The organism is Amycolatopsis sp. M39 (genome assembly GCF_001651785.1).
Lineage (GTDB): Bacteria > Actinomycetota > Actinomycetes > Mycobacteriales > Pseudonocardiaceae > Amycolatopsis > Amycolatopsis rubida.
The window spans coordinates 115,343-172,087 of the sequence record NZ_LWSF01000003.1 but is presented as its reverse complement, the minus strand read 5'-3'; the positions used below and the strand labels follow the sequence as shown (position 1 = coordinate 172,087).

General features: G+C 68.3%; 57 protein-coding genes, 2 tRNA genes and 2 pseudogenes (2 of these 61 only partly in view). 34 read left to right on the top strand and 27 right to left on the bottom strand.

Features of this window, described 5'->3' with window-relative positions; genetic code table 11:
- A protein-coding gene (locus tag A4R44_RS09595; protein ID WP_067578411.1) for a penicillin acylase family protein crosses the window boundary here: on the bottom strand, positions 1-3,094 show its 5' portion. 122 nt of this gene lie to the left of the window's left edge; only the first 3,094 of its 3,216 coding nucleotides appear in the window; it begins with the start codon at positions 3,092-3,094; its stop codon lies off the left edge, out of view.
- 163 nt (positions 3,095-3,257) lie between these two features.
- On the opposite strand from A4R44_RS09595, the gene A4R44_RS09590 reads away from it, so the two are divergent.
- The 5 genes from A4R44_RS09590 to A4R44_RS09570 all read left to right on the top strand — a co-directional run bounded on the left by A4R44_RS09590 (position 3,258) and on the right by A4R44_RS09570 (position 7,411).
- On the top strand, positions 3,258-3,632 hold the full coding sequence (locus tag A4R44_RS09590; RefSeq protein WP_067578409.1) for an FKBP-type peptidyl-prolyl cis-trans isomerase: 375 nt from the start codon (positions 3,258-3,260) through the stop codon (positions 3,630-3,632).
- Between the two features lie 121 nt (positions 3,633-3,753).
- Positions 3,754-4,512 (top strand): trypsin-like serine protease, encoded by a 759-nt coding sequence (locus tag A4R44_RS09585; RefSeq protein WP_067578407.1) that lies wholly within the window; start codon positions 3,754-3,756, stop codon positions 4,510-4,512.
- Between the two features lie 124 nt (positions 4,513-4,636).
- A complete protein-coding gene (locus tag A4R44_RS09580) occupies positions 4,637-5,371 on the top strand; it encodes a trypsin-like serine protease (RefSeq protein ID WP_067578405.1) in 735 nt (244 codons plus the stop codon).
- A 36-nt stretch (positions 5,372-5,407) separates the two neighbouring features.
- Positions 5,408-5,743, top strand: a complete 336-nt coding sequence (locus A4R44_RS09575; protein ID WP_067578403.1) for a hypothetical protein — start codon at positions 5,408-5,410, stop codon at positions 5,741-5,743.
- 48 nt (positions 5,744-5,791) lie between these two features.
- Entirely contained in the window at positions 5,792-7,411 is a 1,620-nt protein-coding gene (locus A4R44_RS09570; protein WP_067578402.1) for a hypothetical protein, read from the top strand.
- Here the strand turns inward: A4R44_RS09570 and A4R44_RS09565 are convergent, their stop codons facing one another.
- Together A4R44_RS09565 and A4R44_RS47800 are read right to left on the bottom strand one after the other, a co-directional pair.
- Entirely contained in the window at positions 7,412-9,475 is a 2,064-nt protein-coding gene (locus A4R44_RS09565; RefSeq protein WP_157904842.1) for a hypothetical protein, read from the bottom strand.
- Between the two features lie 17 nt (positions 9,476-9,492).
- Positions 9,493-9,786, bottom strand: coding sequence for a hypothetical protein (locus tag A4R44_RS47800; RefSeq protein ID WP_157904841.1), 294 nt, complete (start codon positions 9,784-9,786; stop codon positions 9,493-9,495).
- Positions 9,787-10,364: 578 nt separating this feature from the next.
- Between A4R44_RS47800 and A4R44_RS50120 the strand changes: the two genes are divergently transcribed.
- From A4R44_RS50120 to A4R44_RS09540, 5 genes are all read left to right on the top strand, one after another.
- The gene (locus A4R44_RS50120; protein WP_067578741.1) at positions 10,365-10,607 is read left to right on the top strand and encodes a helix-turn-helix domain-containing protein; all 243 of its coding nucleotides are present in this window, start codon (positions 10,365-10,367) and stop codon (positions 10,605-10,607) included.
- Between the two features lie 165 nt (positions 10,608-10,772).
- Positions 10,773-11,210 carry a hypothetical protein gene (locus A4R44_RS09555; RefSeq protein ID WP_143132379.1) on the top strand — a complete coding sequence of 146 codons (438 nt, stop codon included), beginning with the start codon at positions 10,773-10,775 and terminating at the stop codon, positions 11,208-11,210.
- Between the two features lie 35 nt (positions 11,211-11,245).
- Positions 11,246-11,839, top strand: a complete 594-nt coding sequence (locus A4R44_RS09550; protein ID WP_157904840.1) for a DUF3558 domain-containing protein — start codon at positions 11,246-11,248, stop codon at positions 11,837-11,839.
- A 2-nt stretch (positions 11,840-11,841) separates the two neighbouring features.
- Entirely contained in the window at positions 11,842-13,131 is a 1,290-nt protein-coding gene (locus A4R44_RS09545) for a hypothetical protein (RefSeq protein ID WP_067578394.1), read from the top strand.
- 33 nt (positions 13,132-13,164) lie between these two features.
- Positions 13,165-13,944, top strand: coding sequence for an ESX secretion-associated protein EspG (locus A4R44_RS09540; protein WP_067578392.1), 780 nt, complete (start codon positions 13,165-13,167; stop codon positions 13,942-13,944).
- A 1,237-nt stretch (positions 13,945-15,181) separates the two neighbouring features.
- Here the strand turns inward: A4R44_RS09540 and A4R44_RS09535 are convergent.
- Positions 15,182-15,595: a hypothetical protein gene (locus tag A4R44_RS09535; protein WP_067578390.1), complete on the bottom strand. Its 414-nt coding sequence runs from the start codon at positions 15,593-15,595 to the stop codon at positions 15,182-15,184.
- A 146-nt stretch (positions 15,596-15,741) separates the two neighbouring features.
- On the opposite strand from A4R44_RS09535, the gene A4R44_RS09530 reads away from it, so the two are divergent.
- Positions 15,742-16,263, top strand: a complete 522-nt coding sequence (locus A4R44_RS09530; protein ID WP_067578388.1) for a transposase — start codon at positions 15,742-15,744, stop codon at positions 16,261-16,263.
- A 260-nt stretch (positions 16,264-16,523) separates the two neighbouring features.
- Here the strand turns inward: A4R44_RS09530 and A4R44_RS09525 are convergent.
- Positions 16,524-16,606, bottom strand: a tRNA-Leu gene (locus tag A4R44_RS09525).
- Positions 16,607-16,736: 130 nt separating this feature from the next.
- Here A4R44_RS09525 and A4R44_RS09520 point away from each other — a divergent pair.
- The 7 genes from A4R44_RS09520 (at position 16,737) to pknB (ending at position 26,074) form a co-directional block, all read left to right on the top strand.
- Positions 16,737-17,963: a DUF3662 and FHA domain-containing protein gene (locus tag A4R44_RS09520; RefSeq protein ID WP_067578740.1), complete on the top strand. Its 1,227-nt coding sequence runs from the start codon at positions 16,737-16,739 to the stop codon at positions 17,961-17,963.
- 102 nt (positions 17,964-18,065) lie between these two features.
- Positions 18,066-18,527 (top strand): FHA domain-containing protein, encoded by a 462-nt coding sequence (locus tag A4R44_RS09515; protein ID WP_037718919.1) that lies wholly within the window; start codon positions 18,066-18,068, stop codon positions 18,525-18,527.
- Complete coding sequence (locus tag A4R44_RS09510) at positions 18,524-19,900, top strand: PP2C family serine/threonine-protein phosphatase (RefSeq protein ID WP_067578386.1); 1,377 nt, start codon at positions 18,524-18,526, stop codon at positions 19,898-19,900. The genes A4R44_RS09515 and A4R44_RS09510 overlap by 4 nt, the downstream gene beginning before the upstream one ends.
- Positions 19,900-21,387: an FtsW/RodA/SpoVE family cell cycle protein gene (locus tag A4R44_RS09505; protein WP_067578384.1), complete on the top strand. Its 1,488-nt coding sequence runs from the start codon at positions 19,900-19,902 to the stop codon at positions 21,385-21,387. The genes A4R44_RS09510 and A4R44_RS09505 overlap by 1 nt, the downstream gene beginning before the upstream one ends.
- Positions 21,384-22,847 carry a penicillin-binding protein 2 gene (locus A4R44_RS09500; RefSeq protein WP_067578383.1) on the top strand — a complete coding sequence of 488 codons (1,464 nt, stop codon included), beginning with the start codon at positions 21,384-21,386 and terminating at the stop codon, positions 22,845-22,847. Before A4R44_RS09505 ends, A4R44_RS09500 begins: the two co-directional genes overlap by 4 nt.
- A gap of 3 nt (positions 22,848-22,850) precedes the next feature.
- A complete protein-coding gene (locus A4R44_RS09495) occupies positions 22,851-24,086 on the top strand; it encodes a serine/threonine-protein kinase (RefSeq protein ID WP_067578381.1) in 1,236 nt (411 codons plus the stop codon).
- Complete coding sequence (pknB, locus tag A4R44_RS09490; RefSeq protein WP_067578739.1) at positions 24,083-26,074, top strand: Stk1 family PASTA domain-containing Ser/Thr kinase; 1,992 nt, start codon at positions 24,083-24,085, stop codon at positions 26,072-26,074. The genes A4R44_RS09495 and pknB overlap by 4 nt, the downstream gene beginning before the upstream one ends.
- A 68-nt stretch (positions 26,075-26,142) precedes the next feature.
- Here the strand turns inward: pknB and A4R44_RS09485 are convergent, their stop codons facing one another.
- The 4 genes from A4R44_RS09485 to A4R44_RS09470 all read right to left on the bottom strand — a co-directional run bounded on the left by A4R44_RS09485 (position 26,143) and on the right by A4R44_RS09470 (position 28,672).
- On the bottom strand, positions 26,143-26,472 hold the full coding sequence (locus A4R44_RS09485; protein WP_067578379.1) for a hypothetical protein: 330 nt from the start codon (positions 26,470-26,472) through the stop codon (positions 26,143-26,145).
- 105 nt (positions 26,473-26,577) lie between these two features.
- Complete coding sequence (locus tag A4R44_RS09480) at positions 26,578-27,222, bottom strand: hypothetical protein (RefSeq protein WP_067578377.1); 645 nt, start codon at positions 27,220-27,222, stop codon at positions 26,578-26,580.
- Positions 27,210-28,013: an ATP-binding cassette domain-containing protein gene (locus A4R44_RS09475; protein WP_067578737.1), complete on the bottom strand. Its 804-nt coding sequence runs from the start codon at positions 28,011-28,013 to the stop codon at positions 27,210-27,212. Before A4R44_RS09475 ends, A4R44_RS09480 begins: the two co-directional genes overlap by 13 nt.
- Positions 28,014-28,027: 14 nt before the next feature.
- Positions 28,028-28,672, bottom strand: a complete 645-nt coding sequence (locus tag A4R44_RS09470; protein ID WP_067578375.1) for an aminodeoxychorismate/anthranilate synthase component II — start codon at positions 28,670-28,672, stop codon at positions 28,028-28,030.
- 110 nt (positions 28,673-28,782) lie between these two features.
- Here A4R44_RS09470 and A4R44_RS09465 point away from each other — a divergent pair, with 110 nt between their 5' ends.
- Positions 28,783-30,072, top strand: a complete 1,290-nt coding sequence (locus A4R44_RS09465; protein WP_067578373.1) for an FAD-dependent oxidoreductase — start codon at positions 28,783-28,785, stop codon at positions 30,070-30,072.
- 2 nt (positions 30,073-30,074) lie between these two features.
- On the opposite strand, the pseudogene A4R44_RS52255 reads toward A4R44_RS09465, so the two are convergent.
- Positions 30,075-30,750: pseudogene (locus tag A4R44_RS52255) on the bottom strand (zinc-binding dehydrogenase); the annotation flags it as partial.
- Here A4R44_RS52255 and A4R44_RS09455 point away from each other — a divergent pair.
- A complete protein-coding gene (locus A4R44_RS09455) occupies positions 30,747-31,061 on the top strand; it encodes a TetR family transcriptional regulator (protein ID WP_107648835.1) in 315 nt (104 codons plus the stop codon). The pseudogene A4R44_RS52255 and the gene A4R44_RS09455 overlap by 4 nt on opposite strands.
- Here the strand turns inward: A4R44_RS09455 and A4R44_RS09450 are convergent.
- Entirely contained in the window at positions 31,054-31,710 is a 657-nt protein-coding gene (locus A4R44_RS09450) for a response regulator transcription factor (protein ID WP_067578369.1), read from the bottom strand. The two genes, A4R44_RS09455 and A4R44_RS09450, sit on opposite strands and share 8 nt — an antisense overlap.
- Complete coding sequence (locus A4R44_RS09445; protein ID WP_067578367.1) at positions 31,650-33,452, bottom strand: sensor histidine kinase; 1,803 nt, start codon at positions 33,450-33,452, stop codon at positions 31,650-31,652. The genes A4R44_RS09450 and A4R44_RS09445 overlap by 61 nt, the downstream gene beginning before the upstream one ends.
- A 167-nt stretch (positions 33,453-33,619) precedes the next feature.
- Here A4R44_RS09445 and A4R44_RS09440 point away from each other — a divergent pair, with 167 nt between their 5' ends.
- From A4R44_RS09440 to A4R44_RS09430, 3 genes are all read left to right on the top strand, one after another.
- Positions 33,620-34,327 (top strand): ABC transporter ATP-binding protein, encoded by a 708-nt coding sequence (locus tag A4R44_RS09440; protein WP_067578365.1) that lies wholly within the window; start codon positions 33,620-33,622, stop codon positions 34,325-34,327.
- A gap of 13 nt (positions 34,328-34,340) precedes the next feature.
- Complete coding sequence (locus tag A4R44_RS09435; protein ID WP_067578363.1) at positions 34,341-35,066, top strand: ABC transporter permease; 726 nt, start codon at positions 34,341-34,343, stop codon at positions 35,064-35,066.
- Between the two features lie 92 nt (positions 35,067-35,158).
- Positions 35,159-35,545, top strand: coding sequence for an SCO5389 family protein (locus A4R44_RS09430; protein ID WP_067578735.1), 387 nt, complete (start codon positions 35,159-35,161; stop codon positions 35,543-35,545).
- A gap of 389 nt (positions 35,546-35,934) precedes the next feature.
- Here A4R44_RS09430 and A4R44_RS09425 read toward each other — a convergent pair whose 3' ends face one another.
- From A4R44_RS09425 to A4R44_RS09420, 3 genes are read right to left on the bottom strand one after another with little or no spacing between them, the layout of a single operon-like run.
- Positions 35,935-36,948 carry an LLM class flavin-dependent oxidoreductase gene (locus A4R44_RS09425; protein ID WP_232791548.1) on the bottom strand — a complete coding sequence of 338 codons (1,014 nt, stop codon included), beginning with the start codon at positions 36,946-36,948 and terminating at the stop codon, positions 35,935-35,937.
- Complete coding sequence (locus A4R44_RS48895; protein WP_093572273.1) at positions 36,918-37,076, bottom strand: hypothetical protein; 159 nt, start codon at positions 37,074-37,076, stop codon at positions 36,918-36,920. The genes A4R44_RS09425 and A4R44_RS48895 overlap by 31 nt, the downstream gene beginning before the upstream one ends.
- Positions 37,076-38,029, bottom strand: a complete 954-nt coding sequence (locus A4R44_RS09420; protein ID WP_167545202.1) for a class E sortase — start codon at positions 38,027-38,029, stop codon at positions 37,076-37,078. The genes A4R44_RS48895 and A4R44_RS09420 overlap by 1 nt, the downstream gene beginning before the upstream one ends.
- Positions 38,030-38,669: 640 nt before the next feature.
- Between A4R44_RS09420 and crgA the strand changes: the two genes are divergently transcribed.
- Complete coding sequence (crgA, locus tag A4R44_RS09415) at positions 38,670-38,936, top strand: cell division protein CrgA (RefSeq protein WP_037809181.1); 267 nt, start codon at positions 38,670-38,672, stop codon at positions 38,934-38,936.
- Between the two features lie 133 nt (positions 38,937-39,069).
- On the top strand, positions 39,070-39,450 hold the full coding sequence (locus A4R44_RS09410; RefSeq protein ID WP_232791547.1) for a PH domain-containing protein: 381 nt from the start codon (positions 39,070-39,072) through the stop codon (positions 39,448-39,450).
- Here A4R44_RS09410 and A4R44_RS09405 read toward each other — a convergent pair.
- Positions 39,436-40,395: a rhomboid family intramembrane serine protease gene (locus A4R44_RS09405; RefSeq protein ID WP_067578359.1), complete on the bottom strand. Its 960-nt coding sequence runs from the start codon at positions 40,393-40,395 to the stop codon at positions 39,436-39,438. The two genes, A4R44_RS09410 and A4R44_RS09405, sit on opposite strands and share 15 nt — an antisense overlap.
- A gap of 43 nt (positions 40,396-40,438) precedes the next feature.
- Positions 40,439-40,963: a peptidylprolyl isomerase gene (locus A4R44_RS09400; RefSeq protein ID WP_037809177.1), complete on the bottom strand. Its 525-nt coding sequence runs from the start codon at positions 40,961-40,963 to the stop codon at positions 40,439-40,441.
- 206 nt (positions 40,964-41,169) lie between these two features.
- On the opposite strand from A4R44_RS09400, the gene A4R44_RS09395 reads away from it, so the two are divergent.
- Positions 41,170-41,811, top strand: a complete 642-nt coding sequence (locus A4R44_RS09395; protein ID WP_198545231.1) for a hypothetical protein — start codon at positions 41,170-41,172, stop codon at positions 41,809-41,811.
- Positions 41,812-41,874: 63 nt separating this feature from the next.
- On the opposite strand, the gene A4R44_RS09390 is transcribed toward A4R44_RS09395, so the two are convergent.
- Both A4R44_RS09390 and A4R44_RS09385 read right to left on the bottom strand, forming a co-directional pair.
- Positions 41,875-42,327, bottom strand: coding sequence for a hypothetical protein (locus A4R44_RS09390; RefSeq protein ID WP_067578357.1), 453 nt, complete (start codon positions 42,325-42,327; stop codon positions 41,875-41,877).
- Between the two features lie 139 nt (positions 42,328-42,466).
- The gene (locus A4R44_RS09385; RefSeq protein ID WP_198545230.1) at positions 42,467-42,994 is read right to left on the bottom strand and encodes a DUF2020 domain-containing protein; all 528 of its coding nucleotides are present in this window, start codon (positions 42,992-42,994) and stop codon (positions 42,467-42,469) included.
- A 95-nt stretch (positions 42,995-43,089) separates the two neighbouring features.
- On the opposite strand from A4R44_RS09385, the gene A4R44_RS09380 reads away from it, so the two are divergent.
- Entirely contained in the window at positions 43,090-43,761 is a 672-nt protein-coding gene (locus tag A4R44_RS09380) for a hypothetical protein (protein WP_067578725.1), read from the top strand.
- A gap of 1 nt (position 43,762) precedes the next feature.
- Positions 43,763-44,411: pseudogene (locus A4R44_RS09375) on the top strand (pyridoxal 5'-phosphate synthase).
- Here A4R44_RS09375 and A4R44_RS09370 read toward each other — a convergent pair.
- Positions 44,408-45,292, bottom strand: a complete 885-nt coding sequence (locus A4R44_RS09370; protein ID WP_067578719.1) for a hypothetical protein — start codon at positions 45,290-45,292, stop codon at positions 44,408-44,410. The pseudogene A4R44_RS09375 and the gene A4R44_RS09370 sit on opposite strands and share 4 nt — an antisense overlap.
- Before the next feature lie 107 nt (positions 45,293-45,399).
- Here A4R44_RS09370 and A4R44_RS09365 point away from each other — a divergent pair, with 107 nt between their 5' ends.
- The 3 genes from A4R44_RS09365 to A4R44_RS09355 are packed head-to-tail and all read left to right on the top strand — an operon-like array spanning position 45,400 to position 48,689.
- On the top strand, positions 45,400-45,843 hold the full coding sequence (locus tag A4R44_RS09365) for a helix-turn-helix transcriptional regulator (RefSeq protein ID WP_067578355.1): 444 nt from the start codon (positions 45,400-45,402) through the stop codon (positions 45,841-45,843).
- Positions 45,844-45,853: 10 nt separating this feature from the next.
- Positions 45,854-46,264 (top strand): VOC family protein, encoded by a 411-nt coding sequence (locus A4R44_RS09360; protein WP_067578717.1) that lies wholly within the window; start codon positions 45,854-45,856, stop codon positions 46,262-46,264.
- Positions 46,265-46,304: 40 nt separating this feature from the next.
- Positions 46,305-48,689, top strand: a complete 2,385-nt coding sequence (locus tag A4R44_RS09355) for an excinuclease ABC subunit UvrA (RefSeq protein ID WP_067578352.1) — start codon at positions 46,305-46,307, stop codon at positions 48,687-48,689.
- Here the strand turns inward: A4R44_RS09355 and A4R44_RS09350 are convergent.
- Positions 48,686-50,095 carry an amidase gene (locus A4R44_RS09350; RefSeq protein WP_067578350.1) on the bottom strand — a complete coding sequence of 470 codons (1,410 nt, stop codon included), beginning with the start codon at positions 50,093-50,095 and terminating at the stop codon, positions 48,686-48,688. The two genes, A4R44_RS09355 and A4R44_RS09350, sit on opposite strands and share 4 nt — an antisense overlap.
- Before the next feature lie 97 nt (positions 50,096-50,192).
- On the opposite strand from A4R44_RS09350, the gene A4R44_RS09345 reads away from it, so the two are divergent.
- Both A4R44_RS09345 and A4R44_RS09340 read left to right on the top strand, forming a co-directional pair.
- Positions 50,193-51,002, top strand: coding sequence for an AraC family transcriptional regulator (locus A4R44_RS09345; protein WP_067578348.1), 810 nt, complete (start codon positions 50,193-50,195; stop codon positions 51,000-51,002).
- Positions 51,003-51,023: 21 nt separating this feature from the next.
- Positions 51,024-52,223, top strand: a complete 1,200-nt coding sequence (locus A4R44_RS09340; RefSeq protein WP_067578346.1) for a glycosyltransferase 87 family protein — start codon at positions 51,024-51,026, stop codon at positions 52,221-52,223.
- Here A4R44_RS09340 and A4R44_RS09335 read toward each other — a convergent pair.
- On the bottom strand, positions 52,205-53,143 hold the full coding sequence (locus A4R44_RS09335) for an ATP-binding domain-containing protein (protein WP_067578344.1): 939 nt from the start codon (positions 53,141-53,143) through the stop codon (positions 52,205-52,207). The two genes, A4R44_RS09340 and A4R44_RS09335, sit on opposite strands and share 19 nt — an antisense overlap.
- A gap of 193 nt (positions 53,144-53,336) precedes the next feature.
- Here A4R44_RS09335 and A4R44_RS09330 point away from each other — a divergent pair, with 193 nt between their 5' ends.
- Positions 53,337-53,597: a hypothetical protein gene (locus A4R44_RS09330; protein ID WP_198545229.1), complete on the top strand. Its 261-nt coding sequence runs from the start codon at positions 53,337-53,339 to the stop codon at positions 53,595-53,597.
- Between the two features lie 76 nt (positions 53,598-53,673).
- Here A4R44_RS09330 and A4R44_RS09325 read toward each other — a convergent pair whose 3' ends face one another.
- The 5 genes from A4R44_RS09325 to A4R44_RS09310 all read right to left on the bottom strand — a co-directional run.
- Positions 53,674-54,309, bottom strand: a complete 636-nt coding sequence (locus A4R44_RS09325) for a hypothetical protein (RefSeq protein WP_157904838.1) — start codon at positions 54,307-54,309, stop codon at positions 53,674-53,676.
- Positions 54,310-55,015: 706 nt separating this feature from the next.
- Positions 55,016-55,663: an antibiotic biosynthesis monooxygenase gene (locus tag A4R44_RS09320; RefSeq protein WP_067578340.1), complete on the bottom strand. Its 648-nt coding sequence runs from the start codon at positions 55,661-55,663 to the stop codon at positions 55,016-55,018.
- A 540-nt stretch (positions 55,664-56,203) separates the two neighbouring features.
- A tRNA-Ala gene (locus A4R44_RS09315) sits at positions 56,204-56,276 on the bottom strand.
- 30 nt (positions 56,277-56,306) lie between these two features.
- Positions 56,307-56,477, bottom strand: coding sequence for a DLW-39 family protein (locus A4R44_RS45440; protein WP_093572280.1), 171 nt, complete (start codon positions 56,475-56,477; stop codon positions 56,307-56,309).
- Between the two features lie 159 nt (positions 56,478-56,636).
- On the bottom strand, positions 56,637-56,745 hold the end of the coding sequence (locus A4R44_RS09310; RefSeq protein WP_067578338.1) for a phosphotransferase. Its footprint extends 662 nt past the window's final position; the window shows 109 of its 771 coding nt (coding positions 663-771); its start codon lies off the right edge, out of view; its stop codon occupies positions 56,637-56,639.

Below are 56,745 nucleotides of genomic sequence, written 5' to 3'. Positions count from 1 at the left end.
CCCCGTCCGTCACCACAGCCGCGTCGTGCCAGTCGGTGCCGTCCGTGGACAGCTGGATCTTGTATCCCTTCCCGTACGCCTTCTCCCACGACAGCACCGCTCGCGAAACCTGCTGCACCGAGCCGAGATCCACGGTGATCGACTGGTTGTCGCTCCAGTCGCTCGCCCAGCGGGTGCCCGGGTTGCCGTCGACCGCGTTCGAAGCCGGGGAGTTGTAGAAGCCGGTTTCCGCGCTGGAAGCGTTCACCGGTTTGCCCGCCGCGAGGTTCGAGACGTTGTCGCCGCGGTGGGCGGGGTACTCCACGACCTGCTGGAACGTCGGCCGGTTCTGGGTGCTGATCTTGCCGTGCGCGATCCCGCCCAGCGGACGCTGGATCACCGTGTCGGCGCACCACTGGTCACCCGCCGAGCAGTCGCCGTCGCCGGGATACACGGTGTTCGCGGGCTGCCCGGCGGCCGTGGTCAGCGAGTCGACCAGGGTCTGCCGGCACGCGGTTAGGTCGCCGCCGCCGCAGAACTTCGCGCCAAGCGGGCCTGCGACCGGCTGTCCGAGAGCAGTGCGGATGTCCTTGCTGACGTAACCCCACCAGCCGTGCTGATAGGCCGAACCCTGGTGCGGCTGCCCGACGTGCTTGCCCGGCGTCTCGTTCTGGAAGCCGGACGGGCTTTCGTTGATCTGCAGCACGTTCGTCATCGCGCCGAACGCGTCGTCGCCCATCGCCGGTTTGAACTCGCCGGTGACCAGCAGCGGCCACCACGCGTCCATGATCCGGATCGCGTCGGCGTCGTTGTAGGTCTTGCTTCCCTGGCCGGACTCGACGCGCTGGTGTCCGTGCTCCATCCACGTCTTCAGCTTCGCTTCGGCGTCCGCCGCGGCACCGGTGAGCGGGGCCTTGTCCAGCACCTGCAACAGCAGCGGCAGCACCTTCTCCGCGCGCAGGTCAGCCAGCGCCGCGTCCTCCATCGCCTGGGTCAGGTTCACCCGGGTCACCTTGGTGCCGCTGGAAAGCAGCGCCTTGACCCGTGCATCGAGCAGATCGCCGCGGTGCACGGCGGACTTGTCCGCGCCGCCGGACGCGTAGCCGTCTGCCTGCGCGTTGTTCCAGCTGATGTAGTAGTCCTGGTTCACCGATTGCGGATGCTGCGACGCGGGCGTGTAGTCGGCCTTGTTGCCCGCCGGGTTCCAGCCCTTCCAGTCGAACCCGCGATCGCCCCACGCGGGCATCATCGGGTCCACAGTGGAATTGCGCACCGGATTCGCACCCGAGCTGAAGTACGCGATGTCCTTCGAATCCGCGTAGAACCAGTTGAAGGTGAAGTTGACGTCGTTCGCGGCGCGCTGGAAGTCCGCGGCCGATTTGACGAAGCCCGGGTCGTTGAACTCCTGGAACCCGATCAGCGAATCCACCTCGTGGAAGTACGAGGACCGCAGCGACGAGTACGCCACCGGCTTCCCGTCCACCGTCGCCCGCGAGGTCACCGGGCCGTACTTCGTGCGGTAGCTGCGCAGCGTGTAGGACCCGGCGGCGGTGCCGTCCGCGACCGTCGGCGACCAGGCGTTCTTGCGCTCCACGGTGTCCATCGGGAGGCATTTGCCCTGGTAGAGGTAGTAGTTCGAGTCCTTGGTGGCCGGTTTGCCGCTCGGGTCGCACAGCGGCAGCGCGTAGGTGTCGATCATGTCCTGCGCCGCGGTCGTCGCGCTCCACGAGTAGTCCTGGCCGCGCCCGAGCAGCACGTACATGCTGAGCCCGGCGAACGACGCGCCGCGCGCGCTGATGCCCGGACCCTGGATTTCCTGCAACAGCAACAGCTGCGGAGCGAAATACCCGGTCTGCGGGCCGAACACGGCGACCGGATGCCCGCTGGCGGTCTTCGCGCCGGACACCAGCAGCGCGTTGGACATGCCGTGCTTTTCCTTGAGCAGGTTGCCCGGCAGCACGCCGTTGTCGAACATGCCGCGCGCGGACTCCTGGTCCTTCGGAGCCGGAACCTTGACCTTCGCTTGCGCGGCGGCGGCCGAGCCGGTCTGGTCGAACACGAGCTGCTGGTTGGTCACCGAGCCCTTGTCCGGCAACGCCGCGCCCTGCGGGTTCGCCGGAGTGGTGCCGTACGGGAAATTCTGCCCGTCGTGCAGGGTCTTCACGGCCTCGGGATCGTCCGCGGCACGCAGGCTCTGCCACACCTTTTCGCCCTGCTCGACGCCGTACTTCTCTTGCAACGCCAGCTTCGCGACCGCGTTCTGCACCTCGCCGCCACCGCCGGCGCCGAACTGCGCGCCCACCACTGAGGCGAGCACGACGAGGTCCGTGAGCTTGAACGGTTCGATGGTGCCCGCATTGGTGATCGCGTCGACATGCCCGGTCAGCACGTACTCGCCGGGGAAGTACCGGCCGTTGTGCGAATCGGTGATGTATTTGTTGATGCCTTCGATGTAGTCCTGCGCGTCTTCGAGGCCCTGCTTGCCGCGCGGGCCGCTCGCCGCCACCGCGTCGATCTGCTGCCGCAGTTCGTCCTCGGTATAAGGCGCGGAGGCGAAGAAAGACTGTTCCAGCTCGCGGTTCGCTTCCGCCCCGCCGGCGTACGACGTCAGCTGGCCGCGGCCGACCCGGCGCATGATGTCCATGAGCCACAAGCGATCCTGCGCCGCGGCGTATCCCGCGCCGTATTCGGTGCCGGACCGCGTCGTGCCCTGGATGTGCGGGACGCCGGTCGCCTTGTCACGCGTGATCGTCACGTCGTCGCGCGGTTTCAGCGTGCTCGCGACCTGGTCGGCGGGCACGCCGAAGGACGAGTCGTTGAAGAATTTGCCGATGGCGCCGGTCGTCAGCGTCTTGTAGCCGCCCGCGAGATCGGCGTATTTGCCGAGCTGGTCGTCGGCGTGCCCGGGCTGGGTGCCGAACGCCTTGTTGGCGAGGATTTCGGCGAGCGTCGCGCTGCCGTTCTCGCCTGGCGGGAGGATGTCGTTGCACTGGCCAGCGCAGTAGTCGTTGCCGGGCAACGCGGCGGAAGCCGGTGCCGCGGTCCCGATCTGCACTAGCCCGGCCGTGAGCACGGCTACCGCGCCCGCGGCCAGGATGGGAATGCGTCGTCGCATGCCACAGCTCCGTCCACGAAGGATGCCCCAGGGTGACCCAGCGCACGCTACCGACGGGTAGTGCACATGTGAAGAGTTTTCGCGTTTATCCCCTCGTTGGGAGTAGTCCGACTGGCGGTACTCCATCCGGCGCAGCATGTGCCCGATAGGTACGGTGAGCCCCATGAGCGTGGAAAAGCCCCAAGTCGAGCGCCCGGACGGACCGCCGCCCGCCGAGCTGCAGATCGACGACATCACTGTCGGCGACGGCCCCGAAGCCAAGTCGGGCAATGCGGTCAGCGTGCACTACGTCGGGGTCTCGCACTCCACCGGCGCGCAATTCGACGCCTCCTACGACCGCGGCGCACCGCTCGATTTCCAGCTCGGCGCCGGCCAGGTCATCCCGGGCTGGGACCAGGGAGTGACCGGCATGAAGGTCGGCGGCCGCCGCCAGCTGGTCATCCCGCCGCACCTGGCTTACGGCGAGCGCGGCGCGGGCGACGTGATCGCCCCGAACGAAACGCTGATTTTCGTGGTCGATCTCGTCGGCGTGAGCTGACCGGAAAGAAACGGGGGCAGCCGGGAAAGCCCGAACGGGCAGCCCCGGCTGATCCCCCTTTCGGGGGAACCGGAAGGCGCCTAACGTTCGCATTGAGTAGTCGTCTTCCGGAGGATATTCTATGCGTTTGCGTGCTGCCCTTTCCGCTGCCTTCCTCGCCGCCGGCGCCGCGCTAGCCGTCGCGGCTCCCGCGTCCGCGGTCGCGAACGGCAACGATGTGGCGCCCGGCGAGTATCCATTCGCGGCCAAGCTGTCCATGCCCGTCATCCCGAAGGCGGACGGCACCACCTATTCGAGCGCATGCTCGGGTTCCCTGATCGCGCCGCAGTGGATCATCACCGCCGGGCACTGTTTCCACGACGTCAATCGCAAGCCGGTTTCCGGCCCGGTGCCCTACGAGACTTCGGTGCTGCTCGGCGCGACCACCGACGAGCCGGGCAAGGGCGAGCGTCGGCAGGTCACCGAGGTACAGCAGGCGGGCATCAACGACGTCGCGCTCGCCAAGCTCGACCAGCCGGTCACCGACATCAAACCGCTGACTGTTTCGCCCGCCGCGCCGGCCAACGGCCAGAAGGTGCTGCTCGCCGGCTGGGGCAGCCTGACCGAGGTTTCGCCGAAGCCGTCGGACAAGCTGCAGCAGGGCGAGATGCAGGTGGTCAGCTCCGACGCCACCACCGCGAGCATCATCGGCGTCTCGCCGAAGAAGGACACCAGTGCCTGCAGCTACGACTCGGGCGCGCCGTACTTCGTCGACGACGGCGACAACACCGGCCGCCTCATCTCGGTCGAGTCGACCGGCCCGGACTGCCCCCACTCCACGCCGGAGACGACCGCGCGCGTCGACATCCTCAAGGAGTGGATCGCCTCGCACACCCAGTGAGGGCAAGTCGCGAGATCGGTCGGTTTTCGTCGCCCATCAAGGGAATTCCGCATCGCGGACGGTGTCGTTAGCGTGGAAGGCCGAGTTCATCGGCGTCCGCTGGTGACCCGGACGAAGGGACAGAATGCGCGTCCGCGCCGCGATCTCCGCAGCAGTTCTCCTGCCCATCCTCACCGCGAGCCCGGCCTTGGCCGTCGCCAACGGTTCTGACGTCCCAGCAGGCCAATTCGGCTTCGCCGCGAAGCTGAGCATGACCGGAATCCCGCTGCCGAACGGAAGCACGTACTCAAGCTTCTGTTCGGCAGCGCTCGTCGCACCGCAGTGGATCGTCACCACCGGCCACTGCTTCCACGACGCGAACAAGAACCGGGTGTCCGGCCCGGTGCCATACCCGACGACGGTGTCTCTCGGCCTCGTCGACGAGACCAAGGAAAAAGGCGTCCAGCGCAAGGTCACCCAGGTGCTGCAAGCCGGCCCGAACGACGTCGCGCTGGCCCAGCTCGACAGTCCGGTCTCCGAGGTCAAGCCGCTCACGGTGAACCACCTGGTGCCAGGCGTCGGACAGCAGGTGACGCTGGCAGGCTGGGGCAGCCGGACGGCGCAGAATCCGGTGCCGTCCAAACAGTTGCAGCAGGGCACGATGAAGATCTCGTCAGTCGGCGGCACGACGGTCGGCATTCACGGCGTCGCCCCGCAAGCGTCCACCAGCGCGTGCACCTACGACACGGGCGCGCCGTACTTCACCGACGGCAAACTGATCTCGATCGAGAACAACGGCCCGGACTGCCCGCACACCGGCGCGGAAACGACGTCCCGCATCGATGTGCTCGCCGAGTGGATCGACGAGCACGCGAAGTGAGTACGGTGGAGGGGCCGTCGACCTGAGGAGAGTCGCATGCCCGAGCCGATCCTGACCGCTGTCGCCACCGCGCTGGCCACGAAGGCCGCGACCGGGCTGTATGACCTGGTCAAGCGCAAGTTCTCCGGCAACAACAAGGCAACCGCGGAACTGGAGGCGGCCACCCCCGACAACCCGGCCACCGTCACCGCACTGGCCGAACGCCTCGACGAGGCCAGCCGCCAGGACCCGGAATTCGGCGCGGCGCTGCGCACCGAGTTCGAGGTGCACCAGGAAGCACGCAGCGGCGGGGTGACGAACCACGTGGGCACCGTGGCCGAAGGGGCCAAGGTCGTTCAGCTGCGTGACGTACAAGGCAATATCAGCCTCTGAGCCTTTTCCGGCGACCGGCACGGAGCGCGATCGGTAGGATCGCTCTCCGTGCCGTCGTCGTCCTACCCCGTGCCGCGCCGATGGCGCACTGTGCCCACGGAACGGACGCTGCTGGCGGTAGTGCACAACGTCACCGCGGCGACCCGGCTCTTGGACGTGCTGCCGTTGTTCGCCGGGGACCCCCGGGTGCAGGTGGTGTTCACCTGCCCGGATTCGAGCGCGTTCACCCGGGGGACCGAGGAGTACCTCGCCGCGCGCGGGATCCCGCTGGAACCGTGGGACGACGTCGTGACGGAGGACTTCGACTGGGCACTGGCGGCCAGTTACGGCGGGGATCTGCATAAATTGCGCGCTCCGTTGACGGTTTTGCCGCACGGAATGGGGTACAATAAGTTCTTGGAAACCGGAAACCGGAAACCGGAAACCGGAAACCGGAAACCGGAAACCGGAAACCGGAAACCGGTTTTCGGGTTGTCCGAACAATGGCTGATGCGCGACGGCGAGGTGATCGCCGAACATCACGTTCTGTCCCACCCCGAACAGCTCACCCGGCTGCGCCAGTACTGTCCGGAAGCCGCTGACCACGCCGTCATCGCCGGAGACTCCTGTCTGGACCGCCTGCGCGACGCGCGTGAACTACGCGAGTCCTACCGCCAAGCTCTCGGCGTAACCGGCGAGCAGACCCTGGTGCTGATCTCGTCCACGTGGGGCCAGCTCTCGTCGTACGGATCCGGCCCAGACCTCCCCGAACGGATCGCCCGGCACTTGCCGCTGGACGAATTCGCCATCGTCCTGGCCCTGCACCCGAACATCGGCCAGGGCCATTACCCGTGGCAGCTGACAATGTGGCTGCGAAAATGCGAACGCGCGGGCGTAATCATCCTCCCGGAAGAAGATCTGTGGCAATCGGCCGCAGTAGCCGCTGACGTCACCATCGGCGACCACGGCTCCGTCACCTACTACTCCGCCTGCCTGGGCACTCCAGTTCTGCTGGCTGCCGCACCACACGACGCCGTCGATCCGGACTCCCCAGTAGCCGCCCTGCTGCGCACCGCCCCCACGCTCACCGGCGAAAACCTGGCCGACCAGCTGCGCACCGCGACCCAGCCAGCAGCCCTGATCGCCGCGACCGAACTGGCCACCAGCGTCCCCGGCCAATCCGCGGCGTTGCTGACCGACCTCGGCTACCGCACGCTCCGACTGCCGCCACCGGCCGAACCAGCCGGATTCACCGCGTTCCCGCTGCCGCGCGTCCAGCGCCCAGAACCCGGCGCACAGTGGGTCCAGGTCCAAGGCGACGAAGTCACCAGATTCGCCGCCGCCTCCCCCGACGCACACCTAGTCGTCCACGTCGACGGCCCCGACCCACGCCTGCTGCGCCGAGCCGACATCGTGCTCGGCGACCGTTTCCCCGACCCAGCCCGCTGGATCGCCATCACGCTCGCCGAATTCCCCGGCTGCGAATGGGCCGCCTGCCCAGCCGGACCAGGCTGGCTGGCTGGCAGCCGAGACGGCCTGGTCGTCTCCTTCACCGCCACCGGCCTGCCGCAAGCCGTGCCGTCGCTGTTCTGCACGCGCGCTCGGCTAGGCCTCGATTTCCCCGAACAGCTGCCCTTCACCGCAGGCGGCCGCAAATACGAGGCCGAGCTCACTGTCCACTATGGATAGTCAGAACTGTTCGAGCCAGATCAGCAGATCGGTCGCCTCGGCGGTGAACCCGCGCAGCTGCGCAATGCTCAGCGCGTCCTCCGCGTGTGCTTTCGCTTGCTCGCGGAAACCACGGGCAAGCGCTGCCTCCGCCCTGGAACGTAGCGCCGCGATCCGCTCTCGGTGCATACCGAGCTGTTCGGCCGCCGAGTCGAGTTCCGCCAGCTCGGCCGCACCGTCCTCGAACGAACCGGCTTCGATCAGCTTCCGGCCCCGCCACAGGCGGATCTTGACCAGGTTGTCGGGCTCCTTCCCCAACTCCCGCTCCGCGCGAGCCAGCAGCACAGCTGCTTCCTCCGGAGCCGCGACCTTGGCCAGGTGCATCCGCGCGAGCGCGAGCCGACGCTCGTCTTGAATTTCCTCCGCGAGTTCAAGGCTGCGCCGAAGGTGCACCTCCGCCTGCTCCAACAACCGCGCGGCTTCCTCGAATCGCCCCTGCTGCCGGGCGAGCAGACCGGGCTCGAAGCAAGCCAGGCCGAGCGATTCCACCGCTGAAGCGTGTTCTCCAGGAGTCGCCGCCAACTCCGCCACCTTGGCGAACTCCTCTTGCGCCGCGGACCATTCCCGGCGCTGCATCCGAGCGAACCCCAGTTGAGTTCGCGCAAGCCCTTCCGCAAGCGGCATCGAAGCCGCCTGCGCGGCTTGTGCGGCGGCCTGGCTCACCGCGGCCAATTCGATCGGGTAACTGCCGTCCTTATAGACCGGCCACAACGCCATCGCCAGCCGGATGACGTCCTCGTGCGCGCCCTCCAGCAGCGCCGCCTCGGTCGCGGCCGCGAGGTTCGCTTGCTCGTCGAGCAACCAGGCACGAGCGTCGGCCCGGTCGAAGGAACCCGCGGTAAAGCCAGGCCACACCTTTGCCGCCCAGTTACGCGGCAACGCATTCTCCGCGACAGCCAGGCTGTGTCTGGCGTAGTACCCGATCACTGCGGCGGACAGTTCGCCAGCCAGCGTCGCAGCGTGCAATCGGGCCAGTGCGGAGATCCGGTAGCGACCGCCGACGTCTTCGATCAGCTTGACCTCGACCAGGTCTTGCAACACTTCCTCGGCGTCGAACTCGTCCAGGCTGAGCACCGCGGCAACGGTCTCCGGCCGCACGTCGCCGTCGCCCGGGTGCGCACCGAAGAACCGGTACACCGCACGCGCGTCCTGGGACAACGACTCGTAGGCAGCGTCGAACACCGGGCTGGCCAGCGCACCCTTTTGCCGAATCCGTGCGATCAGCCGCCCCAGCGGCCAGTTCGGGAACCTCCGCAACAGCGAGCCCGCGACGTTCAATTCGGCGGCGGACCCGGCGCAGATCCGGATCAGTTCGTCCCTGCTCTCCGGCTCCGCGGTGAATCGTTCCTCTCCGACCAACGCGCTCAGCACGCCGAGCGCCGCCTCGCGGCTCAACGGTTCGAGATCAACTTCCCGCGCGGAGTACCGGCTCTGCAACGCCGCGAGCCCCGAGCCGACCACGAGCACGTAGGACCCGGCGCGCGTCGGCAGCAGCGGCTTCACCTCGGCCGCGCTCAACGCGTCGTCGACCAGCAGCCCGACCCGGAACTTCGCGGTCTGGGCACGCCACATCGCCGATCGTGCTTCGAGGCTCGCCGGCATCTCGTCCGGCTGATACCCCACCATGGACAGCAGTTCGGCCAGCACATCGGTGCCCGCCCGATGCCCCAGCCGCACCGAGAAGAACCGGTCGAAGCCGTCCAGGTGCTGGTGAAACCAGGTTTCGCACAGGGTGGTGCGCCCACTGCCCGGCGCGCCCCGCACGATCGCGATCGTGACTCGATCGAGCGCCTCGTCATGGATCCGGGTGAGCGCGGCCAGTTGGCTCTCGTTGTTCCGGTAGTGCTCCGGAGGTGCCGCCGCCTGCAACGACGGCACTGCGGGTTCCCGCGGTTCGCTGAAATACACGTTGCCGTAGATGTTCCGCGCCTGGAGGACCGTGTCCGCCTGGCCGTCGAAGTAGTTCCCGTCGCGCACCGTTTCCCCCGCCCAGCTGGTCCAGTCCAAGGCTACCGGAAATGTCACAGTCCGTGTCCAGAACTTCACCCCGGCCTGCCTCGGCGACTCAGCCCGCCGAGAACAGCACCATCGCTCCGTCTTTCCCAGTACAGACAAGCCGGCGACGGACTCCATTGCGGGCAGTTCTTCCCCTGCCCAAGCCACACCTCCACCGCGATCTCGCCGCTGTACCGCGTCAACCGCTCCGCCACCGAAAACGCCTGCCCGCCGCGCGGCCCGCCAGCCATCGCAATCACCTTGCCCCGCCGGTTGCGAACGCCGACGAAATCCCACGCTGCCACCACCGGCAAAACAAGCTGGGCCAGCACCTCAAGCACGACCTCCGCGACGCACCCAGCGACCGGTCCGCCCCGCGAGCCCGATGCCCCCTGGCCAGCCGAACCTTGCCCCGTCCCACCCGGCTGCCCCGCACCGGCTCGCCCCAGCCGGCTTCGAAGTACGACCTGACCCGATTCTCCATCAGCCCCTGGCCGTGTACTTGCTCAACGTGCGGTGATGGGAAGAAGAGCCGAAATACAATAATCAGGTTAATTGGATTGAGGAGCATCGCAACGACCGGAAGCCCGGAGCTGCCAGGTGTTTGGCGGCGGTCAAGGCGAGGCGGTCGGGCCAGCACCGGACGCGCACGTCGTCCGGGTCCCACCACTCCGAGCCCTTGTTCCCGGGCATGCCTCCGTTCGTTGACTCCGTACAGGACCGTCAGCTGGCCAACAAGGGCATCGCCGCGGAGAACGCGGAGGTCGTTCGCCTGAAACGGTGCGCCATCCCGCGTCGCTCTCCCCGCTTGCCAACGTGTTCGGGCGTAATCCATCGCCGGGCCGACATCCCTCCCGACAGCCCGTTGCCTCTCTTTATGCAGCAGATCCGGACAAAAAGCAAAGACCTCCAGGATGACTTGACTATCGGTTGCGATCTGAGTCGTTCGGGTGATCTTGCCGCCCGAACCCGGCTTCGCCACGACCGCCGCAGGTCGTTCACCGCACTGGCCGAACGGACGGGGCTGTCCCGGCAGACCGTGATGGACATCGAGCACGGCAAACCCGTCTGGACCCTGGCGACCGGGCTCTCCTACGACCAGCTGTTCTCCCCGATGTGCAACGGCCACACGCCGCCGCGCACGGAACCAGACGCCCGCTGACTGCAAAACAGCCCTGTGCCGCCAGCCGAAGCCGCCCGAATCGCAGGCACCACTCCGGTCGTGCCCCGATCTCCGCAGTTCACGGGACACAGGGTGGCGGTTTGGCTACCATCGGTTCGGCTCAGTGAAGCTATGGGCGGGGCTAGCCGCAAGGGGAGGATGCAGATGGCTGGACAGGCGACACCACCAGGCGATACCGGTGCGATCGGAATGCTCACCGGAGCGAGCTTTTTCGTCGCCGACGGCCCGTCCGGAGGCGGCGGCGGCGCGTCCGGCGGAGGCGGTGCACCCGGCTTCTATCTGAGCAAGGACGCCATGACCGCCGAACTCACGAACCTCCAGAACCTGCAGACGCGCATCGATTCTCAAATCGAAAAGGCCGTCCCAATGTGGAGCATCGTGCCGCCCGGGAAAGACCCGGCTTCGCTGCGGAACACCGACGCCAGCAACAACTCGGGGAACTACTACCGCGGCCACCTGATGCGGCAAAGCGCCTACCTCGGCTCCGTCATTCAGAAGATGAAAGACGCCCTTGGCATCCACGACGCGCACGACCAGCAAGCAGGCAAGGACATCACCAAACAGGGCGAAGGACACTTCTGATGCGTTCGACCGGTTTCCGGATTTCGTTGCTGGCGTTGGCGCTGACCGCCGGGCTGGTGGCGTGCAGCGGAAGCGGCGGGAAAGCCGACCCTCCGGGGCAGCCGCTGCCCAGTTCCGGATCATCAAGCGGCGATGCTCAGCAGCCTTCCTCAGCAGCCCCGAAGATCGCGAACCCGCTGCCCGCATCGGTCGTCCAGGGCGATCCCTGCAAGGTGCTGACGGATGCGCAAGTGAAAGCCCTGTTCTCTGGTGCGTCGCCTGCGGTGCAACCGTCCGAGGACACGGGCGTCGCCAAGCAATGCCGCTGGTCCAATCCGAGCCGGGGTTCGGGCATCGGCGTGCAGCTCGTGTACGCGTGGAAAGACGGCCTCGGCCACGTCTACGCGAAGAAAAACGAGGGATTCTTCAAAGAGCTGGCTCCCGTCCAGGGCTACCCGGTTGTCGCCTACGGGCCGAGTGACGACCGCTCGACCGGGCGGTGCAGCGTCGCCATCGGCATCGCAGACGACGCCGCATTCGAGATCGACGTCAAGCTGGCCAACGACCAGGTCGGATCGTCGGCCGATCCCTGCCAAGACGCCCAGCACGTCGCCGACCTCGCCGTCACCACGCTGAAGGGCGGTGCGTGACAATGAGCTTCATCGCAGACAGGTTCAACGAGTTCCTGAAGCAGATGCAGGCCGAGGGGAACATCGTCCTTCCGGGCGAGCTGGTGCGTCGAGTGAAAGCCGGGCCTGGGCCAGACAGTCTCGGGCAGGCTCAGCACGCCGCGTTGCAGCAATCGACTGAGCAGCAGGGCATCGAGTCCGACACCCTGACGGCGGTCGGCCGGCTGGAGGCCGCCTGGTCAGGGCAGAGCGGCGACGCGGCACGGGGATCGTTGAAGCCGTTGGCGGACGTGGCGACCTCTGCGTCGCTGGCATTGCACGACAGTCAGAACACCCTCGCCGACCAAGGGCATGCGTTCACCTCGACCCGGGATTCGATGCAGGACGTGTCCGACGATCCGCCGTCCCGGTCCGGGTGGGACGTGGCGACTCCGTGGGACACCGACAACGAAGACAAGATCAACCAGCGGAATGCCGCCGTCCAGCAGAACAACTCCCGGTACCAGGAGTACACCAGCACCAGCGACGGCCACGCGCAAAAGATGCCGGTCGACTACGGGCAAGTCCCCGATTCCTCCGACGGCACCTACGGCCTCGCTCCGCAGCAGGGACCGGTCGAGCACCCGGTGGACCCGCAGAAGGAAAGCTCCACCCCGTACCCGTCCAGCCATTCCTACGGCCAGACCGACCAGCGCGGCTCGGGGACCGCGCCGCAGCCAGGGTCGTATGCGCCGCAGCCTGGGCACGGCGGGGTGCCCGGCGGTCAACAGCAGCCTCAGCCCTACGTGCCTGCGGCCGCGTACGACGACGGCACCCGCACGTCCGGCTACGTCCCTCCCAGCTCGACCGGCGTCGGCAATACGCCCCTTCAGTTCGGCCCTGGCGGCACCGCCTATGTGCCCAGCACCGCGCCGGGCGGTTCCAGCAGCTACAACAGCCCCGGTTACCTCGGCGGCGTGCCCGCGTCCTTCGGGCCCGTCGGTGGAACCGGAGCACCCGGTTCGGGCGGCAGCGGACCAGGTGGCCCTGGCTCATTCGTTCGCGGCGGCTCGGGAGGAGCGCCCGGTCAGGGCGGGTCAAGCGGCGCGGGCCGGTTCGGCGAACCGGAGCCCGGTGCGCGCGGCGGAGCAGCGGGCACCGGTGTTCCCGGAGCCAAGGGCGCCAACGGCATGCCGATGGCCGGAGGCGCGGGCAAGGGCGGCAAAGGCGAAGAGGACAAGGAAAAGAAGGCCGCGTCCTACTTGCAGGAAGCCGACCCGAATTCCTTGTTCGGCTACGACGGCAAGGCCACGCCGCCGGTCATCGGCAAGTAAGCAGCATCAGCTGTATCGAGGGGAAACAACGTGATGCTGCTCGACGGACCAGTGACCCTGCCGCGCCTGGCGGTCGCGAAAGCCTGGGAATGGGAACGAATCGGCCCGGCTCATCCGGTGCTGGGCATTGTCGACGTCTGGGTCGAGGACGGCGCCGCCGCGCGCCTGGACGACCTCACCCGGCAGGTGCTGGCCGAACCCGGGTTCTACAACCTGCGCACCAAGCGGGTCAGCGGAGAGTTCCGCGACCTGATGCTGGCGATCGCGAACGCCGACGCCGAATGCTACGCCTGGTCGGCCGACCGGCACGGCCGCGACCGCGCCCTGCTCGCGGTCCTGACCGGCCGCAGCGCCGTGCTGGCCACCGTCGAGGACGAGCAGCTCACCCTGACAGCGATCGGCGCGAACCAGCTCGTCCGCGCCGTCGTCGACCAACTGCCCGACTTCCCGGCCGCGAACATTCGCGAGTTCACCGTACCTAAAGCCGAGTACGACGGGAACGCTGGCCACAGCAACGAATCGTACGACCTCGACACCAGCAGCGACTACACCGTCACCACCCCGGCAGACCAGCTCCGCGCCGTCATGGGGTCCCGGCGAGAAGCCAGCCACCAGCTCTACGTCGCCGCCCGCACCGGAGACCGCCGGGTATCCAGCATGCCGCTGACCGCCGTGGACAGCTTCGACCACGGCCGCGTACTCACATACCTCCGCGACAGCCCCCACGGCGACGTCGACATCGTCTGCGGCCCCGGAAACCCCGGCTACATCGCCGGAACCCTCGACAACACCCTCCGCTTGATCCGGACCTGATCAAGCGTTGCTTTCCGACGAAGAGGAGGCCTCGCGATGGCTCGCGAGTACGGCTCACATCTGCGCGAAACCGTGACCTACCCCTGCGAAACCTGCGGTACGGGTGCCGCCGACTTTTTACCGGGCAAGCTGGTCACGGCTGACGACGGCACAGAGTTGGAACGCCGCCGATGCGCAGACTGCAATACGGAAATCGGCCGCCCGCCACGAATCTGGGTGTCAGCAGGCAACGGAGACGGCGATACGTACCCTGGCTGACTGCCGGGCTGCCTGCAAACGGCACCGAGCCACGCTGCGGCCGCAGCTCCTCAAGACCCGACGTGGCACCAATCGGCCGAGTCAGCACGCCAAGATTGTTGATGTTTGAGGCCCGTGTTTCGCGCCCAGCGCTTTTTTGGCGCATGAATGTCAGCGCAGTTCTTCGTCGATTGCGTTGATGAGGTCGTTGAGCGTGTCGCACGCGGTCCAGATTCGTTCCAGGCTGTTGCGCATGCCGATGCGGTAATATAAGCCACTCTCCCGGATCTGCCTGCCGCCCGGCCTACCGAACATCACCTCTGCCCGGCTGCGTACCACCTGGGCCGCAACAGTTCTCGGCGCAGGAGCCCCCTCCGAGAATTCACGGCGCTCTACGGATCCGTCAGCACCCAAACGCTCGGCGACCTACTGCCGTTCCTGCGCAACGCTGACCACCACGCGGTAACGCGTCTCGTCGTGGAGGCGGCCGACTAGCCATGGCCGCCGGACCGCTCCCGCTGAACCGTGCCCCTGGCGCCGGCTGTCGCCGAGTCAGAAGTGGCATCGTGCAGTGCGGGCGGTCGAGCAGTCCGGCCTCCTGCCGATCGTCTCGGCCAACGTCGAGTTCAGCAACGGCAGGCCGCGACCATTCTCCGTGCGCACTGCTCATCGGCCTGGCCCTGCACGGCATCGAATGCGCGTTGAGCGGCCGGGACATGGTTTTGACCCAGGCGGTGGACACCCTCGCCGACATTCACCCCGCCAAACAGCGCGACCTGGGATCATCGACGAGACCGGCTACCGCAGGTTCTGGCACCGGTTCACGCTCCTCGCCACGACCATCGAAACCACCGGATTGGCGTTGCCCGGCGAAGACCGGCGCATGGACATCCACGAAGTTGTGTCCATGGTGATCGACCTATACCGCCCGTTCGTCGCTATCGACGGCACCGATTTCGAGACGTGGGCACGACGACGGTCCTGGGGCAAGACACCCGAGCTAGACCCCGACCGAGAACTGCCCGACGACATCGAAACCGTCCCGAACGGTGCCGTCTCCGAGTCCGACGGCAAACCCCTGCACACCAAAGACCCCGACGCTCGCGAAGGCCACCGCAGCGGGAAAAACGGCAGCCCCGGCAACATCTACACCGGCTCCGAAACCCACCTCGCCACCCAAATCCCCGCCGTGGGCGAGGACGCCGACGTCGTACCCCACATCGTCCTCGGCATGCACCTCGTCCCGGCCAGCAGCCACCGAGGAACAGCAGCCGTCAAGCCCGTCGACTCCGTCGTCGCCCGTGGCCGCGAAATCCGGGAGATCGCCGCGGACCGCGGCTACACCCCCTGTAAACCGGAAAGCTTCGTCTGGCCGCTGTGGCAACGCGACCTCGACGCCATCGGCGACCTGCACCCCACCCAACGCGGAACCACCCCTGGACCGCGAAACCCGGCACGCTCTGGCTCGACGACGGCACCTACTCCGAAGCCCTCCCTGCCGGACTCCGCGACCTCCCCGGCTTCAAACGCAAGCAAGACTCCGCGTCAGATACGACAAACGTGTCCTACGTCTTTACGTCGCACAGCGCCCGCGACAAGGACGGCTACCAGCGGCTCAAAGGCCCCGCCGTCGCAGGCAAAGTCCGCTGCCCGAACGTTCCACGGTCCATGCGACTGTCACACGCCCGACCGACCACCGCATGCACACCGGGCAAACCCTGCGGCCTGACCGTCACAGTCGCACCCACCGACCACCCCCGCGAACGCCAACGCACCGTCTGGGCACAGGACTACCACCGCCGCAACGCCATCGAATCCACCAACGCCGAACTCAAAACCCACCGCATGCACCTCGAACTCGGCTTCACCCGAGTCTTCGGCACCGTCAAGAACAATCGCCTGCTGGTCTTCGCGATGCTCGGCTACAACCTCGTCAAGCTCCGCCACTGGCACGCCTTGCGCTACCTGCCCGACCCCTGGGCCCAATTCCTCCACGAACCAGACACCACCCCCGCGCCTCCGAAACCGACACGAGTCCGAGCCCGACGCCGTGCAAACGTCCTCGGCGATCCACTCGGCTGACCTTCTATCCCACTCCCGCGAACCCGAATCACACCGGCCGATCAGGCGGTAACCCCTGCCCGGAATCCGGCCACATCAGCCGCTGGCCCCGGTTCGACGCCTCCCGCAGGACACCCCGCCCAGGAAAATGTGTCCTGGACCACTCCCGTCGACCGGGTGAGCCGCAGCCAGACAGCCCCGCAACGCAAAACTCCCGCCCGGCCAGAGCCGAGCGGGAGTTCTGTAAACCGACCTGCGGACCTTCTGTGAAGATCCCACGGTGGGCGAGGAGGGAGTTGAACCCTCACGTCCTTTCGGACACACGGACCTGAACCGTGCGCGTCTGCCATTCCGCCACTCGCCCGAGTTGCTTCCTTGCGGCAGCCAGCAAAGCTTAGCAGGGCCTTCTGACAGGTTTCACCGGGGGCATGCCCAACCCTTCCTCCCCCGGATAGGATCGATGCGGAAGCACACGTGTGAGGAGGTTGTCCCCGGTGGGTCGCGTTGAGCGCTTTGACAGGCGACTCGAGAACCTGGTGGGGAATACTTTCGCGCGCATGTTCGGCGGCAACGTCGTCACGCAGGAAGTGGCGGTTGCGCTCGAGAGGGAAGGCGAGGAGAACGTTCGTGAGCTGGCAGGCGGTCGGCAGCTCGCCCCGAATCACTACATCGTGTCGTTGGGGGCGGCTGACCACGATCGCATGGCCGGCGATGAGCAGCGGGTCACCGGGGTTCTCGCGAGGGCGGTGGCGGAACACCTCGCCGCGCAGGGCTGGGACACCTATGGTGACGTCGTCGTATCACTCGAGCGCAACGAGGCGCTGCATACTGGACAGTTCAAGACCCGTTCGTCCGTCGATCCCGACGCCCGCGACACTGCGGGGGAAGGGCCGTCGCGGTCGGCACGACCCAGCAACGCAGGAGACCCACCAATGAGCCAGCCCCCCGGCTACGGCCAATACGACCAGGGTGACCCGTACGGCCAGCAGGGCCAGTACGGCTACGGACAGCAGGGTGGCCAGCAGCCCGGGTACGACCAGGGTTATGGCGGTCAGCCGCAGCAGGGCTACGACCAGGGCTACGGCGGCCAGCCCCCCGCGCAGGGCTACGACCAGTACGGCGGCCAGGGTCAGCCCGGGTACGACCAGGGCTACGGCGGGCAGCCGCAGCAGGGTTACGACCAGGGTTACGGGCAGCCGCCCGCGCAGGGCTACGACCAGGGTTACGGCGGCCAGGCTCCGCAGGGCGGGTACGACCAGGGCTACGGGCAGCCGCAGCAGGGCTATGACCAGGGTTACGGGCAGCCGCCCGCGCAGGGCTACGACCAGGGTTACGGGCAGCAGGGCGGGTACGACCAGTACGGCGGCCAGCCGCAGGCGGCCTACGGGCAGGACCCGTACGCGCAGCAGGGCGCTCCGGCCCCGGGCCGCCAGCTTCAGGCGAGCCTCCAGCTGGACGACGGCTCCAACCGCACCTACTCGCTGAAGCAGGGCGGCAACGTCGTCGGCCGCGGGCAGGACGCGGACTTCCGGCTCCCGGACACCGGCGTTTCGCGGCGGCACCTGGAGATCACCTGGGACGGGCAGAGCGCGACGCTCGCCGACATCGGGTCGACCAACGGGACCACGGTCAACGGCACTCCGGTGCAGACGTGGCAGCTGGCGGACGGCGACGTGATCCGGGTGGGTCATTCGTCTCTGGTGTTCCGAACCCAGGGCTGATCGCAGACCGTCCACAGGGTTCCCGCAGAATTGTCATGCGGGGGGAACCGCGGCGCGCGTGGCGCCGCGGCTTGCAGGCACAGGCGGGAGCGGACACAACAAGTGCCAGAGCTGGTCGTTCAACTCACCAGAGTGGGCTTTCTCGTGCTGCTCTGGCTCTTCGTGTTCGCCGCGCTCCGAGTCGTGCGCTCGGACCTCTACGCCGCGTCGGGCCTCCGGGTCCAGGTGCCCTCCTTCCGCCGGAACAAAGAGAAGAAGCCGCGGGGCAGCAAGGCCCCGCAGCAACTCCTCGTCACACACGGGGCCCTCGCCGGCACCCGCATCGCGCTCGACGGGCGGCCGATCCTCATCGGCCGGGCCGACGACTCGACGCTGGTGCTCGACGACGACTACGCATCGACCCGGCACGCCCGGATCGCGCTGCGCGGGGAGGACTGGTACGTGGAAGATCTGGGCTCGACGAACGGGACCTATCTCGACCGGGCTAAGGTCACTGCACCCCTCCGGGTCCCGCTCGGAGTCCCCATCCGGATCGGCAAGACGGTGATCGAGCTTCGCCCATGACTCTCGTCCTCCGCTACGCGGCCCGCAGCGACCGGGGCCTGGTGCGTTCCAACAACCAGGACTCCGTGTACGCCGGCCCGCGTCTCCTCGCGCTCGCCGACGGCATGGGCGGGCACGCCGCAGGTGAGGTGGCCAGCAAGGTCGTCATCGCCTCGCTCGCCCCGCTCGACGACGACGAGCCGGGCGACGACCTGCTCGCCCAGCTTCGCGAAGCCGTCCAGAACGGCAACGCGGCGATCGCCGAGCTGGTGTCCCAGGACCCGGATCTGGACGGGATGGGCACCACGCTCACCGCTGTCTTGTTCGCGGGAAGCAGACTTGGTCTGGTCCACGTGGGCGATTCGCGCGCGTATCTGATGCGCGGCGGGCAGTTCGCCCAAATCACCCGCGACGACAGCTTCGTCAACGAACTGCTCGAACAGGGCCGCATCACGCCGGAAGAAGCCGCGGTGCACCCGCAGCGGTCGCTGCTGCTCAAGGCGCTCACCGGACACGAGGTCGAGCCGAGCCTGACCGTGCGCGAGGCGCGTCCCGGTGACCGGTACCTGATTTGCTCCGACGGTTTGTCCGGAATGGTCAGCGACGAAACGCTCGCCGAGGCCGTGCAGATCCCGGATCCGCAGGATTGCGCCGACCGGATGATCGAGCTGGCGCTCAAGGGCGGCGGCACGGACAACGTGACCGTCATCATCGCCGACGTGGTCGACGTCGATTTCGGCGACGACGCCCCGATCGTGGGCGGAGCCGCGGGCGACGGCAGCGACGAGATGCATCAGGGGGACTCCCCCGCGGCGAGGGCGCGCGCGCTGACTCAGCCGTCGCCGCAGCCGCGACCGGAGCAGCAGGCTCCACCGGAGGACCCGAAAGCGAAACGGCGGAAACGGTTCCGCTGGCTCGTGGGGGCGGTCGTGGTGCTGATCGTGCTGGGCGCCGCCGCGATCGCGACTCGATACTTCGTGCTCAGCCAGTACTACGTCGGAGAAGGCCCCGATCAGGAGGTCGTGATCTACCGCGGCGTCCCGGGCAGCATCCTCGGCATCGACCTGCACTCGCTCGAGCAGGGCTCGTGCCCGCCGGGCCAGCTGTGCACCGACAAGCTCCGCGTCTCCGCGTTGCAGGAGGACGCGCGGATCGCCGTGCAGAACGGCGTGAAGCGCGAAAGCCTCGACGACGCGCGCAAGTACATCGACGATTTCCTGCGCCTCAAGAAGAAGCTGTCGGACTGCAAACCGGCCAATCCTCCGGGCACCCCGCAGTCGGGCGCGCCCTCGTCCAGCGTGGCGCCGCCGGGCGGCACGCCTTCGTCGGCGAACCAGCCTGCGGGGAGGGACTGCTCGACGGCGGGTACGCCGCCGACGGGGGGCGGTAACTGATGGGCCAGCCACTGGCCGACCCGACGTCCGCCCAGTTCGCCACGAATCCGCCGCGAGACCTCCCCAAGCGCAGGGGCACGGAGCTGGCGTTGCTGGCGTTCGCGGCGGGCATCGTCACGCTCGCGCTGGTCATCGTCGAGGCCAACCAGGAGCAGGAGCTGACGCTCTCGATCCTGTGGGTGGGTCTCGCTTACCTCGGCGTACTCGCCACGACGCACCTCGCCGTGCGCCGGTGGGCCCCGTACGCCGACCCGGTACTGCTGCCGTGCGTCGCGCTGCTGAACGGGATCGGGCTGGTGATGATTCACCGGCTCGACCTGGCGAAGGCCGAGTCGCAAGCGCAGCGGGGCTACGACTACACCCCGGAAATCACCAAGCAGCTGCTGTTCACCGCGGTCTCGCTGGTGCTGTTCGTGATCGTGCTGGTGGTGATCAACGACCACCGCACGCTGACCCGCTACAGCTACATCTGCGGCCTGGTCGGGCTCGGCGCGCTCGCGCTGCCCGCGGTGCTGCCCGCCAGCCTGTCCGAGGCGGGCGGCGCGAAGGTGTGGCTGAAGCTGCCGTTCCTCTCGATCCAGCCGGGCGAGTTCGCGAAGCTGCTGCTGATGGTCTTCTTCGCGTCGTTCCTGGTGTCCAAACGCGACTTGTTCATGGTGGCGGGCAAGAAATTCCTCGGCGTGGAACTGCCGCGCGCTCGTGATCTGGGCCCGATCCTGATCGCCGCCGCCGTCGCGATCGGCGTGCTGGTGTTCGAGAAGGACCTCGGCACGTCGCTGCTGTATTTCAGCATCATCCTGGTGATGCTCTACGTCGCGACCGAGCGCGCGATCTGGGTCGTGGTCGGGCTGACCTTCTTCGTCGGCGGCTGCCTCATCGCCTACAACCTCTTCGGCCACGTCCAGCAGCGCGTGGAGAACTGGCTCAACCCCACCGGCCCGCGCTACGACGTGCTGGGCGGCAGCTACCAGCTCGCGCAGGGCCTGTTCGGCCTCGGCACCGGCGGTGTCGGCGGCACCGGGCTCGGCGCGGGCCGTCCGGACATCCCGCCCGCCGCGAGCACCGACTTCATCACCGCCGCGATCGGCGAGGAACTCGGTTTCATCGGGCTGGCCGCGGTGCTGGTGCTGTACATGCTGCTGGCGATGCGCGGCATGCGCAGCGCGCTGGCCGTGCGCGACACGTTCGGCAAACTGCTCGGCGGCGGGCTCGCCTTCACCATCGTGATCCAGATCTTCGTAGTCGTCGGCGGCGTCACCGCGCTCATTCCAGAAACCGGCGTCACCGCGCCGTTCCTGTCCTACGGCGGCTCTTCGCTGCTGGCGAACTACATCCTGGTCGCCCTGATGCTGCGCATTTCGGACGCGGCGCGCAGGCCGGCCTCCCGGCCGAAGCCGCAGCAGCCGCAGGCTCCGATCGCCGAGGCGCACACCGTCATGGTGCGGCGTCCGCCAGCCGAAGGCGACCCGAACGGGAGGACCGCGTGAACGCCCCCCTGCGCAAGGTCGGCATGGCGATGCTCGCGATGATCGTGCTGCTGCTGGCCAACATCACCTACGTCCAGGTCATCAAGGCCGACACCTACCGCACCGATCCGCGCAACCAGCGCGTGCTCTACGACGAGTACTCCCGTCAGCGCGGCCAGATCGTCACCCCGGACGGCACCGTGCTCGCCGGCGTGAAGCCCTCGACCGACAAGTTCAAGTTCTTCCGCACCTACGCCGACGGCCCGATGTACGCCCCGGTGACCGGGTACTACTCGATCAACTACGGCGCGGGCGGGCTGGAGCGCGCCGAGGACGACGTGCTGAATGGGTCGGACCCTCGGCTGTTCGTGCGCAGGCTCTCGGACATGGTCACCGGCCGCGATCCGCGCGGCGGCAACGTGAAGCTCACCATCGACCCGAAGGTGCAGAAGGCCGCCTACGACCTGATGACGCAGCGCGGCTACACCGGCGCGGTGGTCGCGATGGAGCCGAAGACCGGCCGGATCCTGGCGATGGTCTCGACCCCCTCGTACGACCCGAACCAGCTCGCGACGCACGGCACCGACCAGAACAAGGCGTGGGACGCCTACTCCAAGGACCCGAAGAACCCGATGCTGAACCGGGCGATCTCGGAGAACTATCCGCCGGGGTCGACGTTCAAGATCGTCACCGCCACCGCGGCGCTGGAGAGCGGGATCGGCCCGGACACCCAGATCAACACCGCACCGAACGTCCAGCTGCCGGGCACGAACCGGACGCTGGAGAACTACGGCGGCGAAACCTGCCCTGGCAACACGTTCAAGGATGCGCTGGCGCATTCGTGCAACGTCCCGTTCGCGACCTTCGCGGGCCAGCTCGGCGCGGACAAAATGAAGGCGGCCGCGACCAACTTCGGGATCGGGCAGACCGACCTGACCGTGCCGATGCGGGTCGTCGGCTCGACCGTCGGCGCGCTCGACTCGCCGGGTGCGCTCTACCAGAGCGGCATCGGCCAGCGCGACGTCCGGCTCACCCCGCTGCAGGACTGCCTGCTCTCGGCGACCGTCGCGAACAACGGCTACGCGATGAAGCCGCAGCTGATCCAGTCGATCCTGGCCCCGGACCTGTCGACGGTCGAGAACGTCGACCCGGAGCAGCTCACCGGCAAGCCCGCGCTGTCGCCGGAGAACGACAAGATCCTCACCGACATGATGATCGCGTCGGAGTCCTTCACCAAGGGCGGCGGCAAGAACGACGCGCTGAAGATCGCGTCGAAGACCGGTACCGCCGAGCACGGCGTCGACTCGAAGAACACCGCGCCGCACGCGTGGTACACCGCGTTCGCGCCGTCGGACAACCCGCAGATCGCCGTGTCGGTCATCGTCGAGAACGGCGGCAACCGCGGTCTCGCCGCGACCGGCGGCTCGGTGGCCGCCGAGATCGGCCGTGCCGCCATCGCCGCCCGGCTCGGGGGTGGATAGCCGATGCTGTCCTCGGGTCAGCTGCTGGCCGAGCGCTACAAGCTGACGAACCGGATCGCCGTCGGCGGGATGGGCGAGGTCTGGCAGGCGAGCGACACCCGGCTCGACCGGATCGTCGCGGTGAAGGTGCTGAAGGCCGAGCTGTCCGGCGACGCCGAATTCCTGCACCGGTTCCGGACCGAGGCGCGGATGACCGCCTCGCTCAACCACGCCGGGATCGCCGCGGTGCACGACTACGGCGAGACGGTCGACGAGGACCTGTCCATCGCGTACCTGGTGATGGAGTACGTGGAGGGCGATCCGCTGGCGGGCATCCTCGCCAAGCACGGGCGGCTCACCGCGGACTACACACTTGATCTGCTTGAGCAGGCGGGCACCGCGCTGCAGGCCGCGCACGAGCAGGGCCTGGTGCACCGCGACGTGAAACCGGGCAACATCCTGGTCACTCCCGCGGGCAAGGTGAAGATCACCGACTTCGGCGTGGCCAAGGCCGCCGACGCCGCGCCGGTCACCCGGTCCGGCATGGTCATGGGCACCGCGCACTACATCGCGCCGGAGCAGGCGCTCGGCCAGGACGCGGAACCGGCCAGCGACGTCTATTCGCTCGCGGTGTGCGGGTACGAATGCCTCGCCGGGCACCGGCCGTTCCTGTCCGAGAACGCGGTGACGGTCGCGATGATGCACATCCGCGACGTCCCGCCGCCGCTGCCGCCGGACGTCCCGCCGGGCGCGCGGGCGGTGATCGAGGCGACGCTCGTGAAGGACCCCCGGCAGCGCTACGCCAGCGGCGGCGAGTTCGCCGGCGCGATCGCCGCGGTCCGCGCTGGCCGCCCGCTGCCCACCCCGCTCGGCCTGGTCAACGCCGCCTACGCGGCGGGCCAGGCACCTCCGGTGCCACCGGTTCCGCCCGCAGTGCCGCAGGCGGCCGGCGCACCGGTCGGACCCAGTTCCAACCCGGCGTTCCGGCCGCTGCAGGCTCCGCCGGGTCCGCCAGGTCCGCCGCCGAAACGGAACCAGTGGGGCTGGTGGGTGCTGCTCGCGGTGGTCATCGTCGTGGTCCTGGTGGCCCTGGCGTTCTTGATCGCGAGAGTGGTGTCGGGCGGCAACGGCGGACCGCCGCGAAGCGTGGACAGCGGGAGCGGACCGACCTCAGCCACCCCGGCCGGTACGAGCGAGGCCCAGGGCCTGCAAGGCATGATGACCACACCTTGGACGGAATGGAACGGCACGAAGCGATGACGACACCCAGACTGCTCTCCAATCGGTACGAGCTGGGCGACACGCTCGGGTACGGCGGTATGTCCGAGGTCCACCACGGGCACGACGTGCGGCTGGGCCGGGAAGTCGCGATCAAGGTCCTGCGCGCGGACCTCGCCCGCGATCCGCAGTTCCAGGAGCGGTTCCGGCGCGAGGCCCAGAACGCGGCCGCGCTGAACCATCCCGCGATCGTCGCCGTGTACGACACCGGCGAGGCGAACACCGACGTCGGGCCGCTGCCCTACATCGTGATGGAGTACGTCGAAGGCCGGACGCTGCGGGACATCGTCAAGACCGAGGGCCCGCTGTCGCAGAAGCGTGCGATGGAGGTCATGGCCGACGTCTGCGCCGCGCTCGACTTCTCCCACCGGCACGGCATCGTGCACCGCGACGTGAAGCCCGCGAACGTGATGATCACGAAGAACGGCGCGGTCAAGGTGATGGACTTCGGCATCGCGCGCGCCATGCACGACGGCCAGTCGGCGATGACGCAGACCGCGGCCGTCATCGGCACCGCGCAGTACCTCTCGCCGGAGCAGGCGCGCGGCGAGTCGGTGGACGCCCGGTCGGACGTCTACGCGGCGGGCTGCGTGCTGTACGAACTGGTCACCGGCGAGCCGCCGTTCACCGGCGATTCCCCGGTCGCGGTCGCGTATCAGCACGTGCGGGAGGACCCGAACCCGCCGTCGTCGGTGAACCCGGCGGTGTCCCCGGAGCTGGACGCGGTCGTGCTGAAGGCGCTGGCCAAGGGCCCGGCGAACCGGTACCAGTCGGCCGCCGAGATGCGTTCGGACCTGGTCCGGACGCTGTCCGGGCAGCGTCCGTCGGCCCCGATGGTGATGTCGGACGACGAGCGCACCCAGGTGATGAACGCCGACCGGCGCCAGCCGCAGGCCTACGACGACTACGCCGACGAGCCGGATGAGGACCCGCGGGCCAAGCGCCGCCGCCGGATCATCTTCGCGGCGATCGCCGCGCTGCTGGTGGCGGGCGTGGTGCTGTTGATCGTGTGGCTGTCCGGATCGTTCCGCGACGCCAACAAGGAGGCGCAGATCCCGCCGGTGGTCAACACGCCGGTGCCGACGGCGAAGGCGCAGCTGCAGCAGGCGGGCTTCTCGTCGTTCGCGGACAACAAGACGGTGGTGTGCGGACCCGAGGCGAGCAACCCCGGCGGCCAGACGTGCTCCGAGGACCAGATCGGCAAGGTCATCGCGATCGATCCGCAGGTCGGCGCGATGGTGTCGACCTCGTCCACGATCACCCTCACCGTTGGCATGAAGCCGGGCAACGCCACCGTGCCGGACCTGCGCGGCAAGTCGCCGGACGACGCGAAGTCGGCGCTCGAGCAGGCCAAGCTGAAGCTCGGCAACACGACCTCGCAGCCCGTCGACAACCAGAGCGACGTCGGCAAGGTCGTGTCGCAGAACCCGACCGCGAACTCCTCAAGCCCTGAGGGAACACCGGTGGACATCGTCGTCGGGTCGGGCGTCAACCAGAAGTCGGTGCCGAACACGGTCGGCCAGGACTACGAGTCGGCGAAGCAGACGCTGGAGAACGCCGGTTTCCAGGTCAAGCGTCTCGACCAGGCCTCGGACCAGCCGAAGGACCAGGTCATCAACCAGCAGCCGAACGGCGGCAACCTGCCCCCGAACAGCACGGTGAAGCTGACCGTGTCGTCCGGCCCGCAGCAGATCAAGATGCCGGACCTGACCGGGATGACCGAGGAGCAGGCGACGCAGAAGCTGCAGAGCTTGGGCTGGTCGGGCAGCGTCCAGACGCAGTCGACCTCGTCCGGCAGCGGCAAGCCCTACACCGTGGTGAAGCAGAGCCCCCAGGCAGGCAGTCAGATCAGCCCGACCGACGCGATCACGCTGACCATCAAGGAGGACGACGGCAGCGGCCCGCCGACGTCGAGCTCCGGCGGCGGGATCTTCCCGCCGGGCGGGATCCGCAACAACAACGGCGGCTGACCCGCTCGTCATTTGTCAGGAGGGCCCGCACGGTGCGCACCGTGCGGGCCCTTTTTCGCGCCGGCCGATCAGTCTTGGTCGAGGAAACTCCGCACGCTGGCGAGCACCTCGTCTACGTCATGACCGCCGCCGCAGTCGACGTCCAGCTCTTCGACGGCCCCGGAGCGCTTCACGGTAAGCGACACCTGGCGTCCGTCGCGCTGTCCGCGCAGCCAGCCGAAAAGCGACCGGCAGAAGGTGCCTGCCGACCGGCTGCTCACCATCACCACCACTCCGCTGCCCGGCCCGGCGAGCCGCACCCGCCCGGCCAGTTCGTCCTCGGCGCCGAGCCAGGAAACGAGGTGCCGCACCTCGTCCGCGGAGCCGTCCACGGTGATCGCGGCGATCCCAGCCGTCACGGATGCTCCCCTCCCGGGCCCAACAGACGGCGCGAGGGTAACCGACTCGCTGCCTGACCCGGAACCCCCAAATCGGCATTTGCCGAATGCAATTTGCATAAGGGGTCAGGAGCGGCGAGTGGAAACCGCGCCCACCACCGTCATGCTCGCCGCCAGCAGCACCACCGACGTGCCTGCCGCCAACCCGAGCGGACCGCCGTACGGGGAGCCGCTCATCAGCGCTTCCAGCAGCGGATGCACTAGCGGAACCCACTTTCCCAGCAGCACCACGCCAAGCACGAGAACCGCGGCGAGCACCGTCCAGCCGATGCGCGACACCAGCAACCGCGAGCACGGCAGGCCGATCGCGATGCCCACCAAAGCGCACGCGAGATGCGTCGCCAGCCCGGCACTGACGATCTGTCCATGCAGCTGATTCCGATGCGTCGCGGCCCACGCGACGGTCGCCAACGTGCACACCAAGGTGCAGCCGAACACCGCCAGCACCGCGCCGCCAATGGTTTTGCGGGTGCCCCCGGCGTGGTTGAGCGTGATCAGGCGCTGCACCGGATCTTCGATGTCCAGCAACGCGATCGTGAGCCAGCAGCCGAGTACGAGAACCCCCGCGCCGCTCACGCCAAACAGCGGAAGCACTGGCGAACTCGGGTCCGCGTAAAGGATTGAGCACAACGCGAGGTATGCCAGCCCAGCTGGCAAATAGCGTTGCGAATGGCCGAGCAGCGCCAGGTAATAGCGGCTCACTGCGAGCACGGCGCCACCTCCCGCACCGACCAGCCGCCGGACAAAGCGCGCAGCAGAACGGCGTCGGCGTGTTCGGCGTCGACCGTCAGGACCACGCCGCCTGCTTGGTCGGCGACCGCGTGCACCCCTGGTTCGGCGGACCAGTTGTCGACGCTCGACGACACCGGCAGCAACGTGATCCGCTTGCGTTCCGGATGCGGTTCCAGCGGTGCGACCCGGCCGGATTCGAGCCGGTACACCTCGTCCGCGTGTTCGCCCACGACGTCCGGCCGGTGGTCGGTGAACACGACGCTCGCGCCGCGTGCGCGGGTTTCCGCGACCAGTTCGCCGAGCACCGTGTGCGTGCCGACGTCGAGGCCGGACCAGGGTTCGTCGAGGATCAGCAGGTCCGGCCGCACCAGCACGGCTTGGGCGAGACCGACCTTCTGCGCGTTGCCTTTCGACAGTGTGCGCAGCTGCGCGTCCGGGCTGCCGACCAGCGCGAGCCGCTTCAGCAGCGGATCGATCCCGGACAGATCAGCCAGTCCGCGGATCCGTGCGAGATGCCGCAGGTAGGCCCGCGCGCTCAGCCGCTGGCCGCCGGGAAACCGGTCCGGCAGGTAACCGACCGCCGGGCTCCCGGTGATGTCGCCGTAGGACGCCCGCGACACTCCGGCGAGGATCCGCAGCAGCGTCGATTTGCCCGACCCGTTGGCGCCGAGAATGCCGACCACCCGCCCGGCGGCCACCTCGAAATCGATGTGCGTCAGGACGGGTTCGCCGCTGCCGTACCGTTTTCCGACTCCGCTGAGCCGGATCAGCGGGGTCGGCGGGGTCACGCAGTCGCGGCCTTCTGCAGGGTGCGGGTGGCCCGCTCCAGGTCGTCGACGACGGTCGGCGCGACCGGGTGCCCCGCCGAGGCCATCCAGTTCGCCAGCATCCGGTGGCCGCATTCGGTGAGCACGGATTCGGGGTGGAACTGCACGCCCTCCAGCGGCAGCGCACGGTGCCGCATGCCCATCACGATGCCGCTTACGGTGGTGCCGGTGACCTCGAAAATGTCCGGATCGATGGTGTCCGGCAGCACGGTGAGCGAGTGGTAGCGAGTGGCGGTGAACTCCTCCGGCAGCCCGGCGAGGATGCCGGAGCCGGTGTTCCGCACCTGGCTGGTCTTGCCGTGCAGCAGCTCGTCCGCGCGGTCGACGGTGGCTCCGAAGTGCACGCCCAGCGCCTGATGGCCGAGGCAGACGCCCAGCATCGGCGTGTGCGTCTCGGCGCATTTCGCGATCACTTCAATGCTCTGACCCGCACGTTCTGGTGTGCCGGGCCCCGGGGAGACGAGCACCGCGTCGAAGTCCGGCACGCGGTCGAGGTCGACGACGTCGTTGCGCCACACCGTGCAGTCGGCGCCGAGCTGCGCCAGGTACTGAACGAGGTTGTAGACGAAGCTGTCGTAGTTGTCGACGACGAGAACGCGCATGCCGCCAGCTTAGCGGCTCCCACCAGGTGGACCGTACGCCAGATCACAGTGAAAGTTAGGATCACCTAACTTACCGTGGACCGGTGAGCCGAATCCTTCGTGTCGCCGTCGTGGGCGCCGGCCCCGCCGGCATCTACGCCGCCGACCTGCTGGACAAGTCCGACGCGGACGTCGAGATCGACCTGTTCGAGCGCATGCCCGCGCCGTTCGGGCTGATCCGCTACGGCGTCGCACCCGACCACCCGCGCATCAAGGGCATCGTCAGCGCCCTGCACAAGGTGCTGGACCGGCCGAACATCCGGCTGCTCGGCAACATCGACTACGGCACCGACCTGAAGCTGGACGATCTGCGCGAGTTCTACGACGCGGTCATTTTCGCGACCGGCGCGATGGCTGACCGCGCGCTCGACCTTCCCGGCATCGACCTCGAAGGCAGCCACGGTGCCGCCGACTTCGTGTCCTGGTACGACGGCCACCCGGACGTGCCGCGTACCTGGCCGCTCACCGCGTCCTCGGTCGCGGTGCTGGGCGTCGGCAACGTCGCGCTCGACGTGGCGCGCGTGCTCGCCAAGACCGCCGACGAACTGCTGCCCACCGACATCCCGGCGAACGTCTACGAGGGCCTGAAGGCCAGCCCGGTCACCGACGTGCACGTGTTCGGCCGCCGCGGCCCGGCGCAGGCGAAGTTCTCGCCGCTGGAACTGCGCGAACTGGACCATTCGCCGAACGTCGAGGTGATCGTGGACCCCGAGGACATGGAGTTCGACGAGGCCAGCGTCGCCGAACTGCGGGCTTCGAAGCAGACCGACATGGTCGTGAAGACGCTGCAGGAATGGGCGATTCGCGACGAAGGCACCCGTCCGCGCCGGCTGCACCTGCACTTCTTCCACTCGCCCGCCGAGGTGCTCGGCGAGGACGGCAAGGTCGTCGGCCTGCGCACCGAACGCACCGAGTACCGCGACGGCAAGGTCGTCGGCACCGGCGAGTTCCACGACTGGGACGTGCAGGCGGTGTACCGCGCGGTCGGGTACCTGTCTTCGCACCTGCCGGAAATCCCGTTCGACCACACCGCGGGCGTGATCCCGAACCAGGGCGGCCGCGTGCTGGACCTGGACGAGAACCAGGTCCCCGGCGTGTACGTGACCGGCTGGATCAAACGCGGCCCGGTCGGCCTGATCGGCCACACGAAGGGCGACGCGGCCGAGACCGTCGCGAACCTGCTNCGGCATTCGTCGCCGGACGCGATCCTGGAATTCCTCGCCACGCGCGGGATTTCGTTCACCACCTGGGAAGGCTGGGGCAAGCTCGACGCGCACGAGAAGTCGCTCGGCGAGGGTGAAGGACGCGAGCGGGTGAAGGTCGTGGAACGCGACGAGATGGTGCGGGTTTCGCGCGCCTGAATTCAGGTCACGTAGACGATCTTCCCGCGAGCGTGCCTGGTTTCGCTCAATCCGTGCGCGGCCGCGGCTTCGCTCAGCGGGAAGGTCGCTGCGACGGGGATGCTTAAGCGTCCTTCCTCAGCGAGCTTTACTGCCGTGGCAAGGCCGTGTACTGCCAGCGGATCCGCACCGGGGATCGCGGCGCTGTGCGAGAAGTGCACGCCGTGGCGCAGTGTGGTGAGGTCGGCGATCGTCACGAGCGGACTCGCTCGACCAGCCCCGGACTGTAAGTCGTCGGCTCGGCGCCGAGGAAACGCAGGAAATCGTGGTTGTGCGGGCTCGCCGTGCCGATCACGGTGGCACCGCGGGCGATCGCCAACTGGACCGCGACCGTGCCGACCCCACCCGCCGCACCGTGCACCAGGATCGTTCCGCGGCACCGCCTGCCTCAACCCAGCTCCACGCGTCCGGTTTGGCTGCCCAGTGCGCCAGAACGGCGTATTCGGCGTTGGCGCCACGACGATTCGCGGCGGTCATCCCGAAGACGTGGGCACCGGGCTCGTCCACCACTCCCGCAGCGTCGTACCCGGTCCGGAACGGGAGGGTCACCGGCATTGCGCGCGCCCCGGACCGGATGGCGGTTTCGCCCGCGGAAAACCCGGAAATGCGAACTTTCCAGCGGATACGGCGTGCCGATGCGGGAGATCGCGCGGCAGGCCGAGGCGAGCGTCGCGACGGTTTATCGGCGTTCTCCGACCAAAGACGCGCTCATCACCAAAGCGTTCGCCGAGGAGCTGGCGCTGTGCTCGTCAATCGTCGAGGAGGGCATGGCGGCGGTTGCGCCGTGGCAGGGTTTCGTACTGGTGCTGGAGAAGCTCACCGCGGCGCACGCCCGTGAGCAGGGCTTCCGCGCGGATCGCAGCGGTGCGTCGGCGCTTCTGATCCAGTCTTTCCGGGCTCGCCCGGACGCCGAACCGCTGCCGCCCGCGGTGCGGGTGCCGTTCAGCTAGAACCGAGGAACTTCAGCACGGCCGACACCCGGCGATTCGTGTCGTCCGAGGCGGAAATGCCCAGCTTGGCGAAGATATTCGCGGTGTGTTTGCCGACCGCGCCCTCGCTGAAGTGCAACCGGCCGGCGATCGCGGCGTTCGAACAGCCTTCCGCCATCAGGCCGAGCACCTCGCGTTCCCGTGGCGTCAAGACCGCCAATGGGTCCGAAGCGTTGCCAGCCACCAGTTTCGCGATCACTTCCGGATCCATCGCCGTACCGCCCGCGGCGACCCGGCGAACCGCGTCGATGAACTGCTCCGCGTTGAATACGCGATCCTTCAGCAGATAACCGACCGCGCCGGTGCCGTCCGCCAGAAGCTCGCGCGCGTACAGCTGCTCGACGTGTTGCGACAGCACGAGAATCGGCAGCCCGGGTGTCTCCCGGCGAGCAGCAAGCGCGACCTGCAGACCCTCGTCGGTGTTGGTCGGCGGCATCCGGACGTCCACAATGGACACGTCCGGCTGGTGTTCGCGAAGCGCGGCAGCCAGTTCCGGCCCGGAACCGACCGCCGCGACGACGTCGAAGCCGTGCGCGACGAGAAGGTGGGTCAGGCCGTCTCGGAGGAGGTACTGGTCCTCGGCGACGACGGTCCGGGGTCGAGCTGGCACGGCACCTCCACAATCGCCGCCGTCGGGCCGCCCGGCGGGCTGGTCAGCGCTAACCTACCGGCGAATCCGGACAGCCTCCGCTCGATCCCGCGCAAACCCGTGCCGCGCGCGGCGTCCGCGCCGCCTTTGCCGTCGTCGGTCACAGTCGCGCGCAGGAGCCCCTCGAAGTACTCCAGCACCACCGACGCGCGCCGGGCCCCGCCATGTTTTGCCGCGTTGCCAAGCAATTCGCACACCGCGAAGTACGCACAAGCCTCCGCCGGCTGTTCGAGCCGACCCGGCACCGACGCCGTGACCTCGACTTTCAGCGGACTGTCCAGCGCCGCCGCCCGCACCGAGTCCACCAGTCCGCGCTCTGACAACACCGGCGGATGGATGCCGCGCACCAGCGATCGCAACTCGGTGAGCGCCTCCGACGACGCTTCCCGCAGCTCGGCAGCCAGCTGTTTCGCCTTGTCCGGGTCGTGCTCGATCAACGCTTCCACCGCGCCGAGCTTCATCCCCATCGCGACCAGCCGCGATTGGATGCCGTCATGCAGGTCGCGTTCGATCCTGCGCAGTTCAGCGGCCTGCGCGACGTTGACCTCGACCCGGGTCTGGTCCAGCCGGCGCACGCGCTGCGCGAGCCGGGACGCCTCGGTCGGACCGAGCAGCCATCGGCCGAGTTTCGCCTGGTACCTGGCGAGCCATGGCGTCGGCAGCAGTCCGGCGAACACCGCCGCCAACGCCACCGGCGTCATCGCGAACGCTCCGCCGGTGCTCGTCACCTCGGGCAGTCCGACCATCCCGAACCAGCCGTGCGTACCGGTGATCCACAGCGCGACCAGGCCGTAGCTCCCCCAGAAAACCAGCGCCGCCGACGGCACCCACAACACCGGAGTCGCCACCGGCAACACCACCGCGGCTGCCATGTCCCGCCAGGTCGCGCGGTCGTGGAGCACCCAATGGATCCGGGCGCGCAGCATCGGCCACCACGGTTCCTCGTACAACTGCTTGCCGAACTGGTACAGCCCGTCGCCGCGCGGCACCGGCAACGCGGGCGGCGGCAGGTACGGCTGGGCGATCCGCACCCCGGTCCAGCGCTCCGCTTCGCGGCGGAAGGTGTCGGCGACCGCGCGGCTGGCCAGCGTGACAGTCGGAAACACCACCACCGCGCCGGACAGCACGACAACCTGGGCGACCGTCATGCCCAGCTGCGCCAGGGAAATCGCCCACAGCCCGAGCTGATATCCGAACGCGTCGAACCGGCGGCTGAGCCAGCTCTTCCCGCGCGGTGCGTGCGGACCGAGCCAGAACCCGGTCCACCGGGCATACCCGCGCAGCGCGACGGGCCCGGCGACCAGCGAAAACACCGCGAAAACCAGCGCGACCGGCGGGTTCAGCAGCTGCCAGCCGAACTCCCGGCCGGTCGCCGGATCCTCCATGATCCACGTGAAACGTCGATTCCAGCGGATCCACCACGCCCGCCGGTAGAGCTGGGTGCCGTCGCGATACCAGCCGTCGCGCTCGCGTTCCGGCTCCGGCGGAGCAGGCCGGTACGGACTCGGGATCTCCCGTCCGGTCCATCGGCCGACCAGCTCCCGCGCGTGCCGCGACCGGACGCGCGCGAGCTCGACCACCGGCGAGAAGAAGAGCACGAGGCCGACGCACAACAGCGCGAACGCGATCAGTTCGAGCAGGACGTCAACCCAGCTCACCACCGCGAGACCGGCGAGTGCCCACGCGCGCCGCACCGACGTCATGGCACCCCCTTTCGCTCCTCAGTCTCGCCGCTGCGGCCTTCGCCGGCCCTGGCTCCAGCTCCCGGTACGGGGTGGCCCCAGCCCCACCCCGATGCCCGCAAAACCCCACCTCAACCGGGGTTTCCGGCTCATTCTGCCGGACCGCGCGCGCTTCTAGCGTCGTTCGCATGCGACTCATCGAAGTTTCCGAACTCCGCAAGGCCTACGGGGGCCGGGTCGTGGTCGACGGCGTCTCGTTCTCCGTCGACCGCGGCGAGATCTTCGGCGTTCTCGGCACGAACGGCGCCGGGAAGACCACCGCGGTCGAATGTCTCCAGGGCCTGCGTGCGCCAGACTCCGGCACCATTTCCGTACTGGGCCTGGATCCCGCGCGCGACACCGCCGAACTGCGCCGCCGCGTCGGCACCCAACTGCAGGACGCACGCCTGCCGGAGAAACTGCGGGTCCGTGAGGCGCTGTCACTGTTCGCGTCGTTTTATCCCGACCCGGCCGACATCGACGCTCTGCTGACCCGGCTCGGCCTCGACGCCCACCGCGACATCGCCTTCGGCAAGCTCTCCGGCGGTCTGCGGCAGCGGTTGTCCATCGCACTCGCCCTGGTCGGCAACCCCGAACTGGCCATTCTCGACGAACTGACCACCGGCCTCGACCCGCACGCCCGGCAGGAAACCTGGCAACTGGTCGAGAACGTGCGTGCTTCCGGGGTGACGGTCGTGCTGGTCACGCACTTCATGGACGAGGCGCAACGGCTGTGCGACCGCCTAGTGCTGCTGGACCGAGGCCGGGTCGTCGCCACCGGCACCCCCGCCGAACTGCTCGCCGACACCGGACGGCCGAACCTGCACGAAGCGTTCGTCGCTCTCACTCGCGGCTGAAGGAGATCTTCCGATGCGTACTTTGCTGATTACCGAAGCGAAACTGTTCCTGCGCACGCCGCTGTGGGCGATCCTGGGCGTCTTCCTGCCGACCGGGGTCCTGCTGGGCGTCGGCTCGATCCCCGGAATGCGGGAACCCAGCCCCGCCACCGGCGGCTACCGATTTGTCGACCTGTGGGTGCCGTCGCTGGTCGTGATCGCGCTGGCGATGCTGGGCCTCCAAGTGATCCCGGCGGCCGTCGCGACCTACCGCGAGCACGGCGTCCTCCGCCGCCTCGCCACGACGCCCGTGCCGCCAGCGCACCTCCTGCTCGCGCAAGTGCTGATCCACGCCGCCGTCGCACTGGCCGGGGTGCTGCTGATGCTCGGCACCGCGAAAATCGCGTTCGCCGTGCCGATCCCGAAACATCCCGGGCTCTTCCTGCTGGCCCTGCTGCTCGGCCTGGTCTCGGTCTTCGCGCTAGGCCTGATCGCCGCTTCCCTCGCCCGCACCGGCAAAGCCGCCGGCGGACTGGCGATGATCGCCTTCTTCCCCATCATGTTCCTGGGCGGCGTCTATCTGCCACGACCGCTGTTGCCCGCGGTGATCCAGAAAATCGGTGCCTACGTGCCGCCCGGCACCCAGCCGTTGCAAGACGCCTGGGTCGGCGATGGCGGACAGCCGCTGCAGTTCGCCGCGTTGGCCGCCTTCGCGCTCGGCGGAACGGTGCTCGCCGTGCGGCTGTTCCGGTGGGAGTGATCCACCAAAGTGGTGATGAAACTCGTTTTCTCTTGTGGCCGGGTCCGGCGGGCCGGTAGCTCTGAGGGGTACCGCTGACCATGGAGGTTGTCTTGTCCTTGGACGTATCGCCCGCGCTGCTGGAAAAGGCCGAACGCGGGGAGGTCTCCGACGCCGAGTTCGTGGCCTGCGTGCGGGAATCGCTGCCGTACGCGTGGGAGGTCATCACCGGAGTGATCGCGGAAGCAGACACCGCCGCGGACGGATTCGCGGACAACGAAACCCCGCCGCCGGACGAGACCGCCCGCGGGCAACTGCTGCGGGCACTGGCCTCGGACGCGATCCGGGGCGGGCTGGAACGGCATTTCGGGGTGAAGCTGGCGTTCCAGAACTGCCACCGGGTGGCTGTTTTCCGGGACACGGACGGGGATCGGTACCAGGCGTTCGTTTCGCCCCGGGGGCAGTTGCTGAACCAGAGCCCCGAACTGCGGGACTGCTGAGTCCGGTTCAGGCTTGAGGACTGGCCTGCTCAGGAGATTGCTCTGAGCAGNGAGCAGGCCAGTCCTTCGGCTGCGCTGATCTCAGCAGCAATCACGCCAGCCTCAGCTGGATTCAGCCGCTGACCGCGGCGTCGTACCGGCAACGGCATGGCCGACGAGGGCGAGTGCGCCGATTGCCAGCAAGCCGAACCCCATGTACGTCGCGTCGATAACGCATCGGCGCAAGCTCGTTCGGGCATCCCTTGTCGGCCATCATCGCGTTAGTCAGAGTGCCAACGATCACGAATGTTCGGGGCTTCATGGCGGCTCCGGATTGTCGGCTATGTCCTCGTGCCGGTTCGCATTGATCCACGCCAGCGCACTCGACGCCCAGGACTCGAACCTGCGACCTAGAGGCCAGAAGGCTCGTGCCCCCGCAGCGCGGGCAACACCTCGGCACCGATCCGCGCGATGTTCGCCATCGTCCCCTCCGCCGTGCCGGACGCTTCCACGAACATGATCACGTGGGACACCCCAGTGCGCTCAAGACTCGTCCGCACAGTTTCGACGCAGTGGCCGACCGGACCAACCGGATGGATCGCGCACAGCTTTTCCGTGTACTCCCAAGGATCCCGAGCCGGCCCAGGCCGGTCGTCCACCGGCACGTGAGCGGCTAAGCCGTCCGCCAGCCATCCCGGCAAAGCGCGGCGCACCACCGCCGAAGCATTGTCGCCGACCTGGCACAGCACTGTCGACACATGGTCCGCAGGCGCACCGTAAGCAGCAACGGTGGCCGCCTTCTCCGCATCATCCGCGTGCAGGCCCAGCAACAACGGCAGCTCACGTTCCGCAGCCAGCCGGACCGCGGAAGAAGTCGGCCCGCCGCAGGCCACCACGACTTGGGGAGCGCGCTGCGGAGCCGGGCGCAGCTGTACCTCGCGGAAGGAGAAATGCGAACCCCGGGCCGAGACTCGACCACCGGCGGCGGTCAGCAGAAGATCCAGAGACTCCGCGAAACCCGTTTCGTAGCGCGGCAATCCGGTGCCGAAGACCTCCAGGTCCTGCCATGGCCCACCTCGGCCGATGCCCAACCGCAGGCGGCCGTCGGAGATGGCGTCGAGCATGGACCACTGCTCGGCCAACGCGACCGGATGCGTCGTGGACAGCACGCTCACCGCCGTACCGACGCCGATTCGCGACGTCTGGCCGAGCACGTGCGCGGCGAGCGTGATGGCCGACGGGCACACGCCATACGGCATGAAGTGGTGCTCGGCCAGCCACACGTCGTCGAAACCGGCGGCTTCGGCCGCACCGGCCGCGCGGACGGTGCGCCGCAGTACGGCGGCGTCGTCCTGTCCCGGGAAGCGGCCCGAGACCAGGAAGACCCCGAACCTCAGTTGTTCACCGACACGTTGTTGAACCACAGCAGCGGGTCCAGCCACGGGAACACCACGAACATCAGCAGCGCCACGATTCCGAGCACCAGCACGAGCGCGATCGCGAATTTCACCGCGAACGGACCGGGCAGATGCCGCCAGAGCCAGCCGTACATCAGGACGCGACTCCGATCTTCTTCAGCAACGTCGTGTAATCCGGCACCTGCGTCTTCGGCACCTGGCGGGTCAGCACCGAGGTGATGATCAGCCGTTCCTTCGCCGAGAACTGCGGGTGACATGTGGTGAGCGTGAGCAGCGAAGCCTGCTGCGCCTTCGGCAACGCCCCGGCCGGCTTGTACGGCACCGGGTTCACCGCTTCGCCCTGGCTCGGCTGGACGACCTTGCGGCCGAACGTCTCGTCGTACGGGCCGCCGCCGGGGATGCTCGAGTTGCGCAGCGTCGACACGCCCTTGCACTCCGGCTGCGCGCCCTTGCCGCTGCTCCAGCCCTTGATCTCGTCGTCGTAGGGCAGCACCTGGTAGATGAAGAAATCGGTGTGCGTTTCGATCACGATCTGGTCGCAGGAGCTCAGGTTGTCCAGGTCGTTGAACGGCGCGCCCTTGCCGACGCGGTGCCCGGCGATGCCGAAGTTGCCCGGTTCGCCCGGTAGCGCGGTGCCCTTGTAGTGGCCGGGGCCGACCGCCAGCGAATCCTCTCCGGTGCCTTCCTGGATGGTGAAGTTGAAGTCCGCCCCGAACGAGGGGATGTGGATGCGCGCGAACGCCTTGCCGTCGATCAGCTCGGGGTGCAGCGTGCGGTCCTTCGCCCAGTCGCCGTCGAGCTGGTCGCTCGCGGTGTGCTGTTTCTCGGCGGAGAACAGGTCGGTGACCCACACCTCGTACACCATGAACAGCAGCACGACCACGCCGAGCGTGATGAAGATTTCGCCCGCGGTGCGGATCGCGAGCCCGCCCTTGCCCAGCGGCGGCGGGGTCTTTTTCGCCTTCTTGTCGTCCTTGTCTTCAACCGCGACCGCGGAGAACACCTCGGTCGGCTGCTCGGCGAAGTCCGGGCCGGTCATCCGCCGCCGGGACGGATCCGGGGCCGCGGCCCCCACCCGGCGAGGCATCTGCCGTCCTTCTTCCGGCTGACGGCGGGGACGTTCGCCGAGATCCCCGGACTGGGCGCGGAATTCCCCGGTACGGCGCGATTCGGCGGGGCGTCGCGGCGGGGTTCCTTCGGCCCGGAACTCGGCGGGACGGCGAGGTCCGGCCTCGCGCGGGCCGCCGAAATCACCGCCGCGGGGGTCACCCTCGCGGGGCCTGCCTTCGCCCGTCCCGCCCTGCCCGGGCCGGTTTTCGCCGCCGTCCCGGCGCGGTCCGCCCCGGTCGATCGGCGTGCGCTGTTCGGGTGATCTCCGACCCGGGTCGCCGGCCACTCTTCGCCGCGGCGGGGTCTCCCCGGACTGCCTTCTCGGCGGCGGCGCCTGGCGGCGGACCGGGCGGTCAGGTCCCGTGCCGGGGCGGCGGTCGTCCTCGCCCGGCCAATCTTGCGGCGTCACGCAAGCTCCTCCCGCGCCCGGCCGGAGTCCTGCCCGGCACTCCAGGTGGCGCTGTTGTCACAGTCTGAGAAACCCGACCGCTCCCGCCCGGTGCTGCGGAGCCGTCCTTTACGTTAACGTGTGCACGTGGCGCTGGTTGCGCACCCCGACAGCGGGACCTCGTCCAGGATGCCGCCACCAGGAATGCCCGAGAGCACGCGAGGAAACGATGCCGAAGTCGAAGGTCCGCAAGAAGACCGCGTACACCCCGCCTGTCGACCGCCGCACCCCGGTGAAGGTCCAGGCCGCGGGACCGTCGAACCTGTTCTACAAGATCGTCATGTTCGGCCTCATGCTCCTCGGGCTGGTGTGGCTGGTCGTGAACTACATCGCAGGCGACAAAGTTTCGTTCCTCAGCGAGCTCGGAAACTGGAATTTCGCGATCGGATTCGCCGCGATGATCGCCGGCCTGCTGATGACGATGCGGTGGCGCTGACCATCCGCCGGATCAGCTTTGCTCCGGTCGGCCGATTGACACCGAATCACACCGGTGTGACTCATCCCCAGTGTGGATAACCCCTGTGGATAACCACTCGGCCTCATGGGCCCCGCGCCGGAACCTCGTGGTAGTGGCGTGGGGCCTGGCCACGTTGCTGCTGGCCGGAACCGTCCTGGACGCGCTCTTCGGCGACGGCAAGGGCGCGGTGCTCACCGGCCTCGCGACGCTGGCCGTCGGCGCGTTCGCGGTCCACTGGACGCTCGTGCGGCCCCGCCTGTCCGCCGACTCGGCGGGGCTGCGGGCCCGCACGCTCACCGGCACGCACCGGCTCCCCTGGACCGGCACGACGGTCCGGCTGCGCAGCACCCGCCGCCTCGGCCGCGACGGTGTGACGCTCGAACTGGAGCGTGACGAGCAGCTGTTCATCTTCGGGCAGACCGACCTCGGCGAGGATCCTCGCGACGTGCTGGACGTGCTCGCCGAACTGCGGGCTCGCTCAGCTGGAGCCTGAGGACTTGCAGAAGTACTTGTAGTCCCCCTGGACCAGCTGCGGAGAGCAATCCAGCGAGGGGAACTCGGTGGCTCGCCACCCGATCAGCCCGACGAGCGCGATCGCGACGACGGCGGTGCCGATCGCCTGCCACCGGACCAGATTGCGGGCCGGGGCGTAGAGCATCGCAGCCGTCACCAGTGCCCCGGTGACAAGGCCGCCGACGTGCGCCCAGATCGAAATGCCGGGGATGGAGAAAGTGATGTAGGCGTTGATCACCAGGTTGATGAGCAGCGCGGTCGGGTTCAGCCGCAGTTTGAGGGTGATCACCGCGTAGCTGCCGAGCAGCCCGAAGATCGCGCCGGACGCGCCCACGGTCGGCGTGCCGTCGCCGAAAAGCAGCACCGCGGTGGAGGCGCCGAGCATCGACACGAAGTAGAGCGCCAGGTACCGGATCTTGCCGAAGACCTGCTCCAGCGCACGGCCGATCATCCAGAGCGAGAACGCGTTCGCCGCGATGTGGATGGGCCCGTAGTGCAGGAAGCCCGACGTGAAGACCCGCCACCACTCACCCGCGCCGAGGGTGAGCACCGGCTGCAGGTAGAGCCGGACCTGGAGGAGGGCCAGATTGTTGTCGAACAGGCTCTTCGCCTGGATGACGGTGATCAGGAAGATCACCACGTTCACCGCGATCAGCGTCGCGGTGACGGTGTAGGAGTTCGAAAGCCGGGCCCCGGCGATCGTGCGGGAGCCCATTCCGGCGTCGCGGTACTGCCGGTGCTGATGTTTCTGCTGTTGCGCCCCGGTCTGGACGCAGTCCGTGCACTGAAACCCCACGGGGGCTTCGCGCAGGCAGTCCGGGCAGGCCGGACGCCCGCAGCGGGCACAGCTGAGGCCGGTCGGGCGGTTCGGATGCCACCAGCAACCGGGGAGAGACGGCGCGGACGGGTTCGGCGGTTGGCTCACGATGACTCCAACCTACCGAAACCCCATCCCTGCCTGCGGCGCGTCAGTCTTCGACGGTGATCTTCTCGATGACCACGTCCGACAGCGGGCGGTCCGCCGGTCCGGTCGCGGTCGTCGCGATGGCGTCGACGACGCCGCGGGACTCCTGGTCGGCGACCTCGCCGAAGATCGTGTGCCGGAAGTTCAGGTGCGAGGTCGGCGCGACGGTGATGAAGAACTGCGAGCCGTTGGTGCCCGGCCCGGCGTTCGCCATGGCCAGCAGGTACGGCTTGGAGAACTGCAGCTCGGGGTGGAACTCGTCGCCGAACTTGTAGCCGGGGCCGCCGCGGCCGGTGCCCGTCGGGTCACCGCCCTGGATCATGAAGCCGTCGATGACCCGGTGGAAGATCGAGCCGTCGTAGAACGGACCGGAGTTGCCGCCCTTCGCGTTCGGCTGGGTGTACTCCTTGGAGCCGGTGGCCAGCCCCACGAAGTTCGCCACGGTCTTCGGCGCGTGGTCGGGCAGCAGGTTCACGTGGATGTCACCCTGGTTGGTGTGCAGGGTGGCCTTGCGGGCGCTTTCAGTCACGCCGCCATCGTGCCACCCCTTCGCACAAATGGGGGGTTCAGGGGGCGTCCCCAGCCCGTCGCGCTGGACACCGGCCCAGGAAGAAGGCACTTTCCCGAGGTTTCCGCGAGGCCCGCAGCGGGAAGCCGCAGCGGTACGGGCGGAAAAAGGGCAGGATAGATGTCAAGCAACAGATCTGTTTCACAACGATTGATGAGGTGAAGACCATGACCCGGGCCGTGGAATCGGTCGGTGAGTCGGCCAAGTCCGGCTCGGCGGACCTGCGGAAGCTGGTCGTCGAGGCGGGCAAGGCGGGCGCGAAGGCCGCCGAGGCCGGCGCGGAGGAGCTGGGGAAGCGCAGCCGCCGGGCCCGGCGCAAGCTGGCGAAGAAGACGGAGCTGACCCGCAAGGAGCTGAAGAAGAGCTCCGCCGCGGCGCGCAAGGAAGCACTCGCCCGTATCGCCGAGATGAAGAAGCCGGGCCGCAAGGCCAAGAAGGCCGCGATCAAGGCCGCTGCGTCGGCAGGCGAGTCGAAGCGCCGCGGCAAGAAGGACTTCAAGGCGGCGAAGAAGGAGTTCCGCGCCGCGCTGGAGGAGGCGAAGAGCGCCGCCAAGGGCACTCGCAAGCGTCGCCGCTGGCCGTGGATCCTCGGCCTCGGCGCGGTCGCGGTCGGCACCGCCGTCGCGCTGAAGTCGCGGCAGCAGGAGCCGCCGGTCGCGCCGGCTCCGCCGAAGGCCACCCCGCCCGCTCCCCCCGCCCCGCCCGCGAAGCCGGCTCCGGAAGCCAAGGACGCGAAGGACGCCAAGCCGGGCGAACCGAAGACGAACGGCAAGGCGCCGAGCACGTCGGCCGCCGAGAAGAAGAACTGAACGCGCGAAAAGGGCCCCGGGAAGTGCTTCCCGGGGCCCTTTTTCGTATGTCGCTCAGTCCGTTCAGACCGCGGCGGCGTGCTTGTCGATCAGCTGGCCGAGACGCGGCAGCGCCTCCTCGACGTTCTTCTTGCCGTTCGGGCGCAGCTTCGAGTAGACCTTCTTGATGCTGTCGCGGCTGCTGCGCTCGGCGCGGCTGTCGGTGACCCCGAGCAGCGCGTCCGAGGCCTCGTCCGAGCGGCTGGTCAGGTAGGCGCCGAAGTCGTTGCCGCCCTGGGCGCGGTAGTCGCCGTAGAACGGCTCAAGCGCACCGGCGAAGTCGTCCAGCAGGCTGTCGACCGCGGAGGGGATGATGCCCGGCTTGATCTTCTTGACGGCGGCGAAGCCGGTCTTCACGACCGCGCCCGAGACTCCGCCCTTGTCGGAGACCTCGGCGTCCACGAGCTCTCCGAGGTCGGTGACCACGTTGGGGCGACGGCTCGAGTCGAGCAGGATTTCCTTGAGGGTGTCAGCCACGAATCTGTCCTTGTCGTCAAAAGGGGTAACCAAGTATTCGGTGCCGGACGGGCACCCGCCGCGCGAGTGTTGGGGGGACCGCGCGTGCTGCTTAGAGTAATACAAGATCAACTTCACTCACCCGTGCGGAGCCCGTTACTCAGAGCTTCAGGGCAGCGATAGCCTTTTTCGCCACTGTGCGTGCTTTGATGCTCTGCTTCTGGTTGCTCGTCACGACGACGGCGGCCTCGCCCTTGGCGACGGCGTAAACCACCCCGTCACCGACAGGCTGATAGCCGCCCTTCCATCCCGCCGGTTCCGTGGCCGGATTCGACGTGTCGACCGGCGCGGCCTTGTTGACCAGCGCGATAGCGACGTCGCTCTTGCCCACGTACACCCGCACGGTCAGCTGAAGGCTGCCGTCCGGACGGTAGAAAAAGCACGTCGGATGCGGCTCGTCGTCGGACACGCTCACCTTGGTGACGTGCTGTCCGTTCGCGTCCTGCACCGTCTCGTTCGACAGGTACGGGCACTCCGCGGTGCGCACGGGCTGCGGATCGGGCGGCAGCCCCGCCGACGTCGGCGCGGAACTCGCCGGTGCCGAAGACGGAGTCTCCTTCGCCGGGCTCGACGGAGCGCAGCCGGCGAGCAGGACCAGGGCTGGGGCGAGAACGAGAAGTCGGCGCATGGCGGGCACAGTCAACCATGCCCGGTGAAGTCCGTGCGAAGGCGGCGCGTGCGACGATGACGTCGGATTCCGCTCAGCCCGGGGAGGTCGCGGACGTGCTCACGCCCGAGCAGTACCTGCAGGTGGTCGCCGAACGCGTGGTGCGCAGTGGCGGCAGGCTCAACACCGTCCAGATCGGACCGGTGACGTGCGCGGTCGGCCTGTTCGCCGAGTCGATCATGCTGTCCACGATGAACTACTGCGTGGTCGCGGGCGCCTATTCCGACGTCGACGCGGCGACCCTGCGGCAGTTCACCGGCATGGCCACCCAGCACGCCCGCGCCAACGTGCAGGGCACGATCGGCTGGACCGCCGCGTCGGTGGTGATCTGCGGGCTCGTCGGCCGCGTGCACCCGGACGCCGCGCAGCTGGCGAGCGCGAAGACGAGCAACCAGTTCGGCGGCGAAACCCGGATGGTCGCGGTGGATCCGCACGCGGGCATGACCTACGCGTTCACCGGCGGGAAGCTCTGGGGTGCGGCGATGCACGGCGCGATCAACGCGAAGCTGACGTTCTGTTTCCCGCAGCCGGGCGAGGCTCTCCAGCAGGTGCAGTGGCAGCAGCAACAGGCCGCCTACGGGCAGCCCCCGCAATCGGGTCCCGGCGGGTTCCCTGGACAGATTCCGTCCGGACCGATGCCGCGGACTTCTCCTCCGCCCGCCGCCGGACCGGCCGGGCCGCGGCCGCCGCATTACCCGCCGCCGGGCCAACCGCCGTACGGTCGGTGACATGGTTTCGTTGCGCGGCTGGCAGTCGTTTCCCGAACAGCTTCCGGAATTCGACCCGGACCACACCCCGGAAACGCCCGAAGAGCTGTTCCTCGCCTGGCTGACNCTGGCTGACCGAAGCGGGCGAGCACGTGCTGGCCCCGCATGCCGTCACTCTGTCCACAGTGGACGCTGACGGGGCTCCGGACGCTCGCGTGGTGATCCTGAAGAACGTCGGCGAGGACGGCTGGGCGGTCGCGACCAGTTCGGAAAGCCCGAAGGGCCAGCAGCTGGCGGCGAACCCGCGCGCGGCGTTGACGTTCTTCTGGCCCGGCCGCGGACGTCAGGTCCGGGTGCGCGGTTTGGTGGTCCCGGCCGCGCCCGAGGTGTCCGCCGACGACTTCCTCGCTCGGCCGCCGGCGTCGCGCGCCGAGGCGTACGTCGGACATCAGTCGGAGGTGCTCTCCGATCCGGCGAAGCTCGTCGAAGCGGCCGCGGCGGCCGCGGATTGGGTAGCGGAGAACCCGGACGTGGCACCGGAAACGTGGACGCGCTACCTGATCCAGCCGGAATCGGTGGAGTTCTGGCAGGCCGCGCACGACCGGCAACACCTCCGGGTCCGCTACCGCCGCGACCCCGCGGGCTGGGTCCGCGAACGCCTCTGGCCCTAAAGCCGGGCGTTGGCGCGCAGCTTGGAGATCGCGCCGACGGTGACGTAACCGCGCCAGTCCAGCGCGGCCGCCGGGGAGAAACTGGCGAAGTCGACCGTCCAGCCGCCGTCGGGCTGCTGGCCCTGTTCCAGCCGGGTCAGATCCGCTTCGATCGCCGCCGCGGTGAACAGCCGCCGCGACGGGCCGGGCACCGGGCTGAAGTCCAGCGGACGCAGCACCTCGCCCTCGGAACCGCCCTGCACCGCGACGATTCCGCTCTCCGGCAAGAACTTCCCGAGCTTCGTCAGGAGTTCGTCCGCTTCCGGATACCGGTCGCGGGAGGCATCGAGCAGATGGATCGCGAAGCTCAGCTCGATGGCGTGCGGCATCTCTTCGAGGTCCCGGATCGCCCGCAGGGACGTCTCGGTCGCCCGCGCGAGCCACGGATGTGCCGCGACGGCCGGATCGTGCTCGGCGACCCGCCACGCCGCGGACGTGACGAACGCGGTGCTCTGCAAGGAGAACGCCGTCGGATCGGCTCCGGTCCAAAAGGGAGCGCACGCGGTCGGGTCGGCGACCGGGAACGCGAACGGCAGCCCACCGTCCGGGAACGACACCGATTCCAGCCAGTCGCACAACTGCACCGCGTGCGGCGTGGTCACCGGCGCGAGGTCGGCGAACATCTCGAACGCGTGCAGCGCGCCGCCCGGCTGGCTTTCCGGCGCACGCAGGTCCGGTTCCAGGCCCCAGCCGTAGCCGCCGTCCGGATTCCGGTAGGCCGCGACCGCCGCGAGCACCTCCTCGGCCCGCCCGTTTCCGTTCAGCAGCTCGAACCGCCGCTGGTCCAGCAACCTGCCGTGCCCGGCGAGGAACGGGGCGACGGCCTCCCATTTCACAGTCACCCGGAAACGGTCGCACGAGCCCGGCGCGAGGGTCTTGAACGAATCGGCCACCAGCACGAAAGAGCGGATTACTGGGGCTGGAGCGATCTCCGTGGCACGATTCGGAAGTGACCAGCAAACCGGACGACGCGCAGCGATGGGCCGATCTCGCACGGTTGCGCCGGGTGCGCGACCGGATCGACCGCGAATACGCGCGTCCCCTGGATGTCGAGGCGCTCGCGCGGAGCGTCAACGTGTCCGCCGGGCACCTGAGCCGGCAGTTCCGCGCCGCTTACGGAGAGTCGCCGTATTCGTATCTGATGACCCGTCGCATCGAACGCGCGATGGCGTTGCTGCGCCGAGGCGACCTGAGCGTCACCGAGGTGTGTTTCGAGGTCGGGTTCTCGTCGCTGGGGACGTTCAGTACGCGCTTCACCGAGCTGGTCGGAAAGCCGCCAAGCGTTTACCGCCAGGAGGAGACCGGGGCGACCGAGGGCATGGCGCCGTGCGTCGCGAAACAGGTCACCCGACCGATCAGGAATCGAGAAGCACCCCGTTCGGCGCGAACCTAGTGTGACCGGCATGGAGATGACCATTCACGCGAGCTTCCTCCCGCACACCGATCCGGAAGCGACGCTGACTTTCTACCGTGACGTCCTCGGCTTCGAGGTGCGCAACAACGTCAAATACGGGGACCTGGCCTGGATTACCGTCGGCCCGCCCGGACAGCCGGACACCTCGCTCGTGCTGCAGCCGGTCGCCGCGTTCCCCGGCATCACCGACGACGAACGCCGGATGATCACCGAAATGATGGCCAAGGGCACCTACGCCGCGCTGAACCTGGCCACGAAGGACGTCGACGCGACCTTCAACCGGTTGCAGGCCAGCGACGTCGAGGTCGTGCAGGAGCCCACCGACCAGCCCTACGGCCTGCGGGACTGCTCGTTCCGCGACCCGGCCGGGAACCTGATCCGCATCCAGCAAGCGAGCTGAAGAAGTCCGAGCCGGACCGCCGGGAAAACTGGGAGAGACGATGACCAAGGCCAAGGGGAAGACCACGCCCTCGCCGGAGCACGCCGCTGACAGCCATGACCTGATCCGCGTGCAGGGCGCCCGCGTGAACAACCTCAAGGACGTCAGCGTCGAACTCCCGAAGCGCCGGCTGACGGTGTTCACCGGGGTGTCCGGCTCGGGCAAAAGCTCGCTGGTGTTCAGCACGATCGCGGCCGAGTCGCAGCGGCTGATCAACGAGACCTACAGCAGTTTCGTACAGGGTTTCATGCCGGCGCTCGCCCGTCCCGAGGTCGACGTGCTCGACGGGCTGACCACCGCGATCATCGTCGACCAGCAGCGGATGGGGGCCGATCCGCGGTCGACGGTCGGCACCGCCACCGACGCCAACGCGATGCTGCGGATCCTGTTCAGCAGGCTCGGTACGCCGCACATCGGGTCGTCGCAGGCGTTCTCGTTCAACGTCGCCTCGGTCAGCGGCGCGGGAGCGGTCACCGTGCGGCGCGCCGGGAAGGAGATCAAGGAGCGGCGCAGTTTCAGCGTCACCGGCGGCATGTGCCCGCGCTGCGAGGGCCGCGGTTCGATCAACGACATCGACCTTTCCCAGCTCTACGACGACGCGAAGTCGCTCGCCGAGGGCGCGCTGACCATCCCCGGCTACACCCCGGGCGGCTGGAACTACCGGCTCTACACCGGGTCCGGCCTGATCGACCCGGAGAAGCCGATCCGCAAGTACACGAAGCGCGAGCTGCGGGACTTCCTGTACAAGGAACCGACGCGGATGAAGATCGAAGGCATCAACATGACCTACGAGGGTCTGGTGCTGAGGATCCAGAAGTCGTATCTGTCCAAGGACGTCGAGGCGATGCAGCCGCACATCCGCGCGTTCGTGGACCGCGCGGTCACCTTCGCGACCTGCCCGGAGTGCGACGGGACGCGGCTGAGCGAACTGGCGCGATCGGCCAAGGTCGACGGGATGAGCATCGCCGACGTGTGCGCGATGCAGATCAGCGACCTCGCCGATTGGGTCGGGAAGCTGTCCGACCCGTCGGTCGCGCCGCTGCTGAAATCGCTGCACGAGACGCTCAAGTCGTTCGTGGAAATCGGGCTCGGCTACCTGTCGCTGGACCGGCCCGCGGGCACGCTGTCCGGCGGGGAGGCGCAGCGGGTGAAGATGGTCCGGCACCTCGGCTCGTCGCTCACCGACGTCACGTATGTCTTCGACGAGCCCACCATCGGCCTGCACCCGCACGACATCCAGCGGATGAACGACCTGCTGCTCCGCTTGCGGGACAAGGGAAACACCGTCCTCGTGGTGGAGCACAAGCCGGAGGCGATCGCGATCGCCGACCATGTGGTCGACCTCGGACCGGGCGCGGGCACGAACGGCGGCACGGTGTGTTTCGAGGGCACTGTGGACGGTCTGCGCGCGAGCAAGACGTTGACCGGCAAGCATTTGGACGACCGCGCATCGCTCAAGCCGTCAGTGCGCGAGCGCACGGGCGTGCTGGAGATCCGCGGCGCGAGCACGCACAACCTGCAGGACGTGGACGTCGACATCCCGCTCGGCGTGCTGTGCGTGATCACCGGTGTCGCCGGATCCGGCAAAAGCTCGCTGATCCACGGGTCGGTCCGGGAATCCGACGATGTCGTGTCGGTGGACCAGGCCCCGATCCGCGGTTCGCGGCGGAGCAACCCGGCGACCTACACCGGGCTGCTCGAACCGATCCGCAAGGCCTTCGCCAAGGCCAACAACGTGAAGCCCGCGCTGTTCAGCGCCAACTCCGAGGGCGCGTGCCCGAACTGCAACGGCAACGGCGTCATCTACACCGACCTCGGGATGATGGCCGGGGTGGCCACCACCTGCGAGGTCTGCGAGGGCAAGCGGTTCGACGCCTCGGTGCTGGAGTACCACTTCGGCGGACGCGACATCAGCGAGGTGCTCGCGATGTCGGTCGCCCAGGCCGCCGCCTTCTTCGCCGAGGGCGACGCGAAGACTCCGGCCGCCCACCGGATTCTCGAACGGATGGAGCAGGTCGGGCTCGGCTACCTGACCCTCGGCCAGCCGCTGACCACGCTGTCCGGCGGCGAGCGGCAGCGGCTGAAGCTGGCCACGCACATGGGGGGAGGCGGCGGCGTGTACATCCTCGACGAGCCGACCACCGGCCTGCACCTCGCCGACGTGGAACAGCTGCTCGGGCTGCTGGACCACCTGGTCGAATCGGGCAAGTCGGTGATCGTCATCGAGCACCACCAGGCCGTGATGGCGCACGCCGACTGGATCATCGACCTCGGCCCCGGCGCCGGGCACGACGGCGGCCAGGTGGTCTTCGAGGGGACGCCCGCCGAACTGGTGAAGAAGAAGCGGACGCTGACCGGGAAGCACCTGGCCGCCTACGTGGGCTAGTCGAGGGGCGGCCGCCGGTCGGTCCAGGGCAGCACCTGCTCCAGAGTGCGGGAGACCTGCAGCAGCAGGTCCTCCCGCCAGGGCGCGGCGACCAGCTGGACGCCGACCGGCAGGCCGCTGGCCTCGTCGTGGTGCAGCGGGAGGGAGATCGCCGGCTGGCCGGTCACGTTGAACAGCGACGTGAAGACGCCCATCGGGTACGCGGCCACCACCGGATTTCCGCTCGCTCGCCACCCGCCGACCTTCGGCGGGAGACACGCCATGGTCGGCGTGACCAGCAGGTCGAAACTGTCGACGAAGGCTTCGGCAATGCGGCGGGAGAACACCTGGGTCTGGTGCACACTTTCCGCGTAAGTCCAGGAATCAACCGACTTCGCGGCTTCGCGCTGTGCCCGGTTGTGCGGTTCGATGCGATCCGGATCGACCACCGGGACGCCTGCGCTGGCGACGCTCCAGACCTTCAGGAACGTCGAGAGCAGCTCCTCGGACTTCGGCAGCGGAAGCGGTTTGTCGACGATCTGGTGTCCGGCTTCTTCGAGCGCGCGGAGGGTTTCGCCGACCGCGGTCAGGCAAGCCGGGTCAACGGTGATGCCGTCGATCAGCGAGGTCGTGAGGACGCCGATCCGCAGGCCGGACGGCGCTTCGACGGCCAGTGCGTCGGCAAGCGACCGCGTGGGCGTCGGCTGTGACCACCACGCGCCCGGGTCGTGTCGTGTGAGGACGTCCAGGGCGGCCGCGGTGTCGGTCAGCGTCCGGCTGAGGACACCGCTGGTCGCGAAGCCCTCGACCTCCACCACGGCGTTCGTGACCAGGCCGCGGGTCGGCTTCAGCCCGACGAGACCGGTGCACGAAGCCGGGATGCGGATCGATCCGCCGCCGTCCTCCGCGTGCGCGACCGGGGCCATTCCGGCGATGACGGCGACCCCCGCGCCGCTCGATGACCCGCCCGGCGTGCGGTCCGGATCCCACGGGTTGCGCGAGATGCCCTGCGCCTCGCTCTCAGTGAAGGAAACCGCGCCGAACTCCGATGTCGTGGTCTTGCCGAGCGGGAGGAAGCCCGCATCAGCGAACCGCCGCACGATCGGGTCGGACTTCGGCTGCGGGGAACGGTCGGTGGCCAGCGAGCCGTACGTGGTCGGCCAGCCTTGCACGTGGACGAGGTCCTTGACCGGCAGCGGAACCCCGTGGAACGGCGGCAGGCCCTCCGGCGCGCACCGCACCACAGCGTCCGCGGCGGCTTTCGCGGCGGCGCGGACCTCGTCGTCGGCGCGGAAGCAGAAGGCGTTGAACTTCGGATCCAGCTCGGCGATGCGGTCGAGGTAGCAGTCGGCGACCTCGACCGGGCTCACCTCCTTCGCGCGGATGGCGGCGGCGACTTCGACGGCGGAGCTGAACGGATTGACCATGACCGATCCCCTTTCCGGTTCCCGTTCAACCTGGTCGGACCGGTGGTCGGCGGTCTTGGAGAAATGTCGCGCTGCCGGATTTGGCTACGCTGGCGGCATGCGACCAGCCGAGTGGGCTCGCGACGGGGCAGCGGTCTGGGGTATCGCCGTGCCGTCCCGGCTGCCCGGGGTGCAGATGGCCGGATTCGTCGGCGACACCGTTGATCTGATCGACTTGACGGTGGTCCCGTACCCGGCGGTCACGCTGTTCGTCAATCTCCGCGAAGGGCTGTTCGTCAACGGGGTAGCGCGAGACAGCGCCGTCACCGGCATCGCACCGCGAGAGATGCGCGTGCGCGGGCAGAACATCGAATGCGTGCAGGTCCGGCTGTCCCCCGAGGTCGCGCACGCGGTGCTCGGGACGGATCTGACCGGCGAGATCGCCCCTCTTGAGGACGTCTGGCCTGCTGGGCTGCCTGACCGGCTGCGCGCACTCGACTCCTGGAACGACCGGTTCGCGCTGGTAGAAGCCACGCTGGGCAAGCGGTATGCGGCCGGGCGCATGGTCGATCCGGAAGTCGCCTTCGCCTGGCAGCGGATGCACGCGCACCACGGTCAGGTGCGGATCGAGCAGCTGGCCGACGAGACCGGATGGAGCCGGAAACGCCTGTGGTCCCGGTTCCGCGGCCAGCTCGGGCTCAGCCCGAAACGCGCCGCGCAGCTGGTCCGGTTCGACCACGCGGTGCACCGGCTCGCCGCGGGGGAAAGCCCGGCTTCGGTGGCGGCCGAGAGCGGATATGTCGACCAGTCGCACCTGCACCACGAGGTCAAAGCCTTCGCCGGAGTCACCCCCGCCGCCGCCGCGAACGCACCGTGGCTCGCGGTCGACGAGGTCGCCTGGTCTCGCCCCCACCGCGCGACCGGGTGATCGCACCGGCATGATCCCGGAGTGACTTCCATCCGGCCCCCCGCTGTCGTGCTGCGCCGGTGGCTAGACGACGTCGGCACCCGCCGACCGGCGGTGTTCGCGCTGGTCGGTGCCTCGGTGGCGGCGGCAGCGGCGATTCTGTGGCTCGTCTGCACGATGTGGCCGCTCGATCTGGAGATCTACCGGTCCGGCGCGCGGGCGCTGGCCCAGGGCGAGGACGTCTACGGCCCGCTCCCGCCGACCCGCGCCGGGCTGATCCTGCCCTTCATCTACCCGCCGTTCGCGGCCGTCCTGTTCCTGATCTTCGCCGCGATGCCGTTGCCGTTGGGCGCGATGCTGATGCTCGCCGTGTCCCTGACGTGCCTGTGCGGGACGGTCTACGTCGTGGTCCGGCCGCATGCCGGGCGGCGGACCGCGGTGTTGGCCGCACTGCTGATCGGTGCCGGTTCGCTGGCCTTCGAACCGGTCCGCGAGACGTTGTGGTTCGGGCAGATCAACCTGCTGCTGATGGCACTCGTGGTGATCGACTGCCTCGGCCCCCGGACGCGGCTGCCCCGCGGCGTCCTGCTGGGCCTCGCCGCCGCCGTGAAGATCACCCCGGCCGGGTTCCTGCTGTTCTTCCTGCTGAAAAAGGACTTCCGCGCGGCATTGACCACGGTGGTCACCTTCGTGCTGGCCGGCGCTGCCGGGTTCGTGATCGCTCCGGAAGCGTCGATGAAGTACTGGTTCGGCGGCGGATTGACCGGTGCGTCCGGGATGAGCGGATCGATTTTCGCGACGAACCAGACCATCCAGGGCGCGGTGCACCGGTTCGGACTCACCGACGCGCCGACGCTGATCCTGGTCGCGGTACTGACCCTGGCCGCGCTCGCGCTGACCGTTCCCGCGATGCTGCGCGCCGACCCGCCGATGGCGTTCCTGCTCAACGCGACGGCGATTCTGGTGTGTTCGCCGATTTCGTGGTCGCACCACTGGGTGTGGATCGTGCCCGCGATCGTGCTGTTCGCCGCTCGCGCGCACACCCGGAACGCTGTCGCCGGATTGGCTGCCGTGGCGGCGATTTTCGTGATCGCGCCGCATTCGTGGCTGCCGAAGAACGGCTATCTGGAGCTGTCCTGGGGTCCGGTCGAGCACGTGATCGGCAACAGCTACTTGCTGCTGGCGCTGGGTTTTCTGGGCTGGCAGTGCTACTCGACGCGCCGTCACACCGCCGCGGTCTGAGCCAGCAACGGGTCTGCGTGGAGTACGTGCAATGCGCTGACCGCTCGGGTGAGCGCGACGTACAACCGTTGCAGCCCACGCTCCTCCGCCGCCACGCTGCGCGCCGGTTCGACCACCAGGACCGTGTCGTACTCCAGCCCCTTCGCCAAACTCACCGGCACCAGCGTGATCCGGGCCGCCTGGTCCAGCCCGCGCTCGGCAAGGGCCCGGCTCGCTTCGGGGATATCCGCGGCCAGCAGCCCGATCGATCCCTCTTGGCTGAGCGCTTCCCCGCAAGCATCGACCGTCTCGTCCGTTTCGCTCAGGTGCAAGGCATCCGCGGAATGCCGGAACGACGTGGGACTCCGCAGCTCCGGCGCGATCTGCGGGCACAGCCGGGCAGCGAAGTCCAGGACATCCGCCGGAACGCGGTAGCCGTGCGTGAGTTCTTCGATCCGCCCGCCGGTCCGGTCAAGGTGGGTCAGCACTGTCGGCCAATCGCGGACCGCAGACGGACTGGTCGCCTGTGCGACGTCGCCGAGAACCGTGCACGCACCAGCCAACCTGCGCGCGATCGCCCGCAGATGCATCGGGCTGAGGTCGTGGGCCTCGTCGACCACGACGTGCCCGAGTTTCACCGGCCGTTCGATCAGCGCCGCGACCTCGTCCAGCAGCGCGAGATCGAGTGTCGACCAGGTCATCGCCTTACGACTGCGCGGGCGCGGACGGATGAGCGCTTCCTGTTCCTCAGCAGTGAGAATTCCGTCGGCCGCTTCCGCGAGACACGCCTTCTCGGTCAGCAGGTCATAGACCAGCCGCGCAGGCTCGACGGCAGGCCACATGTCGCGGACCGCCTTGGTGATCGCGGCATTGCGACGAAGCTGACGCAGGGTCGCGCTGGTGCCCCCGGACCGCTCCATCTCGCGCAGCACCCGATGCACGAGCCGTTGGCCAGCAATTCGCGCCCAGCACTGTAATCCGCGCCGCGGCTGAGGATTTCTGTGAGTTCCTCGGCGATGTCCTCGGGATGCAACCGCCAGGTCCGGTGCTGGTACTTCACTTCGAGCGTCCGGTCGACCGGCTGGCTCGCCGGACGCGATCACGTGCCACACCCTGCTGTACTCAACGCCTGCTTTGCTGGCCCGGCTTGCCACGTACCTGCTGGAGAAGGAACAGCAACTGGTCGAAGAGCTACAGGCTTCGTGCGGGGTCTCGGACGAGTTCACCGCGCGACTGGTGGCTGCGCAGGTCCTCGGGGCGCAGCGGATCTTGGGGTTTCACCATGCCCGGGAGATCCGCGGCGGGCGAAGCGCTGATGAGACTCATCCGGAAGCGGTCGCTCGGGCGGGAGCGGCTTACCGGATGCTGCGGGAGGGGCTGTCCTCGGTGCTGTGACTCTGGTTCAGTTCACAGAACCTTGATTGGCTGAGGCACGAAAAGTGCCCGGCCCGCTCCCGCGTCTCGCGCCAGCTCAGTTCTGGTCCGGGCTGTCGACCGGCACGCCCTGGTACCCAGTCCCCCGGTCCTGCGCGTTCGGCGGGTCCACCGGAACCCCGTGGTAACCGGTGCCCTGGTCCGTGGGCGGGTCGATCGGCACGCCGTTGTATCCCGTGCCCTGTTCCTGCGGGTCCGGAGTGTTCTCGTCCTTGGGCGGGGTGGTGTGCAGCTTCAACCCGTCCTTCTCGCAGCGGATCTCGTGCGTGCCCTCCGCGCCGGTGTCGGTCAGGCACTGCCAGCCCCGCACGGTCAGCATGTAGTTGGATCCGACGGCCTTGTCGATATTGTCGAAGTATTCGGGAATAACGTTGAACGCTTCGGTGCATCCGACAGTACCGGCCTCGGTTGCGTCCGCGATCAAATCAACCTTGCGCGGTCCGACAGGCCCGCCGAGCGCACTGCAATTAACGTCCTCGGAACTGGCCCCGCCACCGCCGCTGCCGCCCTTTTTCACCGGCGTCTCCGGCTGCTGCACCTGGCTCTTCGCCGCGACGTTGACCGGGGCGGATTGGTTGCTCGCCTGGGCTGCCGAATTCTGGCCAGAGCAGGCGGAAAGCAGTGCGACCGCACCGAGAGCCGCTCCGACGGTGGCAAATTTGACAGTCTTCATGAGCATTTCAATTCTCCCCTGACCAGCTCTTGGATTTCCCTTTGCCTCTAGAGACGCACACCGCCGGAGGGGGTTGCGAAGAAATTCCGCGGACTTGCCCGCGAAAGAACCTCGGCCCGACAACCGCACTGCGGGTACCGTGGCGACGGCCCGTCCAGCAGCCGCAGTCCGCACCTGCCGTCCAGCATCGCCGGTGCCGTGCTGGCTCCGCCGATCGACTGCCCGATCATCGCGATCCGCCGCCCGGGTTTGGACGAGCTTTCTCCAGTCCTGGAGCTGACAGGCAACGCATTCCGTCGTATGCCCGTCCGGGAAGGTGATCGCCGTCGATTCGTAGTTGTGCCCGCTCCCCGCAGCGGCATCCCCGCGGCTGGCCGGCTCCTCGCCAGCGACGACAAGGTCGCACACGGCAACGTGAACCCAGGCGAGAGCACCACCAACGACATCCGCCGGGACTGAGTGTCCACAGTGGAATTCGTCCACGGATCCGCGCGGGAAGTGTCGGTGAAGTGAAAGGTGGCAGTCCCGGCCGGGCCTGGCTCCACCAGGCGCAGACAACGCCAATCGCGGCGCAGCCCGCACTGTTCCTGCCCCGAGCACCGCCGCGACGTTATTACGCGCAGTCTCATGACTTCAGCTCGGAGCCACGCAGCACCCGGCAGCATCATCAGTCACCGGCACGAACTCCGCGCCCAGCTGAGCAGAATCAGGCTGGCTCCTTCGCGGACAGTCCAAGCGAAAGACTGCGCACCATCCGGTACCTCCGGAATCCACCGCCGCGTACCCCCGGAAAGTCCTGCACCTTCCGCCATTCGTCCGACACCCCGACCGTCCCTCGGCCGGAGCGCGCCAACGCGTCGCGATGCGATTGTTCGTCGGTCCACTCCGCATAATTGAGCGCCCGGGTCCCGTCGGTGCTGACATGGAAATGCCCGGATATCCCGCCCGGCGCAGGTTTGTCCTCACTGGCCATCGCGCCGAACACGGTATCCACCCAACGTCGCTGCCGCTGCGCATCCGCACTGTCGAACTCAACGCTTACCACGACAACACATCCCGGAACCGTCGAGTTGTCCCGATTTACGCTGCGATACAACCGATATTCCACCGGATCGCTCCCGGAAACCCGCCGCACGAGACCGGGATCGGCTGTCCCCTCCGCCCACTGGGTATAGACCAGCGACCCCTCGCCGTCGTTACCGGCCAACGCATTGAACGAAATCAGTCCGGTCGGCCACGGCTCTTTCTCCAGCCGGGCAAGCACATCCGCCGCCTCGACGGACGTTTCGGCAACCAGCACAGCGTCGACGTCCGTGCGCGCGAAGTCAGGCCGGGCAACGTGATTGACAGTCATGGATGTCCCTCCGAAATCAGTGATGACTCTCGAAGGATGGAACTTCAAGGGAGGTTGAAGTCAAGCCTTCGGCCGTGGCTCTCGGTACTCTGACTGTCACGAGGACAGAGGATCTTGATGCTTCCCAAGCGGACCGAGATGGTGGGCTGTCTCGCGGTGCCGGCGGCCGGGTGCGGCCACGCTGACCATGCACCCTGACACTCCGAGGACGGGCCAGGTCTCGCCAAAGCCGGAGGACGCCCTCAAGTTCTTGATCGACCGAGAAAGTTCGGGTCGAGACGTATGCCAACCACGCGAACTGCCACCCGCACATCGACGGTCCGGGGGACCAGCGGAAGCCACCTCGAACAAAAGGTGGGCGACGGCGAGATCTGCTGGATTCCGATGACTCCCGGCCACGCGGATCTCTCGCAGCGAGGACTACCCGGCACCCGCGCTCAACGAAGTGTTCGGGGACGCGATCTTCACGATCATCGATCGGTTGAAGCAGACCCATAACGCACGAATCCCCGCCCGGCTTGGCCGAACGGGGAGTGCGGGTGGACCTGAGGGGAATCGAACCCCTGACCCCCGCCTTGCAAAGGCGGTGCTCTACCAATTGAGCTACAGGCCCGGTGCGGGCCGAGGCCCGCGAAGTGCTACGTCAGTTGCGCGACGCGTCCGCGGCCTTGGCCGGAACGCTGCCGTTCGCCGACGGGGCGGCAGGCGTGGTGGCTTCCCGCCACAGGTCAGCCTCGGCCTTGGCCGCCTTGTTGCGCTTGACGACGAACAGGACGCCGCCCGCGACGACCGCGAGTGCCAACAGCTTCTTCACCTGAAGCCCCCTTCTGAGTGCTTGCGCTACGCCACGATGCTACCGGACCCGCCGCGCGTCCCGTCCGGCGGTTCCGGCTCTCTCGTTCCACGTGGAACACCGGGAATATCCGGAGTGATCGGTCCGTTGGACCAGACGGCCCCAGCGGCCGCGCACTGCTCAGCCCTGCCGGTCCTTCTCTTCCCGGCAGGGCTGACTCGTCTCCGCGAGCCGGGCCCTGGTGCCATCGAGGCCCGATTCGACCAGGTCAGGCCGGTTGTTCTCCATT

Bases quoted from the DNA above. Each gene is read 5' to 3' on its own strand.
- A4R44_RS09580 (WP_067578405.1), top strand. From the start codon at position 4,637: ATGCGCGTCCGCGCCGCGATCTCCGCAGCAGTTCTCCTGCCCATCCTC.
- A4R44_RS09440 (WP_067578365.1), top strand. From the start codon at position 33,620: ATGCGACTCATCGAAGTTTCCGAACTCCGCAAGGCCTACGGGGGCCGG.
- A4R44_RS09510 (WP_067578386.1), top strand. From the start codon at position 18,524: ATGACTCTCGTCCTCCGCTACGCGGCCCGCAGCGACCGGGGCCTGGTG.
- A4R44_RS09360 (WP_067578717.1), top strand. From the start codon at position 45,854: ATGGAGATGACCATTCACGCGAGCTTCCTCCCGCACACCGATCCGGAA.
- crgA (WP_037809181.1), top strand. From the start codon at position 38,670: ATGCCGAAGTCGAAGGTCCGCAAGAAGACCGCGTACACCCCGCCTGTC.
- A4R44_RS09345 (WP_067578348.1), top strand. From the start codon at position 50,193: ATGCGACCAGCCGAGTGGGCTCGCGACGGGGCAGCGGTCTGGGGTATC.
- A4R44_RS09320 (WP_067578340.1), bottom strand. From the start codon at position 55,663: ATGACTGTCAATCACGTTGCCCGGCCTGACTTCGCGCGCACGGACGTC.
- A4R44_RS09445 (WP_067578367.1), bottom strand. From the start codon at position 33,452: ATGACGTCGGTGCGGCGCGCGTGGGCACTCGCCGGTCTCGCGGTGGTG.
- A4R44_RS09435 (WP_067578363.1), top strand. From the start codon at position 34,341: ATGCGTACTTTGCTGATTACCGAAGCGAAACTGTTCCTGCGCACGCCG.
- A4R44_RS09590 (WP_067578409.1), top strand. From the start codon at position 3,258: ATGAGCGTGGAAAAGCCCCAAGTCGAGCGCCCGGACGGACCGCCGCCC.
- A4R44_RS09575 (WP_067578403.1), top strand. From the start codon at position 5,408: ATGCCCGAGCCGATCCTGACCGCTGTCGCCACCGCGCTGGCCACGAAG.
- A4R44_RS09420 (WP_167545202.1), bottom strand. From the start codon at position 38,029: ATGCCTCGCCGGGTGGGGGCCGCGGCCCCGGATCCGTCCCGGCGGCGG.
- A4R44_RS09495 (WP_067578381.1), top strand. From the start codon at position 22,851: ATGCTGTCCTCGGGTCAGCTGCTGGCCGAGCGCTACAAGCTGACGAAC.
- A4R44_RS09470 (WP_067578375.1), bottom strand. From the start codon at position 28,672: ATGCGCGTTCTCGTCGTCGACAACTACGACAGCTTCGTCTACAACCTC.
- A4R44_RS09540 (WP_067578392.1), top strand. From the start codon at position 13,165: ATGCTGCTCGACGGACCAGTGACCCTGCCGCGCCTGGCGGTCGCGAAA.
- A4R44_RS09455 (WP_107648835.1), top strand. From the start codon at position 30,747: ATGCGGGAGATCGCGCGGCAGGCCGAGGCGAGCGTCGCGACGGTTTAT.
- A4R44_RS09545 (WP_067578394.1), top strand. From the start codon at position 11,842: ATGAGCTTCATCGCAGACAGGTTCAACGAGTTCCTGAAGCAGATGCAG.
- A4R44_RS09385 (WP_198545230.1), bottom strand. From the start codon at position 42,994: ATGCGCCGACTTCTCGTTCTCGCCCCAGCCCTGGTCCTGCTCGCCGGC.
- A4R44_RS09325 (WP_157904838.1), bottom strand. From the start codon at position 54,309: ATGAAGACTGTCAAATTTGCCACCGTCGGAGCGGCTCTCGGTGCGGTC.
- pknB (WP_067578739.1), top strand. From the start codon at position 24,083: ATGACGACACCCAGACTGCTCTCCAATCGGTACGAGCTGGGCGACACG.
- A4R44_RS48895 (WP_093572273.1), bottom strand. From the start codon at position 37,076: ATGTACGGCTGGCTCTGGCGGCATCTGCCCGGTCCGTTCGCGGTGAAA.
- A4R44_RS09395 (WP_198545231.1), top strand. From the start codon at position 41,170: ATGACCCGGGCCGTGGAATCGGTCGGTGAGTCGGCCAAGTCCGGCTCG.
- A4R44_RS09350 (WP_067578350.1), bottom strand. From the start codon at position 50,095: ATGGTCAATCCGTTCAGCTCCGCCGTCGAAGTCGCCGCCGCCATCCGC.
- A4R44_RS09505 (WP_067578384.1), top strand. From the start codon at position 19,900: ATGGGCCAGCCACTGGCCGACCCGACGTCCGCCCAGTTCGCCACGAAT.
- A4R44_RS09355 (WP_067578352.1), top strand. From the start codon at position 46,305: ATGACCAAGGCCAAGGGGAAGACCACGCCCTCGCCGGAGCACGCCGCT.
- A4R44_RS09585 (WP_067578407.1), top strand. From the start codon at position 3,754: ATGCGTTTGCGTGCTGCCCTTTCCGCTGCCTTCCTCGCCGCCGGCGCC.
- A4R44_RS09555 (WP_143132379.1), top strand. From the start codon at position 10,773: ATGGCTGGACAGGCGACACCACCAGGCGATACCGGTGCGATCGGAATG.